At 51.6% G+C, this 57,671-nt stretch carries 50 protein-coding genes and 1 riboswitch (2 of these 51 only partly in view); of the genes, 22 read left to right on the plus strand and 28 right to left on the minus strand.

Features of this window, described 5'->3' with window-relative positions; translation table 11 throughout:
- The 6 genes in view from H8L47_RS08525 to H8L47_RS08550 are tightly spaced (at most 20 nt apart) and all read right to left on the minus strand, a layout consistent with a single transcriptional unit that may run on beyond the window.
- Positions 1-797 carry the 5' portion of an RNA polymerase factor sigma-54 gene (locus H8L47_RS08525; protein ID WP_186953166.1) on the minus strand. The gene continues 694 nt to the left of window position 1, outside the view, so only the first 797 of its 1,491 coding nucleotides appear in the window; the start codon lies at positions 795-797; the stop codon falls past the left edge of the window.
- Positions 798-808: 11 nt separating this feature from the next.
- Positions 809-1,561 (minus strand): LPS export ABC transporter ATP-binding protein, encoded by a 753-nt coding sequence (lptB, locus tag H8L47_RS08530; protein WP_186953167.1) that lies wholly within the window; start codon positions 1,559-1,561, stop codon positions 809-811.
- Position 1,562: 1 nt separating this feature from the next.
- A complete protein-coding gene (gene lptA / locus H8L47_RS08535) occupies positions 1,563-2,126 on the minus strand; it encodes a lipopolysaccharide transport periplasmic protein LptA (protein ID WP_186953168.1) in 564 nt (187 codons plus the stop codon).
- 20 nt (positions 2,127-2,146) lie between these two features.
- Positions 2,147-2,791, minus strand: coding sequence for an LPS export ABC transporter periplasmic protein LptC (lptC, locus tag H8L47_RS08540; protein WP_186953169.1), 645 nt, complete (start codon positions 2,789-2,791; stop codon positions 2,147-2,149).
- Positions 2,788-3,318 (minus strand): KdsC family phosphatase, encoded by a 531-nt coding sequence (locus H8L47_RS08545; RefSeq protein ID WP_186953170.1) that lies wholly within the window; start codon positions 3,316-3,318, stop codon positions 2,788-2,790. Before H8L47_RS08545 ends, lptC begins: the two co-directional genes overlap by 4 nt.
- On the minus strand, positions 3,318-4,358 hold the full coding sequence (locus H8L47_RS08550) for a KpsF/GutQ family sugar-phosphate isomerase (protein WP_186953171.1): 1,041 nt from the start codon (positions 4,356-4,358) through the stop codon (positions 3,318-3,320). Before H8L47_RS08550 ends, H8L47_RS08545 begins: the two co-directional genes overlap by 1 nt.
- Before the next feature lie 113 nt (positions 4,359-4,471).
- Between H8L47_RS08550 and H8L47_RS08555 the strand changes: the two genes are divergently transcribed.
- The 6 genes from H8L47_RS08555 to metF all read left to right on the plus strand — a co-directional run bounded on the left by H8L47_RS08555 (position 4,472) and on the right by metF (position 10,446).
- Entirely contained in the window at positions 4,472-6,454 is a 1,983-nt protein-coding gene (locus tag H8L47_RS08555; protein ID WP_186953172.1) for a monovalent cation:proton antiporter family protein, read from the plus strand.
- 30 nt (positions 6,455-6,484) lie between these two features.
- Entirely contained in the window at positions 6,485-7,027 is a 543-nt protein-coding gene (locus tag H8L47_RS08560) for an adenine phosphoribosyltransferase (protein ID WP_186953173.1), read from the plus strand.
- A gap of 23 nt (positions 7,028-7,050) precedes the next feature.
- Positions 7,051-7,503 (plus strand): GNAT family N-acetyltransferase, encoded by a 453-nt coding sequence (locus H8L47_RS08565; RefSeq protein ID WP_186953174.1) that lies wholly within the window; start codon positions 7,051-7,053, stop codon positions 7,501-7,503.
- Positions 7,504-7,632: 129 nt separating this feature from the next.
- A riboswitch (S-adenosyl-L-homocysteine riboswitch) is annotated at positions 7,633-7,707 on the plus strand.
- 25 nt (positions 7,708-7,732) lie between these two features.
- On the plus strand, positions 7,733-9,163 hold the full coding sequence (ahcY, locus tag H8L47_RS08570) for an adenosylhomocysteinase (protein ID WP_186953175.1): 1,431 nt from the start codon (positions 7,733-7,735) through the stop codon (positions 9,161-9,163).
- A gap of 109 nt (positions 9,164-9,272) precedes the next feature.
- Positions 9,273-9,632 carry a phage holin family protein gene (locus tag H8L47_RS08575; RefSeq protein ID WP_186953176.1) on the plus strand — a complete coding sequence of 120 codons (360 nt, stop codon included), beginning with the start codon at positions 9,273-9,275 and terminating at the stop codon, positions 9,630-9,632.
- Positions 9,619-10,446, plus strand: coding sequence for a methylenetetrahydrofolate reductase [NAD(P)H] (gene metF, locus H8L47_RS08580; RefSeq protein WP_186953177.1), 828 nt, complete (start codon positions 9,619-9,621; stop codon positions 10,444-10,446). Before H8L47_RS08575 ends, metF begins: the two co-directional genes overlap by 14 nt.
- 66 nt (positions 10,447-10,512) lie before the next feature.
- On the opposite strand, the gene H8L47_RS08585 is transcribed toward metF, so the two are convergent.
- Entirely contained in the window at positions 10,513-11,415 is a 903-nt protein-coding gene (locus H8L47_RS08585; RefSeq protein ID WP_186953178.1) for an AEC family transporter, read from the minus strand.
- A 217-nt stretch (positions 11,416-11,632) separates the two neighbouring features.
- Between H8L47_RS08585 and H8L47_RS08590 the strand changes: the two genes are divergently transcribed.
- Positions 11,633-12,415 (plus strand): oxygen-binding di-iron domain-containing protein, encoded by a 783-nt coding sequence (locus tag H8L47_RS08590; protein ID WP_186953179.1) that lies wholly within the window; start codon positions 11,633-11,635, stop codon positions 12,413-12,415.
- A 6-nt stretch (positions 12,416-12,421) separates the two neighbouring features.
- Here H8L47_RS08590 and H8L47_RS08595 read toward each other — a convergent pair whose 3' ends face one another.
- Positions 12,422-12,901 (minus strand): Lrp/AsnC family transcriptional regulator, encoded by a 480-nt coding sequence (locus H8L47_RS08595; protein WP_186953180.1) that lies wholly within the window; start codon positions 12,899-12,901, stop codon positions 12,422-12,424.
- A 176-nt stretch (positions 12,902-13,077) separates the two neighbouring features.
- On the opposite strand from H8L47_RS08595, the gene metC reads away from it, so the two are divergent.
- Positions 13,078-14,304, plus strand: a complete 1,227-nt coding sequence (gene metC / locus H8L47_RS08600; RefSeq protein ID WP_186953181.1) for a cystathionine beta-lyase — start codon at positions 13,078-13,080, stop codon at positions 14,302-14,304.
- Positions 14,305-14,311: 7 nt separating this feature from the next.
- Here the strand turns inward: metC and H8L47_RS08605 are convergent, their stop codons facing one another.
- From H8L47_RS08605 to H8L47_RS08620, 4 genes are all read right to left on the minus strand, one after another.
- On the minus strand, positions 14,312-14,815 hold the full coding sequence (locus tag H8L47_RS08605; RefSeq protein WP_186953182.1) for a GIY-YIG nuclease family protein: 504 nt from the start codon (positions 14,813-14,815) through the stop codon (positions 14,312-14,314).
- A 321-nt stretch (positions 14,816-15,136) separates the two neighbouring features.
- The gene (locus H8L47_RS08610) at positions 15,137-17,410 is read right to left on the minus strand and encodes a penicillin-binding protein 1A (protein WP_186953183.1); all 2,274 of its coding nucleotides are present in this window, start codon (positions 17,408-17,410) and stop codon (positions 15,137-15,139) included.
- 8 nt (positions 17,411-17,418) lie between these two features.
- Positions 17,419-19,185 carry an ABC transporter ATP-binding protein gene (locus H8L47_RS08615; protein WP_370868584.1) on the minus strand — a complete coding sequence of 589 codons (1,767 nt, stop codon included), beginning with the start codon at positions 19,183-19,185 and terminating at the stop codon, positions 17,419-17,421.
- Positions 19,175-20,926, minus strand: a complete 1,752-nt coding sequence (locus tag H8L47_RS08620) for an ABC transporter ATP-binding protein (protein ID WP_186953184.1) — start codon at positions 20,924-20,926, stop codon at positions 19,175-19,177. The genes H8L47_RS08615 and H8L47_RS08620 overlap by 11 nt, the downstream gene beginning before the upstream one ends.
- A gap of 146 nt (positions 20,927-21,072) precedes the next feature.
- Between H8L47_RS08620 and H8L47_RS30230 the strand changes: the two genes are divergently transcribed.
- The 3 genes from H8L47_RS30230 to H8L47_RS08635 all read left to right on the plus strand — a co-directional run bounded on the left by H8L47_RS30230 (position 21,073) and on the right by H8L47_RS08635 (position 25,206).
- Positions 21,073-23,319, plus strand: a complete 2,247-nt coding sequence (locus H8L47_RS30230) for an ATP-binding SpoIIE family protein phosphatase (RefSeq protein WP_186953185.1) — start codon at positions 21,073-21,075, stop codon at positions 23,317-23,319.
- A 37-nt stretch (positions 23,320-23,356) separates the two neighbouring features.
- Positions 23,357-23,725, plus strand: coding sequence for an STAS domain-containing protein (locus H8L47_RS08630; RefSeq protein ID WP_186953186.1), 369 nt, complete (start codon positions 23,357-23,359; stop codon positions 23,723-23,725).
- Positions 23,726-24,318: 593 nt separating this feature from the next.
- Positions 24,319-25,206, plus strand: a complete 888-nt coding sequence (locus tag H8L47_RS08635; protein WP_186953187.1) for an amino acid ABC transporter substrate-binding protein — start codon at positions 24,319-24,321, stop codon at positions 25,204-25,206.
- Positions 25,207-25,289: 83 nt separating this feature from the next.
- Here the strand turns inward: H8L47_RS08635 and H8L47_RS08640 are convergent, their stop codons facing one another.
- From H8L47_RS08640 to H8L47_RS08650, 3 genes are all read right to left on the minus strand, one after another.
- Positions 25,290-27,401 (minus strand): prolyl oligopeptidase family serine peptidase, encoded by a 2,112-nt coding sequence (locus tag H8L47_RS08640; RefSeq protein WP_186953188.1) that lies wholly within the window; start codon positions 27,399-27,401, stop codon positions 25,290-25,292.
- Between the two features lie 497 nt (positions 27,402-27,898).
- Positions 27,899-29,992 carry a sensor histidine kinase gene (locus H8L47_RS08645; protein ID WP_230413665.1) on the minus strand — a complete coding sequence of 698 codons (2,094 nt, stop codon included), beginning with the start codon at positions 29,990-29,992 and terminating at the stop codon, positions 27,899-27,901.
- Positions 29,970-30,707, minus strand: coding sequence for a response regulator transcription factor (locus H8L47_RS08650; RefSeq protein ID WP_186953189.1), 738 nt, complete (start codon positions 30,705-30,707; stop codon positions 29,970-29,972). The genes H8L47_RS08645 and H8L47_RS08650 overlap by 23 nt, the downstream gene beginning before the upstream one ends.
- A 254-nt stretch (positions 30,708-30,961) precedes the next feature.
- Between H8L47_RS08650 and H8L47_RS08655 the strand changes: the two genes are divergently transcribed.
- The 5 genes from H8L47_RS08655 to H8L47_RS08675 all read left to right on the plus strand — a co-directional run bounded on the left by H8L47_RS08655 (position 30,962) and on the right by H8L47_RS08675 (position 36,653).
- On the plus strand, positions 30,962-32,266 hold the full coding sequence (locus H8L47_RS08655) for an SPFH domain-containing protein (RefSeq protein ID WP_186953190.1): 1,305 nt from the start codon (positions 30,962-30,964) through the stop codon (positions 32,264-32,266).
- 2 nt (positions 32,267-32,268) lie between these two features.
- Positions 32,269-33,681, plus strand: a complete 1,413-nt coding sequence (locus H8L47_RS08660) for a hypothetical protein (protein ID WP_222616461.1) — start codon at positions 32,269-32,271, stop codon at positions 33,679-33,681.
- 246 nt (positions 33,682-33,927) lie between these two features.
- Positions 33,928-34,335, plus strand: a complete 408-nt coding sequence (locus tag H8L47_RS08665; RefSeq protein WP_186953191.1) for a hypothetical protein — start codon at positions 33,928-33,930, stop codon at positions 34,333-34,335.
- An 84-nt stretch (positions 34,336-34,419) separates the two neighbouring features.
- Positions 34,420-35,226, plus strand: coding sequence for a hypothetical protein (locus tag H8L47_RS08670; protein WP_186953192.1), 807 nt, complete (start codon positions 34,420-34,422; stop codon positions 35,224-35,226).
- Between the two features lie 71 nt (positions 35,227-35,297).
- Positions 35,298-36,653: a M16 family metallopeptidase gene (locus H8L47_RS08675; protein WP_186953193.1), complete on the plus strand. Its 1,356-nt coding sequence runs from the start codon at positions 35,298-35,300 to the stop codon at positions 36,651-36,653.
- 39 nt (positions 36,654-36,692) lie between these two features.
- Here H8L47_RS08675 and H8L47_RS08680 read toward each other — a convergent pair whose 3' ends face one another.
- Together H8L47_RS08680 and metK are read right to left on the minus strand one after the other, a co-directional pair.
- Positions 36,693-37,562, minus strand: a complete 870-nt coding sequence (locus H8L47_RS08680) for a M14 family zinc carboxypeptidase (protein ID WP_186953194.1) — start codon at positions 37,560-37,562, stop codon at positions 36,693-36,695.
- Positions 37,563-37,697: 135 nt separating this feature from the next.
- Positions 37,698-38,879, minus strand: a complete 1,182-nt coding sequence (gene metK / locus H8L47_RS08685; RefSeq protein ID WP_186953195.1) for a methionine adenosyltransferase — start codon at positions 38,877-38,879, stop codon at positions 37,698-37,700.
- A gap of 218 nt (positions 38,880-39,097) precedes the next feature.
- On the opposite strand from metK, the gene H8L47_RS08690 reads away from it, so the two are divergent.
- Together H8L47_RS08690 and H8L47_RS08695 are read left to right on the plus strand one after the other, a co-directional pair.
- Positions 39,098-39,958, plus strand: coding sequence for a lysophospholipid acyltransferase family protein (locus H8L47_RS08690; protein ID WP_186953196.1), 861 nt, complete (start codon positions 39,098-39,100; stop codon positions 39,956-39,958).
- A complete protein-coding gene (locus H8L47_RS08695) occupies positions 39,955-40,818 on the plus strand; it encodes an LpxL/LpxP family acyltransferase (protein WP_186953197.1) in 864 nt (287 codons plus the stop codon). The genes H8L47_RS08690 and H8L47_RS08695 overlap by 4 nt, the downstream gene beginning before the upstream one ends.
- On the opposite strand, the gene H8L47_RS08700 is transcribed toward H8L47_RS08695, so the two are convergent.
- Positions 40,812-41,708, minus strand: a complete 897-nt coding sequence (locus H8L47_RS08700; RefSeq protein WP_222616462.1) for a LysR substrate-binding domain-containing protein — start codon at positions 41,706-41,708, stop codon at positions 40,812-40,814. The two genes, H8L47_RS08695 and H8L47_RS08700, sit on opposite strands and share 7 nt — an antisense overlap.
- A 134-nt stretch (positions 41,709-41,842) precedes the next feature.
- Between H8L47_RS08700 and H8L47_RS08705 the strand changes: the two genes are divergently transcribed.
- A complete protein-coding gene (locus tag H8L47_RS08705; RefSeq protein ID WP_186953198.1) occupies positions 41,843-42,460 on the plus strand; it encodes a LysE family translocator in 618 nt (205 codons plus the stop codon).
- Here H8L47_RS08705 and H8L47_RS08710 read toward each other — a convergent pair whose 3' ends face one another.
- Genes H8L47_RS08710 through H8L47_RS08720 form a run of 3 tightly spaced genes read right to left on the minus strand, consistent with a single transcriptional unit; the run spans position 42,461 to position 47,538 of the window.
- Positions 42,461-43,801, minus strand: coding sequence for a diguanylate cyclase domain-containing protein (locus H8L47_RS08710; RefSeq protein WP_186953199.1), 1,341 nt, complete (start codon positions 43,799-43,801; stop codon positions 42,461-42,463).
- On the minus strand, positions 43,794-46,163 hold the full coding sequence (locus H8L47_RS08715; RefSeq protein ID WP_186953200.1) for a response regulator: 2,370 nt from the start codon (positions 46,161-46,163) through the stop codon (positions 43,794-43,796). The genes H8L47_RS08710 and H8L47_RS08715 overlap by 8 nt, the downstream gene beginning before the upstream one ends.
- Before the next feature lie 43 nt (positions 46,164-46,206).
- A complete protein-coding gene (locus H8L47_RS08720; protein ID WP_186953201.1) occupies positions 46,207-47,538 on the minus strand; it encodes a response regulator in 1,332 nt (443 codons plus the stop codon).
- 343 nt (positions 47,539-47,881) lie between these two features.
- Between H8L47_RS08720 and H8L47_RS29395 the strand changes: the two genes are divergently transcribed.
- Positions 47,882-48,703 (plus strand): DUF2087 domain-containing protein, encoded by an 822-nt coding sequence (locus H8L47_RS29395; RefSeq protein WP_222616463.1) that lies wholly within the window; start codon positions 47,882-47,884, stop codon positions 48,701-48,703.
- 493 nt (positions 48,704-49,196) lie between these two features.
- Here H8L47_RS29395 and H8L47_RS08730 read toward each other — a convergent pair whose 3' ends face one another.
- Positions 49,197-50,537 (minus strand): ATP-binding protein, encoded by a 1,341-nt coding sequence (locus H8L47_RS08730; protein WP_186953202.1) that lies wholly within the window; start codon positions 50,535-50,537, stop codon positions 49,197-49,199.
- Positions 50,537-51,283, minus strand: coding sequence for a response regulator (locus H8L47_RS08735; protein WP_186953203.1), 747 nt, complete (start codon positions 51,281-51,283; stop codon positions 50,537-50,539). The genes H8L47_RS08730 and H8L47_RS08735 overlap by 1 nt, the downstream gene beginning before the upstream one ends.
- A 219-nt stretch (positions 51,284-51,502) precedes the next feature.
- On the opposite strand from H8L47_RS08735, the gene H8L47_RS08740 reads away from it, so the two are divergent.
- Positions 51,503-51,991 (plus strand): DUF2147 domain-containing protein, encoded by a 489-nt coding sequence (locus H8L47_RS08740; RefSeq protein ID WP_186953204.1) that lies wholly within the window; start codon positions 51,503-51,505, stop codon positions 51,989-51,991.
- A 74-nt stretch (positions 51,992-52,065) separates the two neighbouring features.
- Here the strand turns inward: H8L47_RS08740 and phhA are convergent, their stop codons facing one another.
- Complete coding sequence (phhA, locus tag H8L47_RS08745; RefSeq protein ID WP_186953205.1) at positions 52,066-52,962, minus strand: phenylalanine 4-monooxygenase; 897 nt, start codon at positions 52,960-52,962, stop codon at positions 52,066-52,068.
- Between the two features lie 72 nt (positions 52,963-53,034).
- Positions 53,035-54,147: a 4-hydroxyphenylpyruvate dioxygenase gene (hppD, locus tag H8L47_RS08750; RefSeq protein WP_186953206.1), complete on the minus strand. Its 1,113-nt coding sequence runs from the start codon at positions 54,145-54,147 to the stop codon at positions 53,035-53,037.
- A gap of 178 nt (positions 54,148-54,325) precedes the next feature.
- Here hppD and H8L47_RS08755 point away from each other — a divergent pair, with 178 nt between their 5' ends.
- Complete coding sequence (locus H8L47_RS08755) at positions 54,326-54,829, plus strand: Lrp/AsnC family transcriptional regulator (protein WP_186953207.1); 504 nt, start codon at positions 54,326-54,328, stop codon at positions 54,827-54,829.
- Positions 54,830-55,070: 241 nt separating this feature from the next.
- Here the strand turns inward: H8L47_RS08755 and H8L47_RS08760 are convergent, their stop codons facing one another.
- The 3 genes from H8L47_RS08760 to H8L47_RS08770 form a co-directional block, all read right to left on the minus strand.
- A complete protein-coding gene (locus H8L47_RS08760) occupies positions 55,071-55,757 on the minus strand; it encodes a GNAT family N-acetyltransferase (RefSeq protein ID WP_186953208.1) in 687 nt (228 codons plus the stop codon).
- A 112-nt stretch (positions 55,758-55,869) separates the two neighbouring features.
- Positions 55,870-57,063: a multifunctional CCA addition/repair protein gene (locus H8L47_RS08765; protein WP_186953442.1), complete on the minus strand. Its 1,194-nt coding sequence runs from the start codon at positions 57,061-57,063 to the stop codon at positions 55,870-55,872.
- Positions 57,064-57,079: 16 nt separating this feature from the next.
- Positions 57,080-57,671 carry the 3' portion of a glutathione S-transferase family protein gene (locus H8L47_RS08770; protein ID WP_186953209.1) on the minus strand. It continues 122 nt past the right edge of the window, so only the last 592 of its 714 coding nucleotides appear in the window; the start codon falls outside the window, past its right edge — the gene reads right to left on this strand; it ends in the stop codon at positions 57,080-57,082.

Below are 57,671 nucleotides of genomic sequence, written 5' to 3' on the forward strand. Positions count from 1 at the left end.
TCGTCGCAATCAAGAATTTTCTTGAGTTTGGTGAAATCTCTTTGTGCAAATAAACTCAGTTGTGTTTCAACAATTTGCAATGCCAGCCTGCGTGTGACAAAAGCCACTTTGGGCATACGCCTGATTTGCAGGGCCAGGCATTCAGATGGGCTGCGGGCACCGACACCTGCCGGGTCAAAGCTTTGCAACATGTTCAGGGCAAAACCAAGTTCTTCTGGCTCGACGGCAAGTTCCAGTGGCAGACTTGCATGTATTTCGTCCAGGGTTTCGGTCAGGTAGCCATTGCTGTCCAGCGCATCGATCATCAATTCGACCAGAGCGCGGTCACGCGGTTCGCGCAAGTTCAGGCGCATTTGCTCCAGCAAATGTTCACGCAGAGTGATGTGGGCGGCACCCAGTTGCGGGCGCCCATCTTCATCATCACCAGACTTGCTGCCATGCTGCACGTCATCAAAGCCCCAGTCTTCTTCGCTGGAGGTAGTGCTGTCGTTGCTGATGACGGTTTCGGCATCAGCCGCCGCAGGTTCGGCGGATTTATCGGTTTCTTCTCTTTGTGTTGGTACTTCCATGCCAGCATCGGCAGAGGTGCTGCTGGTATTGATGGCACCGTCAGCCAGCAGGCGCACGGCATGATCGAGGGGATCGTCCACGCGTTCCAGCATTGGGTTATCGGTCAGCAGCGTCTCCAGCTCCTGATGCAATTCCAAAGTGGATAACTGCAATAATCGTATTGATTGCTGCAATTGCGGCGTTAAGGCCAGATGTTGTGAGGTACGTAGTTGCAGGCTTTGTTTCATGATGATTCCCGTCACATCCGGAAGTGTTCTCCGAGATAAACGCGACGTACAGATTCATTTTGGATAATGTCGTCAGGCTTGCCGCTGGCAAGTACCGCGCCTTGATTTATGATATAGGCGTGATCACAAATGCCCAGTGTTTCGCGCACATTATGATCGGTAATCAGTACACCTATGCCTCGCTCCTTGAGAAAGCGCACTATGCGTTGAATCTCGATGACGGCGATAGGGTCAACACCGGCAAAAGGTTCATCCAGCAAGACAAAGCGTGGATTAGTGGCCAGTGCGCGGGCAATTTCCACACGGCGGCGTTCACCACCCGAGAGAGATAATGCCTGGCTTTCGCGTATTTTTTCTATTTGCAAATCGGCCAGCAGGGCATCCAGTCTTTCTTCTATTTTTTTGGTGCCAAGAAATTTCCCGTCGCTGTCTTTTTGCAATTCCAGTACGGCGCGGATATTGTCTTCGACAGTCAGCTTGCGGAATACCGAAGCCTCCTGTGGCAAATAAGATAAGCCAAGTACGGCACGCTCATGGATGGGCAATTGAGAGATATTCACATCATCAATCGTGATGTCACCCGCATCTGAAGGTACCAGGCCTACGATCATGTAGAAGGAGGTGGTTTTGCCGGCACCATTCGGACCCAGCAAACCAACTACTTCGCCGCTTTTCAAGAGCAGGGATACATCGCGCACCACCTGGCGTGCACCATAACGTTTTTGCAATCCCTTGACGAGCAAGGTACTGGACTTTGCTGTCATCTTAATTAGCCTGCTTTTCTGGTTTTGGTTGCAGGATGATTTTCAAACTGCCCGAGCCATCTACATGCTGGCCACTGGTCGAGTTGGTGCCGATGAAAAAGTCATTCTTGCTATCATAAGACAAGTATTCACCCTCTTGTTCCTGGGTGACTTTTTTGCCTTCCAGATAGCGCACCTTGGCCTTGGAAATGAATTTGACGATTTCTGTACTCTGGTTGTATTCCGCGCGGTCTGCCTCGCCATCCACCCACAGGTCAGGGCCGCCGTCGCGTTTCTGGCGGAAACTGACTTTGCGGTTGCTGCCACCAGTCAGGACGACGAACTGGTCACCATTCGGGGCTTCTGTGACAACGGCGTTCTCGGCTTTGACTACCAGCGTGCCACGCATCAGGGAAACGCCCTTGGACAATCTGCGCACGCTGGTTTTGCCATCACTCTCGCCATAACCGGCTTCGATGATAGTTTCCTTGTTGCTGTCGGCTTTTTCTGCATGGGCAGAGGCGCAAGCCAGGCCAAGAAGCGCGAGGCTGGCAAAGCGTACGAGAGAGAATGGAGTATTTTTCATATGCATGATTGCTTTCTGAATTATTTGAGTGTGCTTGCCGGAGCAGTTTCACGCTTTTTAAGCTGTATGCGGACTTTGCTCAGCAGTGCCAGATGTTGCGTCGAATTATTGGCCAGCATGCCGGTTGCCGTCGATGTTGATTTACCTGTGGTGATAGAGATGGGTTTGTCGGTTCTGACAATATCTTCATCTGGCAATAGCAATAGATAATCCGATTCTACGCGGACAAATTGAGAACTTAAACCCTCTGGCCTTTCCATGCTGACATGGTCGTACAAATGAACTTCGTCATGATCACGCCTGGGTGTGATCAACGATGATTTTTGTGCCACTACCGCGAGGTCAGCACGCAGATGTAGAGGTGGGCGACCCTGATCAAAGCTATTGATTTGCGGGTTGCGGATTTCTATGCTGTCATTGCGAGGCAAATGCACCAGGTTGTCACCAGTGATGTGGTAGTTGGCCTTGCCATTATTTGACAGACGTATGAAATTAAATTTTTCTACATAATAATCTGGCGCTGATCTGGCTGAACTGCGGTTTTGTTCATCGTCGGCATTGCGACGTATGACTTCCATGACCCAGATGGTGCCCATGGTGATCACGCCCAGCAGGATCACGGCCAGCCAGATGCGGAAGCGGTCTATGGTCAGGTGGGATTTCATGTCAGATATGCTTGCAAAGCCTGTTCATATTTGCCTTGTGCCCGCAGGATAAAGTCACATACTTCGCGCGCTGCCCCCTGGCCGCCGGTGGCATTGGTAATGTATAGCACGCGCTGTTGAACTTCGGCATGGGCATTTGGTACGCTGGCAGCAAAGCCAACTCTTGTCAGTATCGGCAAATCAATCACATCGTCGCCGATAAAACCGCATTCTTGTGCCGGGATATCCAGCTTGGCCAGCAGTTCAAGGAATGCACTCTTCTTGTCATGGATGCCCTGGCTGACATGGCTGATACCAAGATCCGCAGCACGCTTGCTGACGATGGCCGATTGCCGCGCACTGATGATGGCCGTGATGATGCCTGCCTGTTGCAGGAGTTTGATGCCCTGACCATCCAGCACATTGAAGCACTTCATCATTTCACCTTCGGGGCCAAAATACAGGCTGCCATCGGTCAAGATGCCGTCCACATCAAAAATCATCAATTTGACCTTGCTGGCCCTTGCTATTGCTGTCGCTTTATCCATTAAATCACCTTGGCCCTGGTCAGGTCATGTATATGCAAGGCACCCACCAGTTTGCCGCTGTCGTCTGCGACCAGCAACTGGTTGATGCGGTAAGTTTCCATGACTTCGACAGCTTCCACCGCCAATTGTTCAGGGCGTATGCGACGCGGTGCGTGATTCATGACATCGGCTATGCGCAACTGGGTAAAATCACGCGTGCCATCCATCAGGCGGCGCAAGTCACCATCGGTGAAAATGCCCAGCACATGCTGGTGCTCGTCCACCACGGCAGTCATCGCCATGCCCTTCTTGGTGATTTCCAGTAGCGCAGTTTTCAGGCTGGTTTCCGGGCCGACTTGCGGTATGGCATCATCAACGCGCATGACATCCCTGACATGGGTCAGCAGACGACGGCCCAGTGAACCGCCTGGGTGGGAACGGGCAAAGTCTTCTTCTCGAAAGCCGCGCGCATCCAACACTGCCACCGCCAAGGCATCGCCCAGTGCCAGCGTGACCGTGGTGCTGGCCGTTGGTGCCAGGTTCAGCGGGCAGGCTTCTTTGTCCACATGCAGGTTCAAATGAATATCGGCCAGCTTGCCCAGACTGGATTCCGGGTTGCCAGTCATGGCGATCAGTTTCACACCCAGGCGTTTGATGATGGGCAGGATGGACATCAGCTCTGAGGCTTCGCCGGAGTAAGAGATGGCGATAAACACATCCTGCGGTGTTACCATGCCCAGGTCGCCGTGAGCGGCTTCCGCGGGATGGACAAAAAACGACGGCGTTCCGGTAGAGGCAAAGGTTGCCGCAATCTTGCGTGCAATATGACCAGACTTGCCTATGCCAGAAACCACGACCCTACCGTGGCATGCCAACAACATGCTGACCGCTTGGGTAAACCCGGCTGCATCGCCATTGCCCAGGCGTTTTTGCAGGGCAAGCAGGGCATCAGCCTCGATTTGCAAGGTTTCACAGGCCAGTTTCAGGGCGCGCTTTGCTATGGCAGCGGCGTCTGTCGTGGGTTGTTGTTTAAAAGTTAAAGGTGCATTCAGTTCATTCATGTCGGAAGTATAAACGAAATCCTCAAAGCAAAAACTTTGCCAGTTGTAACGTAATGAATTATGTTTGCCCAAAAGCAGGATAGCAAGGCGATAAATCGGCAATAATAGACAACATGACAGGTCTGGATACTACACTTTTACTGCTGGCTGCTGCCGTCTTGGGCGTGGTCGCCTTCCGCATGCTGCAACTGCCGCCCATGTTGGGTTATCTGGTGGTCGGCATTCTCATCGGCCCGCATGGCTTGGGGGTGGCTGAAGACGGTGCGGTTACCCATGAACTGGCTGAGTTCGGCGTGGTGTTCCTGATGTTTTCCATAGGCCTGGAATTTTCCCTGTCCAAGCTCATGGCCATGCGCAAGGCCGTATTTGGCCTGGGTATGGCGCAGGTGCTGGTCACCATCATCACCAGCATGCTGTTTGGCTGGATCGCCAGCCGCTGGCTGCCCAGCATATTCCAGATTAGTTGGGAAGCTTCATTCGCGCTTGGTGGCGCGCTGGCCATGTCATCGACAGCTATCGTCTCCAAAATGTTGACGGAAAGGCTGGAGCTGGAAAGCCTGCATGGCAGGCAAATCATCAGCGTGCTGCTGTTCCAGGATTTGGCCGTGGTGCCGCTGCTGATCCTGGTGCCAGCACTGGCATCGAAGTCTCCTGATCTGGGCAAGACCCTGGCACTGGCGAGTGGTAAGGCAGTTGTCGTGCTGATCTTGCTGCTGGTGGTAGGGCAAAAACTCATGCGTGCCTGGTTCCATATCGTGGTCAGGCGGCGCTCGCAAGAGTTGTTCATGCTGAACCTCTTATTTATTACTCTTGGTGCTGCCTGGCTGACTGAGAAGGCGGGCTTGTCGATGGCGCTGGGGGCCTTTGTTGCCGGCATGCTGATTTCTGAAACCGAATACCGACATCAGGTGGAAGAAGACATCAAGCCCTTCCGCGATGTGTTGCTAGGGCTGTTCTTTATTACCGTCGGCATGTTGCTCAATGTCAGGCTGGTATTTGAACAATTCTGGCTGGTGTTGTTGCTGCTGACCGGGCCGGTTCTGTTGAAATTTGTACTGATTGCTGCTTTGGCTCGTGTCTTCGGCAATTCCACCAGTGTTGCCTTGCGCACTGGGCTGGGCTTGGCACAGGCGGGTGAATTCGGTTTCGTTTTGCTGAATCAGGCAGGTGGTTTACAACTGGTAGACCCTTTGCTGGTGCAATTGATTTTGGCGTCGATGGTGATATCCATGCTGATCTCGCCTTTTATCCTGGCCAAGTCGGATGCCATCGTCATGAAGTTCTCCGCCAATGAATGGATGATGCAATCGCTGGCACTGACTCAAATTGCTGCACGCACCATGACCACCAAGAAGCATGTGATCATTGCCGGTTTTGGCCGCAGCGGTCAAAGCCTGGCGCGTATCCTGGCAGAAGAAAATATCGATTACCACGCGCTTGATCTTGATCCTGACCGTGTGCGGGAAGCCCAGACTGCCGGTGCCAATGTCTCTTATGGCGATGCGGCACGGCGTGAAAGTCTGCTGGCGGCTGGCGTCAACCGTGCTTCCGCGCTGGTAGTGACTTACACCAGCACAGCCTCTGCCCTCAAGATTTTGCATTTCGTCAATGAAATGAACCCTAGTCTGCCTGTCATTGTGCGCAGCCATGATGATGTAGACCTTGATAAACTCAGGGCGGCTGGTGCCACCGAAGTAGTGCCAGAACTCATGGAAGGCAGCCTGATGTTGGCGTCCCATGCCCTGGTCATGCTGGGTGTGCCCTTGCGGCGCGTGGTACACAGGGTGCAGGCGGCCAGGGATGCCCGTTATGAATCCCTGCGTGGCTTCTTTCACGGTGCCAGTGATGCTGCCGATAGCCCTGAGAACATGCAGATACGCTTGCATACCGTCGTGTTGACCGAACGCGCCAATGCACTCGGTCTACATTTGGCAGACTTGAAGCTGGAAGAATTTGAAGTCGATATCCATGCCGTCCGGCGCGGCAAAGCCAGGCTTGATCATCTGGATGACATCGTTTTACAGGATGGTGACGTGGTCGTTGTCAGGGGAACTTCCGAAGCAGTCGCTAGAGCAGAGCAGCGGCTGTTAAAATAGCGGGTTATTTTAAATTGAAGGACATGCTCGATGTTGAATCCGGCCGAATACATTAAACAACATATACGCACGGTGGAAAACTGGCCACAAGCTGGCGTGATGTTTCGCGACATTACCCCCTTGTTGCAAAATCCTAAAGTATTCCGTGTACTGATTGACATGTTCGTGCATCGCTACATGGATGAAAAGCTCGACGTCGTGGCTGGCCTGGATGCGCGCGGCTTTATCATCGGTTCTGTGGTGGCCTATGAGCTGAACCTGGGTTTCGTGCCTATCCGCAAGAAAGGCAAGCTGCCTTTCCATACGGTGTCTGAGCAATACGAACTCGAATATGGCAGTGCGACGGTTGAATTGCATTCCGACGCCTGCAAAAAAGGTGACCGTGTAGTGTTGATCGACGACCTGATCGCCACTGGAGGTACCATGATGGCAGGCAAGAAATTGCTGGAACGCCTGGGCGCTACTGTAGTGGAAGGCGCTGTCATCGTTGACTTGCCTGAGTTGGGTGGGTCCAAGATCATCAAGGACAGTGGCTTGCCGTTGTTCACAGTCTGTAATTTTGACGGGCATTAACAGACTAGCTGGTACTTACTCGCATGCATCAGTTTCACATAGCCGCCGCAGATCCCGCCCTACCCGAGGCTGTTGCTTTACTGGATGAACTCTCCGCCCGCCTGGCTGCCATTACCGGTAACAGTGGGCGTTCATCCTTTGATGCAGCGGATGTGCGCGTGCCGGGTGCCTTGTTTGTGCTGGCATGTAATGTGGAAGGCAAGGCAGTGGGCTGCGGTGCCTTTCGCCCCATAGGCGAAGGTGTGGCGGAGGTCAAGCGTATGTATGCGCAGGTTGCAGGCGCTGGCCTTGCCATACTGATACATCTTGAGGCTGCTGCCAGGGAATATGGTTATCACAGACTGCGTCTGGAAACCCGCCTGGTCAACCAGCGAGCCGTTGCCTTTTATGAAAAACATGGCTATGCACGGATTCCAAACTTTGGTAAATATGCTGGACGGCCAGAGGCTGTTTGCTTTGAGAAAATACTAAACTAATTCTATAAAAGTCTCACGATTGCTTAAATGCCAAATCCCTGCAAAGGGTGGTCAGTTTTCTTTTTAGGACTTATTCGTTACAAATAGCAAGAAATCTGCACAAAGCCCGGAGCTGCGCTATACTTCAAGTCTTCCAAGGAGCGTTGCGACGAAAACGACGAGTTTTTGCCAGGCTTGGGATATTCATAACTGCGCTCACGTTACTTTTTTCATCAGAAAGGAGGGCGTGATGAACGCCATCGTAGCAAACACATCCACTACCAATACTTCCCAGGATTTTTTCGTTGCTGACCTGAGTCTGGCTGACTGGGGCCGTAAAGAAATCCGCATTGCCGAAACAGAAATGCCAGGCCTGATGGCTATCCGTGAAGAATTCGCGGCCAGCCAACCTCTGAAGGGTGCCCGTATCACCGGCTCTCTGCACATGACCATCCAGACTGCTGTGTTGATCGAAACACTGCTTGCTTTGGGGGCAGAGGTGCGCTGGGCATCTTGCAATATCTACTCTACGCAAGATCACGCAGCAGCGGCGATTGCTGCTGGCGGCACACCGGTCTTCGCATTCAAAGGCGAAAACCTGGATGAATATTGGGATTTCACTCACCGTATTTTCGAATGGAAAGACGGCGGCTATTCCAACATGATTCTTGATGATGGCGGTGACGCGACCTTGTTGCTGCATCTGGGTACCCGCGCAGAAACAGATATTTCTGTGCTGGCTAATCCAGGTTCAGAAGAAGAAATCTGCCTGTTCAATGCGATCAAAAAACACCTGGCGATTGATGGCACCTGGTACTCCAAGCGCCTGGCTGAAATCAAGGGCGTGACAGAAGAAACGACCACTGGTGTACATCGTTTGTACCAGATGCACAAAGACGGAAAACTGGCTTTCCCTGCTATCAACGTCAATGATTCCGTCACCAAATCCAAGTTCGACAACCTGTATGGCTGCCGCGAATCCCTCGTTGATGGCATCAAGCGTGCAACAGACGTCATGATCGCTGGCAAGGTTGCCGTTATCGCCGGTTACGGTGATGTAGGCAAGGGTTCTGCCCAAGCCATGCGTGCTTTGTCTGCCCAAGTATGGGTAACTGAAATCGATCCTATCTGCGCATTGCAGGCAGCGATGGAAGGCTACCGCGTCGTGACCATGGAATATGCTGCTGAACACGGCGACATTTTCGTGACGACAACAGGTAACTACCACGTCATCAGCCATGCTCACATGTTGAAGATGAAAGACCAGGCCATCGTTTGCAACATCGGTCACTTCGACAATGAAATCGACGTTGCCGCATTGAAGCAATACACCTGGGAAAACATCAAGCCACAAGTTGACCACGTGATTTTCCCTGACGGCAAGCGCATCATCTTGCTGGCAGAAGGTCGTCTGGTGAACCTGGGTTGCGGTACTGGCCACCCATCCTATGTGATGAGTTCTTCTTTCGCTAACCAGACAATTGCACAAATTGAATTGTTTGCCAACACAGCGAAATATCCAGTAGGCGTCTACACTCTGCCTAAGCACCTGGATGAAAAAGTCGCCCGTCTGCAATTGAAAAAACTCAATGCACAACTGAGCGTGCTGACAGAAGAACAGGCTGCCTATATCGGCGTGAATCAAAATGGCCCTTACAAGCCAGATCACTACCGTTATTAATCACCATCCGGGTTTGCCTTGTGTTTGCGATATTAATGGCCGATCCGGATTTATGTGTTGTGAAGCTACCCCCAAGGGGTAGCTTTCAAATCTATGGACAGGAGCATGTATGCGTTTACTGGCAACCTGGTTAGTTAATGCGCTGGCTTTGCTGGCGATCCCATATCTGATATCGTCGGTGCAAATCGACAGCTTTGGCACAGCGCTTGTTGTGGCTGTGGTGCTGGGTCTGGTCAACACCATCATCCGCCCGATCTTTGTGATACTCACCTTGCCTGCAACGGTGTTAAGTCTGGGCTTGTTTATCTTTGTCATCAATGGCTTGCTGTTCTGGGGCGTGGCAAATATGGTGGATGGCTTCCACGTTACTGGCTTTTGGGCATCAGTTGTTGGAGCTTTGTTGTACAGCGTGATCTCCTGGGCACTCTCGACCTTATTGTTGCAACAGAAAAAAGATGACAACGCCTGATTTCAGCATAGAATTTTTCCCGCCCAAGACGGCGGAAGGCACGGAAAAGCTGCGTGTCACAAGGGCCAAACTGGCCGAACTTAATCCCAAATATTTCTCTGTCACTTTTGGTGCTGGTGGTACTACCCAGCAGGGCACGCTTGATACAGTAACCGAGATACGCCGTGAAGGCCATGATGCTGCACCGCATCTCTCATGCGTTGGTGGTACACGTGAATCCATTCGCACTATATTGAATGAATTCAAGGCCAATGATATCCGTCGCCTGGTTGCTTTGCGTGGTGACTTGCCCAGCGGTTATGGCATGGGCGGTGAATTCCGTTATGCCAATGAGCTGGTGGAATTCATTCGCGCCGAGACCGGTGACTGGTTCCATATCGAAGTGGCTGCCTATCCTGAAATGCATCCGCAGGCACGCTCGCCGCAGGATGATTTGAACAGCTTCGTGCGCAAGATGAATGCTGGTGCAAATGCCGCCATCACCCAGTATTTTTATAATGCTGATGCCTACTTCCGTTTTACGGAGGAAGCGCGCAAGGCGGGTGTGACGGCGCCTATTGTGGCGGGCATCATGCCTATCACCAACAGCACACAGTTACAGCGTTTCTCTGAAATGTGCGGCGCAGAAATCCCGCGCTGGATACGCCTGAAACTGGCCAGTTATGGTGACGATACTGCATCCATCAAAGCCTTTGGGCTGGATGTGGTTACTGCCATGTGTGAACGCCTGCTGGCTGGTGGCGCACCTGGCTTGCATTTCTATTCCCTGAATCAGGCTGCGGCAACGACTGCAATCTGGCAGCGCCTGGTTTGATGTAAGTAAAGACTCAAAAAATCCCCGGAAGACATCATCTTCCGGGGATTTTTATTGTGAGAAAGTTTAACGCAAACCCAGCCACAATCCCAAAGGCACAAACAGCAGGGCAGCAGCATTACCCAGCAAAACTATCGAAGCCACCTTATCTGGTTCCTGTTGGTATTGTTCCGCCACCATGAAGCAAAATACTGCTGGGGGCAGAGCGGCAAAGAGATACATCTGGCCGCGCTGGGTTGCTGTCAGCGGCAAGATAAATTCCAGTATCCCGGCCACCAGCAAACCTGCCAGCGGGCAAACGATGGCACCCGCCACGCCTATGCGCCAGCTGGCGAAATTGATGTCCAGCATGCGCACACCCAGAGCAAACAACATGATGGGGATGCAGGCATCGCCCGTCATTTTCAAAGCCAGGAAGAGTGTAGGCTGCAAGGGAACATGCAAGATTGCGAACAACATACCCGCCGCCATCGCCAGCATCATTGGGCTTAACAAAAAGCGCCATGGGTTATCCTGATGATCAGGATGGCCGTGCTGGATGATGCGTATGCCCACAGTAAAATACACCAGGTTGCAAGCCATGAAGAGCGCCACCGCAGCCGACAGGCCGCTGGTGCCAAAGGCCAGTGCCGCAAGCGGCAAGCCCATATTGCCGCAGTTGTTATACATCATGGGCGGCACAAAGCTGCGCACATCGTAACCCAGCAGGCGCGCTACAGGCCAGGCCAGCAAACCTGAGCCCAGAGCAATCAGGAGACCCGCCAGTATCAGCCACAGGTTGTGGGTCACATCAAAATCCTTGCCCGCCAGCGCAGTGAAAATCAGCAGTGGGCATAGCACGTCCATGCTGATACGGTTGACCGAGACCATATCTGCTGCCGCCGCCGGACCTTTGCGCCGTGCATAGGCGTAACCCAGGCCTATGATAATGAATACAGGAAGGATGATGGAAAGTATGCGTTCTATCATGCGTGCGTCAGCCAGGAAAAATGGGGTGATTGATTTACTTCTGCTCACAAGAGTGTAGCTGTTTTGCCAGTCTCGCGCTGTGGCAGTAAGTACAGATGACAAGATTTCATGTGAACTGGATTAGCCAAAGGACTGGCTTGTACTTGATCCATGTCAAGGGCAGGCTTGCCAGTTTTCTTACAATGACCAGTTCACAGCTCAGCTATGCGAGGATCAATTGGCGATAGAACTTTTTAATGATGGCAAACACATCTGCGTGATGTTTAATGATCTGCTGGATGACACTGCAGACCATGCCGTCCAGGCCAACCAGTTCCTTGTCGTATCAGAAGGTGAGGGTGCCTTGATAGACCCTTCCGGCAACCTGACCTACAATGCACTGCTAGTGAGTATGCACAAATATTTGCCGAAGAAAGACCTCAAATACCTGTTCGCATCACACCAGGACCCGGACATCATAGGTGCGCTCGACAAGTGGCTGATGGGTACGAATTGTGATTTGTATGTATCGAAATTATGGTCGCGCTTTGTGCCGCATTTCTGTAACCTGAACCGTGCAGAAGGCCGCATCGTCGGCATTCCGGATGAAGGAATGCCGGTGCGTCTGCGCGACACCATCATCCATGCCGTGCCTGCACATTTTCTGCATGCAGAAGGCAATTTCCAGTTCTACGACAGCAAATCAAAGATACTGTTTTCTGGCGACGTGGGTGCCTCCATGGTGGATGCACATGACATAGAAGCTGCCATTACTACCAAGGCGCAATTCCTCGATCATGTGCACACCATGAGCGGTTTTCACAAACGCTATATGGTGTCCAACAAAGTCTGCCGCTTGTGGGCAAACATGGTCAGGACCATGGATGTCGATATGCTGGTGCCGCAGCATGGACGGTATTTCAAAGGCCGTGAAGCTATCACCGCTTTTCTGGACTGGATAGAAAACCTGCAATGTGGCATAGACTTGTTCACGCAAGAACATTATCGCTTCAGAGGTTGAACAAACTCAGGACTTACCGCTTTTCAGCACCGCATAATTCAGCGGTAAGGCCGTGGTATTCTTGATGACTTCCATCACAAAGCTGGAGCTGACATCCTGCAAGTCGGCTACCTTCACCAGTTTTTTATAGACCTGATCAAAACCTGCCATATCAGGCACATAGACTTTCAACAGGTAGTCGATCTCGCCACTCATGCGCAGGATCTCGACGATTTCCGGTATCGCGCCGACACCAGCAATAAAACGCTGCATCCACTTTTCATTATGCTGGGCCGCCTTCAGCGCCACCATCACCGTCAGGCCCAGGTTCAGCTTGACCGGGTCGCATAGCGTGACTTGCTGTTTGATTACCCCATCCTCTTGCAGTTTTTGCACACGCCGCCAGCAGGGCGTGACCGACAAATGCACTGCATGGGCCAGGTCAGCCAGTGCAATGGAGGCATCTTTCTGCAAAATGTTCAAGATCTCTAGATCAATTTTGTCCATTTTTTCTCATTTTTAGTAAATTTTTCTAAAAATAGCATAAAAATCTGAATAATTTGGTAAAAAATTCTTTCCGGCTGTTGTTAGCATGTGGCTTGTACTCCCCCTGTTGTAAGCAAGGTCTTTTAGTGGCTGGCTCAGCAGAGGTAAAAATCAGCAAATACAGAAACGGATGTTTTATGAACTTAGTCGACAGCCCATTGCAAACCGCCACCCGCCTGACCCATGCTGGTCGCAAGGGCAAAGATCATGCGGCCTTTGTTAATCCATCCGTGGTACGGGCATCAACGATGTTGTTTCCCGATGTTGCTTCCCTGAAAGACGCTTGCGGCACACGCCGAGCCTATGGCCGTCACGGCAATGAAACCACGCAGGCGCTGGAACAAGCCTTGTGCGCGGCAGAAGGTGCTGCTGCCTGCATGCTGACACCTTCTGGCCTGTCTGCCATCACAACTACCTTGCTGGCCTTGCTGCAGCCTGGTGATCACTTGCTGATGGTTGATACCGTGTACGACCCAACGCGCTTGTTCTGCGAAGGCATGCTCAAGCAAATTGGTGTGACCACCACTTATTATGATCCTCTGGTGGGCCGAGGCATTGCTGAACTCATGCAATTCAATACCAAGGTAGTTTTTGTTGAATCACCAGGCTCGCTGACATTTGAAGTGCAAGACATTCCTGGTATCGCGGCCGCTGCCCATGCGCGGGGTGCTGTGGTGGTCTCTGATTCCACCTGGGCCACACCGATAGGCTGGGATTCGTTTGAGCTGGGTATCGATGTCTCCGTCCATGCAGCGACCAAATACATCGTTGGTCATTCAGATGCCTTGATGGGCGCGATCCTGACCACGGCAGCGCTGGAAGAGCGCATCCGCAATTGCTATCGCCAGCTAGGCATGACCATAGGTGCAGACGATGCCGCACTGGCCTTGCGCGGCTTGCGCACACTGGCGGCACGTCTGGCGGCGCACAGGGAAAGTGCTCATGTGGTAGCTCGCTGGTTGCAAGAACAACCAGAGGTGGCAGAGGTTTTGTATCCTCCAATGCCAGGCAGCCCAGGTCATGAATTATGGAAGCGTGATTTCAAGGCTGAATATGCCTGCGGCCTGATGGGTGCAGTTTTCCGAGCCGACATCACCGAACAGCAAGTTGCTGCATTGATAGACCGCACCCGTTTGTTTGGTATCGGTTTTAGCTGGGGTGGCTTCGAGAGCCTGATCTTGCCTACCAACCCGGCTTCGTACCGCACAGTCAATGCCGATAAATGGCAGACACCGATGTTGCGCCTGCATGTGGGGCTGGAAGCAGTACAAGACTTATTGGCTGATCTTGAGCAAGGCTTTGCAGCCTTGCGCAAGATTCCGGAGCCAGTACGTGAACGTAGTTACTTGAAAGCCGTTATCTGAGACCGTTTTAACCATTCACCCACTCTATCGCTTTCCTGAAAATGCCGGCAGGCGGTGGGCTGAAGGCTTCGGCATTGCTGGTGGTCGGTTCATCCGGTTCCAGGTGACGCATCATGGAGAGGGTATGTTGCTGGCGTACCAGGCCCTGGCGATTGATGGTGGCAATGGTGTTGGCGATTTTTTCTGCTGCGGCATCGAGGTCAAATTCGTAGAATTCATCGCCCCGTTTGCCACGGCGTTGTTGCTGGAATAGCTTCAGGATTTCATCCATGGCCTGACCGCAGTCCTTGGCATGCAGTTCGAATACACATTCGTAGGAGCCTGGTATCAGCTGTTGTTGGTCACGGTTGAGTTCCATGGCCTTGGAGACGCCAGAGCGGCGGGTAGCGCCAATCTTGTACAAACCCTGGCGCAAGCCATCGTTTTGCAAAATGTAGATGGTGCCTGGTGTGCCATGCATGAATTGCGGTTCGCGTGGCAAAGACCTTTGAGGGCGGTAGGAAGTAGTCATCTCTTAACCTGACATTTTGTAAAGGGATGCAGAAGAGTCTACAAAATGTGCCGGGTGTTTCAGGCCCGGAATAAGAGGGTGCTTTGCGCCCTGTTTGTTGAATAGACGTTCGTAAAAAATGTTCGGCAATATTGAATTACCACCATCCTGTGTAGCTTCCCGCTCAGGATTTTCAGCCCACTGGCTTAGGTCAGTGGGTTTTTTTATGCTGTCATGATGCTGTCATTTCCAGCTACTACCATGCGCCAGTCCTGAAAAGTTTTACCTCCAAAGGTCGGGATACTTGCCCGCAGAGCGATCTGCGGGCTTTTTCTTAAGCGACTACTGTGTCACGGCGTTGGCTGGTGCCGTTGCTGATGTTACCGCTGCTGGTGGTGCATCATCCATATCCAGGGTGCGTACCCCGGCACCGTTCAGGAATTCATTGAACATCCAGTCACCTTCGGCATTGCTGATACCTTCAGGTATTGCTCGCGCCACCTCGGCTTTGCCTGCCAGCGCTACACGCATACTGTCTATCCAGATAGGCAGAGCCAGAGTGGCTCCAAATTCACGTCCGCCCAGCGATTTGGGGTCGTCATAGCCCATCCAGGCAACCGCCACGACATTACTGGCATAACCGGCAAACCAGCCATCGACAGCCTCGCTGGTAGTGCCGGTCTTGCCTGCCAGGTCACGGCGGGCAAGTTTGCTACTGGCGCTGGCACCAGTACCGCTACGCACCACTTCACGCAACATCAGGTCAGTGATATAGGCATTGCGTGCATCGATGACGCGTGATTCTTCCTGGGCCTTGGCAGGAGGCTTGTTTTCAAACAGCACGACACCTTTACCATCCACCACCTTGCTGATCAGCCAGGGATTCACAGCATAGCCACCATTGGCGAATACCGCATAAGCCGATGCCAGCTGCAGCGGCGTTACCGAACCCGTACCCAGCGCCATGGTCAGGTTGGCCTGGTGCTTGTCCTTGTCAAAGCCAAAGCGTGGCAACCAGGTCTTGGCATGATCAACACCGATGGCTTTCAGGATACGTACTGACACCACGTTCTTGGATTGTGCCAGTGCCGTACGCATGCTGACCGGGCCATCGTACTTGCCATCATCATTGCGTGGATCCCAGCGCAAGGCTTCTTCCGACGTGGAGGAGAGTTGCACATCATTGATCAGGGTGCCTGGATAAAAACCTTTTTCCAGCGCAGCAGAAAAAATGAAGGGCTTGATGCTGGAACCGGGCTGGCGCCAGGCACTGGTCACATGATTGAATTTCTTGCGGTTATAGTCAAAACCACCCACCATGGCACGAAAGGAACCGTCTTCGGTGTTCAGTGCAACAAATGCACCTTCGACTTCAGGCATTTGTGAAATGCCCCAGTTCTTCTTGTTGTCCTGCATCACGCGTATCACGGCACCTGGGCGTATTTTGATGCCAGCTTTGGCCTTGTCGGAGAGCGCCGCTGCGGCAAAGCGCAAACCTTCGCCTGTGATTTCCACATTATCACCAGATTGCAATTCAGCCTTGATGATCTTGGCGGATGACTGGATCACGACCGCCGCCAGTAATTTGTCATTGTCGGGATGTTTGCGCAAAATCTGGTCTATCGCATCTTCTCGCTCATCTTCATCCGCAGGGAGTTCAATATAAGCCTCAGGCCCGCGGTAGCCATGGCGCTGGTCATAGGCCATGATATTGCGGCGCACCGCTTCATAAGCGGCATCTTGCTCAGCCTTGTAGATCGTCGTGTACACCTTGATGCCCTTGGTATAGGTGTCTTCCTTGTATTGCGCATAAATACTTTGACGCACCATCTCGGCAATATAATCACCATGGGTATCGAATTGCTGGCCTTTGACAACCTTGATTTCTTCTTTGGCGGCAGCTTCCATTTGTGCTTGGGTGATATAGCCATTCCTGACCATGCTCTTCAAGACCAGTAATTGCCTTTGCTTGGTTTTTTCAAAATTGACGGCTGGGTTATGCCGCACCGGATTTTGCGGCACTCCAGCCAGCATGGCAGCTTCTGCCAGACTGAGCTGGTCCAGCGATTTGCCAAAATAAGTCTTGGCTGCACTGGAAAAACCGTGGCTGCGCTTGCCCAGGAAAATCTGGTTCATATACAGTTCCAGGATCTGGTCTTTGCTGAGCGCATCTTCTATCCGGTAAGTCAGCAAAATCTCTTTCATTTTGCGTTCCAGTGACTTTTCATTGGTCAGGAAAAAATTGCGGGCCACCTGCATGGTGATGGTCGATGCACCCTGATGAAAGCCGCGGCTCAAGTCTGCCAGGATGGCACGACCGGCGCTGATGAAAGAGACTCCGCCATGTTCATAAAAACGCGCATCCTCTATCGACAACAAGGCATTTTTCATGACGGCAGGAATCTGCTTGATAGGTACAAAGTCCCGGTGTTCTTCACCAAACTCACCGATCAGGGCATTGTCTGCGGTATAGATGCGCAGCGGGATCTTTGGACGGTAGTCCGTCACTGCTTCCAGTGTCGGCAGGCCAGGTGCGACCACAAAAAATATAAAGGCCAGGCCTGCCAGCAACAGGGTGGTACAGAGACTGAGGCCAAACACTATCCACTTCTTCATACTATTCCTTATTCTTCCAGGGTTTGCAGCAGATACAGGCGCTGATAAATGCCCTGTTCCACTTGCATTAATTCTTGATGATTGCCTTGCTCCGCCAGCTTGCCGTGGTTCAGCACGATAATGCTGTCGGCATCGCGTATGGTGGAGAGTCTATGGGCAATCGCGATGATGCTGACCTTGCCGCGCAATTCTGTCAGCGCGGTTTGTACCACTTGTTCGGTTTCACTGTCGATATGCGAAGTCGCTTCGTCCAGGAACAGGATGCGCGGCTTGCCAGCCAGAGCACGGGCAATCGCCAGCAATTGCTTTTGGCCTGTGGACAGGCGTGCACCACCTTCACCCAACGGGGTATCGTAGCCATTTTCCAGTTGCAAAATAAAATCATGCACGTGCGCAGCCTTGGCTGCGGCGATGATATCTGCTTCGCTGATGTCGCGCCCCATGGCGATATTTTCGCGTGCATTTGCTGCCAGCAAAAACGGTTCTTGCGGCACCAGCCCCACCTTCTCGCGGAAGTGGGCATCCGTGACACTGGCCAGCGCTTGTCCATCAACTTCCATACGGCCAGACTGCGGTGTATAAAAGCGTAGCAAGAGACTCAGCAGGGTAGATTTGCCGCTACCGGTATGACCGACAATGCCATAAAAACTGCCAGCCGGAATATCCAGGCTAAAGTCATGCAAGACTGGCTGTGCTGGATCATAACCAAAACTCACCTTGTCTAGCGTCAGGTGACCATCGGTAATGCGTGCATCGCTGCTGGCCTGTACGTGCTGGTGTTCATTCAGCAGCGTGTTGACGCGTGCGGCTGAGACCACGGCTTGCTGTATCTGGCCAAACTGCAGGGTGATCTGTATCAGCGGTTCCACCACACGGGCGATGTAGCTGACAAAGGCATACAGCACACCGATTTCGACACCAGAAAAACTGCGCTGACTGAAAGTGAAAATCACTACCACCAGCAAGATCGAATTCATCAAATCCAGCGCCGGGCGCAACAACCAGGCATTGGCACGCAATTCATCCAGCCTGGCGGCGTAATGCAACTGGTTGGTCGTGGCAAAGCGTTCACCAAAGCGGCGTTCGGCATTGCTGGCTTGCAGCGCGCTCATGCCATTGATGCTTTCTGCCACCTGGGCATTGATTTCACTGCGCAACTGGCGAGCCTTGCTGACGGCTGGCGCACTCCAGCGCTGGTAAAACCAGACGATGATGATGACTGCCGGTATCAGCATGATGACAATCAGCATCAAGCGCCATTCCAGCCAGGCCATGGCAGTCAGCGCACCGATGACGACGATGGTGCTGTCGAGCATGACGAACAAGACCTGCACATATAGGCTCTTGACTGACTCGGTATCATTCGTCACGCGGCTGACCAGCTGCCCGGTAATCGCCTTGTCAAAGAAAGCCATGGGCAGGCGCAAGACATGCTCATACACTTGTTCACGCAAGCGCCGCACTGAACGCATGGCGACGCCTGCCAGCCTGGTGAGTTGCAGATAACGCAGCCAGGTCGCAGCCCAGCCTGATAACACATAGGCAGCCAGCAAGCCTATGACCATGCCCATATCCATTTGATGCGGCAACAGGTAGCGATCTATGAAGGCCTTACCCAGCAAGGGGCCAATCGCCTCCAGGCCAGCCGCGATAAATAAAAAGAAAATGCCCAGCCAGACATGGCGTTTTTCACTGCGGGCTGCATACAGCAGCAAGTGCACTGCCTGTTTTTTTTCTGACATGGCAGCGGGTAATTGTTTGGTATCAGGCTGCATCCAGGCTTGCTTCCAATTGTTGATAACGCCATTGCGTTGCATACCAGCCATTCAAATGCAGCAAGGCCTGGTGATTGCCTCGCTCTATGATTTTGCCTTCACGCAAAACCAGGATGTGATTGGCTTCCAGCACCGCACTCAGGCGGTGGCTGACGATGACGGCACTGCGTTCAGGATGTTCTTGCCTCAGTTCTGCCAGGTGCTGCAGGATATGCGTTTCGGTTTGGGTATCCACTGCCGACAAGGCATCGTCCAGCAATAATAAGGGGCTGGCCGTCAGCAAGGCGCGGGCGATGGCCACGCGCTGCTTTTGTCCGCCAGACAAAGTAACGCCACGTTCACCCACCAGCGTGTCATAACCATATGGGAAGCGTTGTATATCATCATCTACCGATGCCAGTTCTGCGGCCTTCATCACCTCGGCACGAGTGGCGGCAGGATTGCTAAGCGAGATATTGTCAGCAATCGATGCCGAGAATAAAAATGGCTCTTGTGCTACCCAGTTGATCGCCTGGCGCAGGGCTTGTAGCTTGTAGTCTGCCAGCGCATGTCCACCCCAGGCCACATGGCCTTGCTCTGCCTCGATCTGGCGCAGTAACAGGCGCACAACGCTGGATTTGCCCGAGCCAGTCGGTCCGACTATGCCTATAGTCTGCCCCGGTGCGATATGCAGGCTGATGCCCTGCAAGGCTGGCCTGGTCTGGCCCGGATACGCAAAGCTGACATTGTCCACGATCAAATTACCGGCTGGTGGCGTATCCAGCTTGCCCTCATCATTGACACTGAGTTCCTGCATCAAGACCGGCTCCAGCCGCGCCCAGGCTGCCTTGCCGCGCTCCAGCAGCGACAAGACCCAGCCAGCAGCAAACATCGGCCAGATCAACTGACCTAAATACATTGAGAAACTGGTCAGCGCACCGATACTCATTTCTCCATGCCATACCAGATAACCACCGACGCCCAGCGTCAGCGCACCAGCCGCAGTCAGGGACAGGCCCACTGCAGGTTCATAGGCGGCTTCCCAGCGTTGGGCATTCAGGCTGGCAGCGGCGGCATTTTCTGCCAGTTCGGCAAACTGTGCGGCGCTGCGCTGTTCTAGGCCCAGGGCGCGCAGGGTACGCACGCCGGATAAAGTCTCTTGCACCTGGTCGTTGAGCTTACTGAAACGGTCGAGAGAATCGCGTGAAGCATCCTGTATATGATGGGTAATATGCTTGAAGGCCCAGGCCATGAAAGGGAAGGGCAGCAGAGCCGCCAGTGCCAGCCGCCAGTCCACACCCAGCAGCATCATGCCTATCACCAGGGCAAAGGTCATGCTGCCATCAAAACCGGCGAGGGCGGCTTCACCTGCGGCCAGCTCTATGGCATCTGCATCATTGGTGCCCAGCGCCATCAGGTCGCCGGTTCTTTGTTGCTGGAAAAAACTGCTCCCCTGCACACTCAGGCGTTCATACAAGCGGGTGCGTAACTGCATGCCAAGTTTATACGAAGCCGTAAACAATTGCGTGCGCCAGCCTACGCGCAGGAAGTAGATAGCCAGGCCCATGCCCAGCAGCCAGGACAGTTCCCACATCAGGGCAGTGTTGTCAAAACGACCCGCCACCATGCCATCGATAATCATGCCGACACGGCGTGGTATCAAGACCGTCATGACGGCAACGGCAAACAGCATGAGGCCAGCACTGATGTACTGACGCCAGTGCTGGCGAATAAATTGTGCTAAAAGCTGGTACAGACTCATGAATGGTTCAGACCAGCAAGACAGAAAATGGTTGCATGCATCAAATGCAGTTCCTCGATTGATGGCAAAGCAGGAAATGATACAGTATCCTCAAACTTTGACCTCAATGTCGCGCATCCCGGCAGACTTTCGTATAGACATACATTGTGATTAAATTAAGAGCATTTCAGTTCACCAGTATTACTTACCGCCTGGTTTTTGCCTGCCTGATGGCGGCAGTGGTGATTTATGGCAGTTCCTACTACCAGATACGCGCCTTGATGCAACAGGTCATGACCGGCTGGATAAACCAGATCGCGCTGTCTAAACTGGATGCTGCTGTGGCAAAGCACCAGTCCAGCCTGCACCTGATAGGCGAACAAGGGACCCGTCTGGTGCAAATGGACGAGCGCCTCCATCTTGCTGATCAGAATGGTCTCAAAGCAATTTTGCCAGTCTCCCCCTATATCAGCAAACTGGCGATTTCTTCTGGCACTACAGGCCAGGATCACAGCTTTGGCTGGCATGCAGAAGCAAATGGGCAGCCATGGCAAAGTACAACTGCAGATGTCGACTTATTGAATTCTTGCAATGTTGTTGATGGTCATCATTATTGGGCTGAGCATATCCGCAATCAGGAGCTGGTTTTCTGTACTGGTGTGTATATGTTGGGAAAATCACAGCAAAGCATAGCCATCCAGATTAATATGCAGCCATTGTTGCAAGACCTGCAAAACAATTTGCATCTGGTTGATGCGGTAGACCAAAGTGTGCAAGGCCAGCCTTACGTAATCAACCGGCTGAACGGCCACTTTTTGCTGGGGGCAGAGTTCATTCCGGAAGACCTGTCAACGCGGCCAAACAGCGGTGCTGGCAAGGGGGGCGACATACACTACAGCCTGCAACTGCAGGATATGCCACTGGTCTATGGGTTTTATTTTTCTGAGGAAAAAATCCAGAACTACTTGGGCAAATATTTTATGCTGGCCATCCTTTCCATGGGCAAGGACATGCTGTTGATGTGCATCGCCATTGCCCTGGTGTCACGCCAGACCACCAAGTCCCTGCGCAGCCTGAGTAAAAGCACCGAAGAAATTGCTCAAGGCAACCTCGATACTGAATTGACAAAAATTCCCAGGAGCGATGAAGTCGGGCGACTCTCACGTTCATTCAGGCGCATGCGTGATTCATTGAAGTTGCGCATACTGGAATTGCAGGAGGCCACCGCCGCCAGACAGCGCATGGAAAGTGAACTCGCCATCGCCGCCCAGATACAACAAGCCATGTTACCCAGCGCAGAAGCTGCAATAGATCCACGCTATAGTATGAGTACCTTGCTGCAGCCAGCCAGGGTAGTTGGTGGTGACCTGTATGATTTCTTTCATGTGGCCGATGATCGTATTTGCATGGTCATTGGTGATGTTGCCAACAAGGGCATGCCTGCAGCGCTGTTCATGGCGCGTACCCTTAGCTTGATGCGCACGCTGGCACACCAGAGCAGTACACCGGCAGCGCTGTTGTTTTCAGTGAACCGCGAACTGGCACACAACAACCCAGAGTGTCGTTTTGTAACGATGTTCTTTGCCATGCTGGACCTGAAAACCGGGAGCATGCAATACGCCAGTGCAGGACATGATGCACCATTGCTCTTAAGGGATGGGAGAGTCAGCAAGTTGCCATTGCAGACCGGGCCTGCCTTAGGCTTGGAGGAAGAGGGAAGTTTCCCGCAATTCGAAAGCCGCTTGCATGCGCAGGACATCATCATTCTGTACACAGACGGCATTACCGATGCAAGGAATGAGCACAATGAAGAATTCTCAGAAGCACGATTACAGACTACAATTAGTCAACAGGCACCGGCATTTGCAGCAGACATTATTCGTATAGTGACGTTAGCGCATCAGAAGTTTATAGCGCAAGCACCGCAGTTTGACGATTTGACATTATTAAGTATGCAATTTCACCCTGAAGTCAAACGACGCAAGCCAGCTTTTGGCGACTGGCAGATCAGTCTGAATGGTCAGCCGCTTGACTATGAACAGGTCAAGCCCAGGCTGGCAGGGTTTTTGCGTGCTCAGAAAGTCAGTGATGATATTGTCGACGATTTACAGCTGATTACCGAAGAGGTGTTGGTCAACGTGCTCAAGCATGGTGCGACAGAACAAGATCCTGCATCAATCAGGCTGGATGTGCATCTGCACGATAGTGAAATTGTGATCGATATGGTGGACAACTCGCATGCCTATAATCCCCTGAACGGAGCCACCCAGCCAGATCTGGAGATGGATTTTTCCGACCGCCCTGTTGGCGGCCTGGGCTTGTATCTGGTGAATGCCCTGGCCGACCATATCGATTACAACTATGCACATGGTCAGAATAATTTGCACATACGTAAATACCTCATCAAACCCTGAAACAATAAAATAGAAACCGGATCATAGAGGACAGACAGTGTTAGAAATTTCCATAGACGAAACGCAGTTGCCCACAGCCAGAATAGATCTGGCTGGTAGTCTCGATACCAGTACCGCAGCCGATCTTGAGCAGTTTTTTTCCAGCAGTGTCAGTGAAGACGTCAAGATACTGGTCATGAGCATGGAGGCACTGACTTTTATCTCCAGTGAGGGTTTGCGGGTGCTTGCCAAGATACGCAAGACTATGCGTAATCACGGAGGGGTGACTTATTTCGTCAATCTTAGCCGGCAGGTGCAAAAAGTGTTTGAAATTGTGCGTGCAGCGCCTTTGAACGAGATATTTACCAGCACCGCTGAACTGGACGCCTATCTGGCTGATATGCAGCGCAAGGTGAGTGAAGAGTGACCCTGGTCGTCCACAAAAAGCTGGTAGTCAACAGCAATTTAGTAGTGCTTAAACTTTGCCTAAACGGGACTTATGTAAAATTGTCTTGCTAATAAGACATAGAGGATTGCTTCTTGGACTACGCCATAAGAGCGCTATATAATCTCGCGCCTCATTACTAGAACTCATTTCATAAATAGGGTGAGATGCGTTTGCCTCATAACGTGGGCTGGCAAGGCGGACGAGGCAGTCAATAGCGGTGCTATTGATAACGAGTCCAACGCAGTCCAGCACGCGTTATGAGGCAAACCCTTCGGGAACTAACGATTTGGGCGCATTGCAGCGTTGCGCCCTTTGCTAAGGCAGGAGCCTTAGCTGCAGGTCACGCCTTGCACTGCATCCCAAATCGTCTTGTTCGCACTCACCCTATTTATGAAATGAGTTCTATAATCTCCGCGCTTGTTGCAAAATTATCCGGGCCTGATTGCATCGGCCCTTGGTATTACCTATACTCAGGCAATGTCCACTAGCTGAATAAGCGCGACACTGACTATCTTTTGCAACAGCCTCCAAACAAATGCTTCTTACATGCTGAAAAAGCATAAGGAAATCATATGAAATTGCGCTGTATTCTCCAGGCTGGCGTTTTTGCGTCGGCTGCTGTTCTTGCTCAGGTGTCAGTGGCTGACACTTTTGACCGCATCAAAAAAAGCCAGACCATCAATATTGCTTATCGCGAAGCTGCATTGCCGTTTTCTTATTTGTCAGAAAGTAAAGCGCCTATCGGTTATACGATAGATATTTGCACAAAAATGGTCGATGCGCTCAAGAAGGAATTGAAGCTGCCACAATTAAAAATCAATTTTATTCCCGTGACAGCAGATAACCGTATCCAGGCCATGACTTCAGGTAAAACAGATATGGAATGTGGCTCTACCAGCAATACGGCAGAACGCCGGAAAGAAGTCGATTTTACGATACCTCATTTCTTTTCCACTCTGCGCATGATGGTCAGTACCAGCTCAGGCATCAAGAACTGGCCAGACCTGAAAGACAAGAAAGTTGTCTTCACCAAGGGTACTTCTGCCGACAAATTCGTACTTGAGCGTGACAAGGTGCGTGCCCTGCATATGAAGATGGTCGAGGGCAAGGATCATAGTGATTCTTTCAATCTGCTGGAAACCAATCAGGTAGATGCTTTTGCCCAGGATGAAGCGATACTGTTCGGTCTGAAAGCCAAGGCCAAAGACCCGGCCAAGCTGACTATCGTGGGCGATCCCCTGGCTTCAGAAGCGTATGCGATCATGCTGCCTAAAGGCGATGCAGCGTTCAAGAAAGCCATCGATGCAGAGATGGGGCGCATGATGGCAGATGGTGAAATTACCAGGTTGTATGAAAAATGGTTTACCAAACCGATACAACCTAAGAATATGAACCTGGCTTGGCCCATGGGTTCTTTGTTGAAGGAAACCATACGCTTCCCTTCCGACAAGGTAAATTAAAACAGGCTTCATCGTAAAACAAAGGCCCGGGATATCCCGGGCCTTTGTTTTTAATGCCAATACTCGTGACTCAACTTGTCGGCTTAATGCACCCGAACAGACTCATTGTCACGCTTGAGCATATTCCACAAGAAGGTGTACGTAATCGCACTCATGTCGGCACGTTGTGCATTGTTGGCTGCACCACCGTGGCCACCTTCAATGTTTTCGTAATACCAGACATTCTTGTGACCCTGGTCCATCATCTTGGCAGCCATCTTGCGCGCATGGCCAGGATGTACGCGGTCATCACGGGTAGAGGTGATGAACAAGACATTCGGATACTTTGCCCCTGCCTTGACGTTCTGGTAAGGTGAGTATTTCGAAATGTAATCCCATTCTGCAGGTACATCAGGGTTGCCATACTCACCCATCCATGAAGCACCTGCCAGCAACTGGTTGAAGCGACGCATATCCAGCAAAGGCACCTGACTGACTACGGCATTGAATAAGTCAGGGCGCTGAGTCAATGCAACACCAGCCAGCAGACCGCCGTTACTGCCACCCATGGCACCCAGGTGTTTGGGACTGGTAATCTTGCTGGCGATCAGGTCTTCTGCCACGGCAGCAAAATCATCATAAGCGCGTTGACGGTTTTCTTTCAATGCCAGTTGATGCCAGCGCGGGCCGAATTCACCACCACCGCGGATATTGGCAACCACATACACGCCCCCCTTGTCCAGCCAGCTCTTGCCCAGGCCACCAGAGTAAGAAGGTGTCAGGGAAATCTGGAAACCACCATAGCCGTACAATAGGGTAGGATTACTGCCATCAAATTTCACATCCTTGCGACGCACGACAAAGTAAGGCACTTTGGTACCATCCTTGGAAGTCGTGAACTTTTGTACTGTTTCATAGGCGCTGGCATCAAAGAAGCTAGGTGCTGATTTCAACAGTTCACGCTTGTCATTGCCCGCATGGGCCATCATGTAGACGCTGGGTGTCAGGTAATCAGAATAGCTGATCAGGTAATCATCAGAATTTTCTGCATCAATGCCACTTACACCAACTGCACCCAGGGTAGGCAGGCTGACCGGACGGGAAGACCATTTGCTGCCGTCGAATTTCCATTCTTTCAGGTTGCTCTTGACGTTATCCAGGGTTTGCAGCAACAGGTAATTTTTCGTGACAGTGGCACCCGTAAACGAGGTCGTGTCGCTAGGCTCGAACAAGACCGTGAACTCACGGTTACCCTTCATGAAGGCATCAAAGTCGATGGCCAGTACACTGCCGGATGCATAAGTCTTACCACCTACGTTCCACGCTTCACGTGGTGTGATGATGGCTTGCTTGTCAAAGAAACTCACATTGCTCTTGGCGGGAACATCAAGCTTGGTCAGCTTGTCGCCTTCCTTCAGGTATTGTTCTGAGGTGTAGAAAGTGATCTGACGATTGACCAACTCCCTGTGCACGCCTTTATGGTCACTGGAATAAGCACCTACGGCCATATCAGTTTTCTGGCCTTCGAACAGGGTCTTGGCAGCAGACAATTCTGTGCCACGTTTCCATTCCTTGACGACGCGTGCGTAGCCAGAATCGGTCAGCGTGCCAGCACCAAAATCTGTGGCGACGAACAGGGTGTCTTTATTGACCCAGTCCAGATTCATTTTTGCTTCTGGCAGACTGAAACCACCTTTGACGAAGGACTTGCTGCTCAGGTCAAATTCGCGGGTGACAACGGCGTCAGCACCACCGCGTGACAATTCGATCAAGCAACGGTCATACACTGGTTCGCGGCATACGCTGGCCTTGTAGACCCAGTTCTCATTTTCTGCCTTGGCCAGTGCATCAACATCCAGCACGACTTCCCATTTTGGCTGGGCTTTCTTGTATTCTTCCAGCGTGGTTTTACGCCAGACACCACGCGGGTGTTCTGCATCCATCCAGAAGTTGTAGACCGCATCGCCCATTTTGCGTATGCCAGGGATACGGTCTTTGGAATCCAGCACGACTTGCAAATCTGCTTTCAGCTTGGCAAAACCTGCGTCATTGTCGAGCTTGCTGCGAGTCACCTTGTTCTGGTCCTTGACCCAGTTCAGGGCCTTGTCACCAGAGACATCTTCCAGCCACTGGTGTTTGTCTTCCGCCTGGGCCAGGGTCAGGCTGCTTGCACCTACCATGCACAGCGCCGCGATCAGTGTTAATTGTGGTTTCATTGCTTTCCTTATTGTTGGACAGGCAGTCTCAGCCTGGTATTTTTCTTGGAACCTGTTTGCGATCTTACTGCGCGAGCGTGATCGGGGCTCATGCGCTGCTCAAAATGCTCATGTACTAGAGTGCATTCCGCTTTTTGCGCTGCTCTTCACCCCGCTGACGCTCGCTCGCTACAGATCGCAAACAGGTTCTCAAGGGTTTGAATATGACTATATAGATAGTGCAGTAATTGACCCCGTGAGCAGGCATTTAGTTCAGCGCACCCGTCAAGGATTCTAAAGCGATGTTTTCCGATAGTGCGACGTCATTTGCGGTGTGAAGCAAAACTAAGTTTTGCTTTTTCGGCAAAAACTGCTGAAGTCGCTGGATTGGTGTATTTTTAATAATTTATTGAAAACGATATAGACTGGATGAGTTATATTTTTCCGTGCATCAGCTACGTCATTCCAGCGTGTTTTTGGCCGGAATCCAGTGTCGTCGTTTTCGTCCCTCTACAGATTTAAGGATTTCCTCGTTGCAAAGTGAGGACAAAACTCACACCCCGTTCCACATTCTGCACACTGATAGTCCCCCCCATCTTCGCCATATACGTCTTGGCCACAAACAGCCCCTGGCCGCGGTTACCGTTTGCACCAGAGTCATGCTGGTCTGACACACCGTATTCAAATATCTTGTCGATCAGGTCGTCTGCAATATGCGGCCCATCATTGTGGATAGTGATGGTCGCCGCCGTTTCAGTATTCTGCAACTGGATACTGATAGCAGTGCCTGGCTTGCGGTAACGCTCGGCATTGCGCAAGACATGGGTCACCACATCTTCCAGCGAATATTCATCTGCCTTGACCATGACGACATCATCCGTGCCATGGTAGCTGACATCCGGTATGCCTACCATGGGCGCATTGTCTGCGACGTTTTTCAGGAACAGGGTGATATCAATTTCACTGACTTGCAATACGGTGGACTGAAATGCCTCGCTCGGTGAAGCACTGCCATACAGAACACGTATGGCCTGCTGCATGCGGCTGATGTAGCGGTTGCTCTGGTCATCTGCATTGCCATGCAAGGCCATCAAAGACTGCAGCGGCGACATGATTTCATGACCGACGGCATGCCACATTTCTTTTTCTTGCTCAGTGCGTATGGTTTCGCGTTCAACATCTTCCTTTACCCGCCTCAGCAAATCATGCAGGCAACTGGCCAGCACACCCAGCTCATCCGGGCTGCGCAAATCACTGACATCGAATTGCTCAAGCTCGCCTGCGCGCTTCATGGTCTTCGACAGTGATACTGCACGTTTGGTCAGCAGGGTGATGCGCCGTATGATGCTGACCTCGATCAACAGCCAGGCCATTGTCAGCGCCAGCAACATCGCACCGACAAACCAGGACACCCGGCTGGCAACTACGCTGAGGCTCTTGCTGACACTGCGCACGTCACCCTTCAGCAAGACTTCATAATTCGCTAATGGTGTGCTGATGGTTTCCCGGCTCTCCATCGGGACATCATACTCATCCACAGGCAGGCGGCGTATCAGGCGTGTCAATACATTCCATGAATCATCAATTTGTTCAAAGGCGCCCGTCAGATTGATCAAGTCATCCTGGGTGTTTTGAGCATCGCGCTTGCGTATGCGCAGGGTTTCTCCAGGCAAAAGATTGTCTTGCAAATCCTTAAGAGAAAACGGCGTAGCAGTCGGGGCATTCTTACTATCGAGCAGGGCGGTTTCAGAGTCGGGTGGCAGCACGGACAGGCTGACTTCCATCTGGTCCAGGTCTTGCGGTGGCCAGACCGGGCGTTTCTTTTCAAACAAGGCTTCTTGTAAAACCGGTATAGGCAAACGCAGCGAGAAAAAAGTATTTTTCTGGCAGTCAGTATCCTTGTCATCCTGATCCGCCTGGTTGCAGATCGCCTGCTGCCAGGCCCAGCCGCGAAAGTCCCTTATGGGGCGCGCATTTGGTCTGTTGGCTTCGCTTTCATTGAACCCGGTCCAGCGTCCGCGCACGCCCTGGTTTTGCCTTGCTGGTGCAATCTCTTCTTCAAACGGAGCGATCCAGCGATATGTCTGGCCGCGCAGGCTGACGCTGACTTTCAGCCTGTGCGCCTGTGTCAGACTTTCATTGCCACGTTTATGCGAGACCAGTTGGTTGCTGTTGAAGTTACCCGCAATATAAATAAAGCCGCCTGCCCAGGGGTTATTGCCTATGCCGCTACAGAGTGCACCTTCATTACCATATTGCACCAGGCAGCCCGACATGGCGATGGCTTGCTGCACCTTGTTCTGGTCATCAAAATCGATCGCAGAATAGGGTAACAATAGCGGTCGCAAGGAAGCGCGCTGTTTGTCAGCAGGCGGATTCAGCAACGCCAGTTGCCCCGCAGGGTGACGCAGCGTGGCCGATATTTGCAGACGAGTTTTATTGAAATTGCTTTGGTAATTATTATAGCTGAGCTGTTTTTCCTGCTGCAAGACAGACAGCGCCAGGCCCACGGTTGCCAGCGCCAGCAATAGAAAAACGCCGCGAAATAATATTCGCAGCCGGTAAGTCGCCAGCAAGAACTTGCCCATCTCAGCTTCTGCCTGCGTCGTCATCCATCCATCTGAAACCGCGCATGGGGACGTTTTCTATGCACTCAAAATCTGCATCAATCTCGCGGAAGGCATCGCGTATGGTTGACACATGCTTGCGTATATTGTCGCGGTTGCGCCCGCTCTTGACGACTTCATACAAGTCTTCATACGACACTACCTGGCCGCGGCGGGCAAACAGGGCTGCCAGTATGCGTTGGGCAGTCAGCGGCAGGTTGATACGCTGGCCGCGCCAGATAGGAGTGCGCTGGCGCAAAGGGTCCATGCTAAGCTGGTCGGCGACTGGGGATTTCGCTGCCTCTTTATAAGCAGCGCTCTGGCTCTCTTTGTGCAGCTTGCGTTCTTTGACCGAGCGCAGGATTTCCAGAAAAGTTTCGATGAAATCTGCTTCTTCAAAGGTGGCTTTTTGCAGGTAATCCCAGGCGTCCAGCGCTTTCATGATGCTGCGGTAAATGGTGGCCGGCATGGCAGACACCACCAGCACTGGCGTTGCATGCTGCTTGTTGATGGCATTGATGATGGCAACCCCGGCATGACGCTCGCGCCCCAGTTCAATATCGAGCACCACCAGATCATAGTTTTCGCGCGCGATGGCCGCTTCGGCATCATCGCGGCTGAACCACTGGTCTATCTGTATGCCCGGCTTTGCTGCTTCTATCCAGGTTTTTAACTGATTGCTGGTGGGCAGATCATCTTCAATGACAGCTACTTTGACCACGGGTTTCTCCGGCAAGAATCTCAATATCCGCAGTATCTACGCTTTTCAAGCAAAAGTCATAAAGCCGCTGTGAGTTTTTCTTCACACGCGGCAAGGCTTATTCCAGGCGCGGAATAAATAGCTTGCCACAGTGATATTTCTGCCCCCGCCCCAGCATTGTATGTTCCGTCCAGTACAGCGCATGATGTGTCTCAGGGATGCAGGGCAAATGCCAAGCACCAACCCTAAAAAATCACTCACATTGGAGAGCTATCATGTCTGACCGTATCAAATCCCTGGTACAAGCCGTAAGATCCACTCTGTCTTCCGTTTTCAGCAAAAGCGCATCGGGAATCAAAGCGGGGGCCAGGGTCACGACAGAATCAGGCATGTTCAGCAAAGTTACTTTCAAGCGCCTGGTAGTTCTCAGCATGGTCGGTGGTGCCATCTACGCCATCAGCACCCACCCGCCAATCAAGCATATTTCACGTGGTGAAGTCGGCGTTCGCATCAATCAGCTGACCGGTCATGCTGACCAGGTGCGCGACGGTGCCCTGATCGTCATCCCCGGCTTGCATGAGCTGCGCCTGTTCAACCTGCAAGACCAGATATACCGGCCAAGTCGCAGCAGCCGTGCCGATGGTGATGCTCCTTTCCAGTCGGTAGAAGGTTTGTCACTTGGAGTAGACCTGAGCATACGTTATGCGGTTGACCCAACCAAGCTGACCAATATGTCCACCAGCCTGCCAGAGAACATCAATACCGACATCGTTGAACCGGCAGTGCAGGGCGTGATCTACAAGGCATTCACCATGTATACAGTACGCGAGATATTCTCCAGCAAACGTGCAGAAATCCAGAAGCAGATCGAAGCGGAACTAAAACCCAGGCTGGCCGCTGACGGTATCATCCTGCGCAGTGTCACGATGGGCAAGATCGATTTGCCTGCCGACTATAAACGCGGCATGGAAAAACTGCTGGCCGAAGAACTGGAAAGCGAAAAAATGCGCTACACCCTGGAACTCAAAGACAAACAGGTAAAACAAACTGCACTGGAAGCTGACGCCGACAAGATCAAACGCGAGAAGGCGGCAGAAGCTGCAGGCAATGAACAAATCATCGCTGCAAAAGCAGAGGAAGAAGCCATGAAGCATGTCCTGCCTTTCAAGCAAAAACAGATAGAGCAACGCAAGCTTGAGGCCGAGGCAGAAAAGGTATCTCGCATCAAAACCTCGGAAGGTACAGCCCAGGCACGCGTCATCGAAGCCCAGGGTGAAGCCGATTCACGCCGCAAACTGGCCGATGCAGAAGCCTACCGACAAGACCTGGTCGGCAAGGTCACCAGCGTGCAGATGGAGAGGGAAGGTGCCCTCCTGACCAAGCACCCCTTGTTGATACAGAAAACCATGGCCGACAAATTGTCAGACAAGATCTCGGTCATCATCGCACCACCACCAACAGATGGCAGCTTCATTGGTGCCGCATTGCTGGGTAGCGGCAGGAACGGCAAGCAGGGTATGCAAAAAGTATCGACAGAAGCTGAAACAGAAACCACTAATGAAAACAAAGAGAGCCAATAATCATGTTTGCTACTTTAGCTGCTGTCGCCGTACTCGCTGTTGTCACCCAGGACCAGGCACAATTGCGCGCTGCTCCCAAGGATGGCGCACAACAACAAGCCGTGCTGTGGCAGGGGGATAGCCTGGAAATCCGTGGTGAAAAACTCGACTACCTGCAAGTGTATGACCACAGGCGCGAACGTGCTGGTTATATCAAGGCTTCACAAGTGCGCCTGGTGTCCATGCAGCCTGACGATGCGCCCGATGCCTTCGCCGTCATCCGCTTTCTGCGTGACACCCCGGGCGCAGAATCACTTGGCATCAGTTATACCGCTGCCTACCTCAAGGCAGCACCAGTCAAAGCGATAAACGCAGAAGCTTTTGATGCGCTCGGCAGCATGGCAGAACGCCTTGCCAGACGCGCATCCAGCAAACAACCCAAGCAAAATGAAGCGACTATTGCAGCCCACCTGGAAGTGGTCGCCAATTACGGCATCAACATCAAAGGCTATGAACGCGAAGGCCGTATGCAACTCTGTTATGACGGCGAAGCATTCCGCCGCGTACTTGCCATGAATGCCACGCCCGACCAAAAAGCCCGCGCTGCCTTGGCATTGACCAGGCAGGATTGCATAGACCCCACCATGCGCCCGACCGAGCGCTATGCCCTCGACCAGTGGCGCGCCGATGTACTTGACAAGGTCAATACCACCAGCCTGCCCGAGTATCTGAAAAACCGCATGCGCATGCGCAAGGCCAGCGTCTGGTCCAGCATCGCCTTTCAGCGTGCTCGCAAAGGCGAGAAAGTGGAAGATGCCGCCAACCACGCATTGACAGAACTGGCAGCAGTCAACAAAGAAGAATTCACCGATGAAGATGTGTATGCCTACGCCGACGCTGGTGTGCGTGTAGGTGCAACGCGTTGGGCGGTTGAACCGGCGATCATCCCCAAACCCGGCCTGAACATCATCACCGCCCCAGGCCAGCCAGGCGAAACCTGCGTCATGCTGACCGATGCCAAACATGACGTAAAAACCCCTCTGGCAAAACGCTGCACCTATAGCGTAGTCTGGGCCGCATCCGCCCGCGCCAATGCTCAAAACACAGCGTTGACACTGGCCGTACAACCCATGGAAAACTGGCGCGAACTCTGGCTATTCCACCAGACCAGCCAGGGCTGGATTATCGACATCCTGCCACCCGCGAATACTGACCCTGATCTCGGCTATGCAGAATTTGCAGGCTGGGTGCCAGGCACCAACAAGATGCTGGTAGCCCGTGAAGCCAAAGTCGAAGGCCGCTTCAAAAAGAGCTTTGAAGTCGTCAGCATGGATAGCCTGCAAGTTGAAAATGGTGCAGACAAGCCGGGTTCTTTGAGTGTGTTCTACAAGTGGCAAGACCCGGCGTGGAAAAGGCAAACCATCAGTTTGAGATGATTGATCATTCAATCAAATAGTTGAGGGCCGTGGCAAGAAATTGCTGCGGCCCTGTTTGCCTGACCTGGCATTTCAGCGCGCGCGATTTTAGCAAATGTATATCAAATAGTGGCAATAATTGATATAAATATATTTTTAACTTTTTTTAACATTAATGGGAGACTTTCATTTATGCTTTAAACAAGATTCCCTTGCCTACAGTTCTGCCCACACAGGTGCCGTTGTCATTGTTAAAAAATGAGAAAAATGAATTCTACGCAAACAAATGATGTCCGCAGCAAGCAAATAATGTTTTATGGGCTCATCTTCTGCAATATTTCTGTGCTGATTTACTTTGCGGCACTAGCTATTTTCAACAAGGCGCCACTACTGGGATTTTGGCTGCCAGCCCTGGCTTTCCTGGTTTTTTATGGCTACGATAGCTTCAAGGAACATAAAAAGCTTGATGCCCGAATAGTGCCCAAAGCGCGGGAATCAATAGGATTAGGTCTGGCCTTTCTTTTATTCTCAATATTGATACTTGCTACTAGAAATTGGAAAAATTCGCCGATCAATATGACGGACGCATTTATTTTTGCCCTTTTGCTTAGCAATACAAAAGATTGCATGATAAACCTGCTGGCGATGCACAAGTTTGCTGGTTTCCATAGATAAAAGTTGCAAGAAGAAATGTCGTCAGCAATATAGATTATCAAGTCGTTTCTAAATAAGGCGGCCTTGGTTCCTGGATTTGACTCAATGAAATTTCAAGAAAATTTTTTTAATCACGGCCATCGGATTTGCCAGTTCATTTTGTGTTCTTTATTGTTGGGATTACTGCCGAAATCTACATTCGCTGAATCAAGAAAAATAAATACTTCCTCTAAATTTGGCGACGCTGCAGAAAAATTCTTGCAGGCTAACTGCGTCCATCCAAATCCTTGCGGCTGGATTTCTGTTGATACCCATACTCTCAGGTTTCACGGCAATGTCACCCTGAAAAAATCATACGCTGAGTTTATGTCGCTGTACAAGAAAGGCATTACCAAACGCCTGGTGTTTAACAGCCTTGGTGGCGACGCGGTTGATTCATATAAGATAGGCAAACTCATACAGGACGACGATCTGGAAATAGAAGTTGATGGATATTGCCTTTCCGCATGTGCGAACATCTTTTTCTTGCCTGCAAAAAAACGAAAAATCAATGGCGTACTTGGATTTCACGGCGGCATCGACAGGTATTGGCTGGGAAAGTCAACCTGGGACCGATTTAATCCTTTTTACATACTTGCCTACGCATGGGCAAAGAAACGGGATGAAGATTATTTTTCTGGAAAACCAAAATTGCTCGATTTCATTAATAAGACCGACAATCAGATTTTGGGGTGGTATATCCCTACCAAGTCAGAGATCGAAGATTTATCTGCCAACCCCATCATTGGCGATTTCGATTTTCGCTTAGCCTGCTTGCTGTTGAAATCCAGCCAGGAAACTGAAAAAAACATGTTCTTTAAAGATAGTCTATGGAAAGCGAAATGCGTCAATGCGGCAATTTCCATTAAGTAAAAATTAATAAAATCCACGTAAATTCTTAAAGAGCTTTCATATTTATGATCAGTCGCACTTTTTTCAGATTGATGTTGCTCATTTTTACCTGGCAAATTCAGGTATGCAGTCTGGCCGCTGAGTCAGAGAAGACACTGATTATCGAAAGTGATGAGACTCAAGCACGCTTCGTTCGTACTATCGAAGATGTACAAGAGTATCAGTTGAAGAATGGCTTGCAGATTTTGTTAATGCCAAACTTCAAATCCAGCCTTTACGTTGTTAATCTGGTCTATCGTACAGGTAGTGCTGGCGAGCTGGAGGGTGAATCGGGATTGTCGCATATGTTTGAGCACTTTGTCGCACAGCGCAGTTCTTTGCTTTACCCCAGATTGGCAGAGGATTTAAAAGTAAAGCATATCAATCGTCTGGGCATTACCAGCAGTGATTTTACCTATTACAGAACAAATTATATTGCCAGCCGTAAAGAACTGGAGTGGGTACTGGCGCTGGATGCAGAGCGCATGAGTCATTTTGATTATGATGAAGACAGCTTGAAAACTGTATTGCAGGAAGTTTATCAAGAGATGGATGATAAAGTCAGTAATCACGAAGTAAGCTTGCTGGTAAATGCTGCTATTGCGATGAGGCCTGGGCAGGGAAGTGGCCGCGATGTTTTGGGTAGAAAAAGTGACTTGGCAAATATCAATCTGGCTAAACTCAGAGCATTCTGGCAAAGCCATTATCGGCCTGATAATGCAAGCTTGATTGTTGCAGGTAATTTTGATGTCGCAGAAATGCTCCAGCTTATTCAAGCCCGGTTTGCCAGCATACCCAAACCTGAAGCTGCGCTGCTGCATAGGAGATTTGAACCTATTGTTCAATCCTCTGCGCAAGAAATAAGCATAAGTTATAAACGCACAGCGCCTGGTGTTATCAGTGCCTATCGTGTTGCACCTGTTGGCAATTCAGATTTCGCCGCTGTCTATTTACTTGCTGGCATGATGGAAGAACGACGCCTGGCAAAAAAATCTGCGGATGACACGATAACAGAAAAAATCAGTGCTTTTGTGACCCCATATATGGATGACAGTATCCTGGTCTTCAGATCGCTGCTGCCATATGGCTCAGGTAATTTGCTGCCCGATGCCAAGAGCAGGCTGTTGAGTCTGGAAAAAGATATTTTGGAACATCCTTTCACTCAAGTTGAACTGGATCGTGCCAAGGCGAAAATGGCAAAAGGTTTTCAGTCACGCATGAATGACCCAGAGCGTTATGTAACATCACTCCCACGTTACATCGTTGCAAATGACTGGAGCTGGAATTTTACGGTCAGGGATATGACTGAGAAGATATCTCTGGAAAAAATGCAAAACCTGGCGCAGCAATGGTTGCGGGAGCAAAACAGGACCATGGCCTTTTTGCGAGAAGATGAAGCGGCCAAGTAATCCAGTGCATAGCAGAATAAGCGGTGCGGCAATGCAGTCTCAGGGATTATGTGCCGTCTTCAGCGGCGCTGCCACATTTTGCCGTATCCACGTTTGCATATCTTGCCAGATGCGTTGTACTTCGGCGTCTGGCGGCATCTGCGTGGCGTTGGGTAGTTCTATGGTGACCACAGGGATATCCTTGTGCAGACCGCTATAGTTGCCCAGGGAGCCTGGGTAGACGCCAACGCGGTTATAGATCAGGCGGCCAAAGCGGTTGGGTGGTGTGGCCGGGCCGTCAAAATCCAGTACGCCAAAAGGCGCGTGCACCGAGATGATGACGTCGGGCTTGTATTTTTCTATGGTTTCATAGACCCAGCGGCTTTCTGGTTCAGAAATCGGGGCTTTGCCTGGATATCGACGCGGGTCGCTGCGGGTCACGCGCGCCCAGTAACTTGGCGCTTCTTTTTGCCAGTTTGGCGTGGGGAAGTTGCGGTTGAGGTCTATGCCGCGGGCATTCATTCGGCGTGGTTTGGGTGCCAGCAGGCCATCAGGATTCACCACAGGCGCTATGCGCCAGTTAAATTCCAGCGGGTTTTTTTGCATGGTGTCCATCCATTTGAACACGACGGAGGATGCTGTTTGCTCATCGCCATGTATGCCACCCAGCAGCAGCACACGTATGGCTTGCGGATGCTTGGCATCAGCCTTGATATCGCGGAACAATACTGGGAAACCATTGAGCGAATTGGCACCTGTGGGGCTGAGCTTGCTGTTTTTGCAGTCAGCCAGGCTGACCTTGGGCAGGCGCGCTACCAGTGGTGTACACCAGTCGCTGATGGTTTTGGGTTTGACGTTTGGCTTGGCTGGAACAGGTGGTGGTGCAGTTGAAGGCGCTGGCGTAGCAGACAGGCTGTTTGCAGATGGCATGGCCAACAGGCCAGCCACCGCAAACAAAGCACCGAGTTTTTTGCAGCGAGATGCGCAGAACTTACTTCTGATAAAACTGACCGGCATTCTTGCTTCTACTCCCAGTGCTACCTATTACTTAAAATAATAAAGAGGCTACAGTCCGGCAGCGGCACGCAAAATTGCTGCCTTGTCGGTACGTTCCCAGGTGAATTCTGGCTCTTCACGACCAAAGTGGCCGTAAGCGGCTGTCTTGGAATAGATAGGGCGCAGCAAGTCCAACATCTGGATGATACCTTTTGGACGCAAGTCAAAATGCTCGTTCACCAAAGCGGCGATCTGGTCATCAGGGATGACGCCTGTGCCTTCAGTATACACAGTCACGTTCATCGGGCGTGCTACACCAATCGCGTAAGCGACCTGGATCTGGCACTGGCGGGCGATGCCAGCAGCGACGATATTCTTGGCGACATAACGTGCAGCATAGGCAGCAGAACGGTCAACCTTGGTAGGATCTTTACCAGAGAATGCACCGCCACCATGAGGGCAGGCACCACCGTAGGTATCAACAATGATCTTGCGGCCAGTCAGGCCACAATCACCTTGTGGGCCGCCAATAACGAAACGGCCAGTCGGGTTGATCAGGAATTTGGTGTCGAGCAACCATTCTTTCGGCAAGACTGGCTTGATGATTTCTTCAATGACAGCGTCGATGAAAGACTGTTTCATCTTGGTCGAGGTTTCGCTTTGGTCAGGGTGATGCTGGGTGGACAGCACGACAGTATCGATACTGTGCGGTTTGCCATCAACATAGCGCATGGTGACCTGGCTCTTGGCATCAGGACGCAGGAAAGGCAGGCGGCCATCCTTGCGCAATTGTGCCTGGCGTTCTACCAGACGGTGCGCATAGTAAATCGGCGCAGGCATCAGTTCTGGTGTTTCATCGCAGGCATAGCCAAACATCAGGCCCTGGTCGCCAGCGCCGGTGTTGAGGTGATCATCCGACGCCTGGTCTACACCCTGGGCGATATCATTGGATTGCTTGTCGTAAGCAACCAGCACTGCGCAACCTTTGTAGTCAATTCCGTATTCAGTATTGTCGTAACCAATGCGCTTGATGGTGTCGCGTGCTACCTGGATGTAATCAACGTGGGCATTGGTGGTGATTTCGCCAGCCAGAACCACCAGACCTGTATTGGTCAGGGTTTCAGCGGCAACGCGGGAACGTGGATCTTGTTCAAAGATCGCATCCAGAATTGCATCGGAAATCTGATCGGCGACTTTGTCCGGGTGTCCTTCGGATACCGATTCAGAGGTGAAAAGAAAATCATTAGCCATCGCAGGCTCCTATAAAAAATTGACCGTAATAAATGTGCCGCAGTCGGAAGAGTCCTGCGACGCTTTAGCGAGTTTTATTAACCGCCTCGCAAGTTGTCTGTTAACTCGGCGGTAGCCAGCTTTATGTAATCAAGCCAGCCAATGTGTGATATTTTACGCTCGTTCTGTCTAGTCTGTCGAATATACCCTTATTATTATACTGATACTTGAGCGGCGTCATGCTTGTCACTTTGTTTCGTTTTCTTTCCATTTTTCCATTGTCGGTCTTGCATTTTTCTGGAGCCGCGCTGGGTTGGTTCGTCTATTTGCTGTCCGGGTCGTATCGCCGTCGCCTCAAGCACAATATAAGCCGCGCCGGTTTCTCGGGCCATTTGCATGAGGCCGTAAGAGAGGCTGGCAAGAATATCCTGGAGTTGCCCTTTATCTGGTGCGCCAAGCCAGACCGGGTATTAAAAACCGCTACGATAGAGAATTGGGAGCTTGTGCAAACTGCACTGGATGCCAAAAATGGCGTGATCTTTTTGACACCTCATCTGGGATGTTTTGAAATTGTTGCCCAAAGCATTGCAGTCCGAACCCGCCTGACGGTCCTATACAGGCCACCACGCAAAGCTGCCCTGAAGCCTTTGATAGAGGGAGCAAGGGCGCGCGAAAATCTCTTGCTTGCACCTGCCAATCTGTCTGGCGTGCGTATCATGGCCAAAGCCTTGAAAAAAGGCGAGGCGATAGGCTTGTTGCCTGATCAGGTGCCTCAAGAAGGCGAGGGCGTCTGGGCCAAATTTTTTGGCAAACGCGCCTACACCATGACTTTGTCTGCCAAATTGCATGGCATGACAGGTGCACCGATTATCCTGACTTATGCCGAACGCCTGCCGGGTGGGCGCGGTTATGTGATTCGCTTCGTGCCTTTTGAAGAGGAGCTGGGTACTGATCCTGTGGCCCAGGCCACGGCCATCAATCGCGGCATGGAAAAATTGATCGCCCGCGCGCCCGCACAGTATTTTTGGAGTTATAACCGCTACAAGAAGCCGGACGGCATCGACTCACCTGAATCCCGTTTTGACCGGGGCCAGGCATGAGGGCAGTGCTGGTGTTGATGTGGGTTTTGCATTGGTTGCCTTTACCAGTGCTGGGCCGTCTTGGTGAGGGTGTTGGTAGCTTGCTGTTCATGGTGATACGCAAGCGCAGACATATCACGCTGACAAATTTATCACTTTGTTTGCCACAACTCAGCGAAGCTGAAAGGCTGGCCATGGCAAAACGGCATTTTCAGGTCTATGCCCGCAGCGTGCTGGAGCGCGGCATACTCTGGTGGGCTTCAGAGGCGCGCCTGAAGCGTTTGATACAGATAGATCCTGCCGTACCGATGGCGGCAATGGCTGATGGCCCGACTATTTTGATGTGCCCGCATTTCGTCAGCCTGGATGTGGCAGGCGTGGCAGTCATGCTGGAATCCTCACTATGCTCCATCTATACTCAACAGCGCAGCAAGGTGTTTGATGCAGCCCTGCGCAAGGGGCGCTCGCGCTTTCGTCCGGTAAAACTGTTTTCCCGGGCTGAAGGCGTTAAGCCCATTATCCGCGCCATGCGTGAAGGCTTGCCCTTTTTCATGTTGCCAGACATGGACTTTGGTGCCAAGGATGCCGAGTTCGTGTCTTTCTTTGGGGTGCCCGCTGCCACATTGACAGCAGTGCCAAGAATAGCGGCGACTACCGGTGCCAAAGTCATTCCCGTCATTGCCACTATTTTGCCCAACTATCAGGGCTGGAAAGTGACTTTCCACGAGCCATGGAAAAATTACCCGGGTGACGATATCGTGGCCGCTACGCGCTCTATGAATGCCTTTATTGAGCAAGAAATCTTGAAGGCGCCCGCAGAATACTTTTGGGCACACAAACGTTTCAAAACACGCCCACCTGGTGAACCCAGCGTCTACTGATACTGGCCAGTGACGGTCTGTGCCGTCACTTCAAATTCCCGCTGTAACCATTCCAGAAATGCCAGGCGACGTCGGTCCTCATCAAAGGGCAGCGCTGACAGCAAGAAATAATCACTGCCATCTGCCCTGAAATTATGCGCCGCCAGCAATTGCCCGCTGCGGATTTCATCTTCCACCATATAGGCTGATGCCATGGCGACGCCAAGACCCGCGCAAGCTGCTTGCAGGCTGAGGTAAAAATGTTCATAGGTCGCCCGGCTTTTGCCACGCACAGCTTGCCCGCTGAGTTTTTGCCATTGTGGCCAGGCGTCTGGCCGGGTTGCAGTGTGTAACAGGCATTGCTGGTTCAGCGCTGGCTTACCTTGCTTCAGCAGGCTCGGTGTGCAAACTGGGGCGATCAATTCCCGGGCAACTTTGGTCGCATGATAGTTTGCATCCCAGACAAAATCGTTACGCCGCAATGCCAGGTCTATGTGACCATGACGCAAGTCGACAGGGCCGCCAGCGGCAAACAAATGAATTTCCAGTTCAGGGTGTAGTTGCCTGAATTTACCCAGGCGTGGAATCAGCCAGCGCATGGCTATGGTCGGTTCACATGAGACTACGAGAGGTTGATCATCTGCCTGCCTGAGCTGGCGCAGGCCTGCTTCCAGTTGCCTCATGATGTCAGTGCAAGTGCCTTGCAGGCTCAGTCCAGCGCGCGTTAAAAAGATGGCACGGTTGCGGCGCTCGAATAATTCCAGGCCCAGGTTTTCTTCCAGTTGCTTGATCTGGCGGCTGACAGCACCGTGGGTCACATGCAGTTCTTCCGCAGCCTTGACCAGGCTCAAATGGCGTGCAGCGACTTCGAACACGCGTATGGCATTCAGCGATGGTAGGTGATAGCTCATCTGTGAGATTTTCTCAATGATATGTTTGAGTATATATCGATTTTCAAATCGACTGTCTGCCTTCAGAATCTGTTCATGCGTGATATTTGATCACAAATCGGATCACAAATGAATATTTTATCTTTAGGAAAAACATGACAGAACTCATTGCCGTCGCCATCATCACCATCCTGGCCGTCATCAGCCCTGGAGCAGACTTTGCCATGGTCACCAGGAATAGTTATCTGTATGGTCGCCGTGCAGGCCTGCTGGCCGCCAGCGGCATCGCGCTGGGTGTGCAAGTGCATGTCATGTATACCATGCTGGGCGTGGGCCTGCTGATTGCAAAATCACCCAGCCTGTATTTTGCCATCAAGATCATAGGTGCGATCTACCTGATCTATATCGGTTACCAGACTTTTTTTGCCCGTGCCGTCATCAGTGCAGAGGCAGGGGCAGGGCAGAAGATGGGTAATTGGCCGGCCTTGCGTGCTGGTTTCATGACCAATGCCTTCAATCCCAAAACCACTTTATTTGTAGTCAGCACCTATACCCAGGTGGTACAAATTGATACCAGCCTGCTGGCACAAATCGGTTATGGCTTGTTCATGTCTGTCGCCCACTGGATATGGTTCAGCCTGGTGGCCTTGTTTTTTTCAGACAACCGCCTGCGTGCCGGCATGCTCAGGCAACAAGTTGTATTGAACCGTTTTATCGGCGCCGTGCTGATCGTCCTTGGTGTGTCGTTGGCTGGCTTGCCCGCATTGCATTAGTCATACACTTTTTTCTGCCTGGCCGAATTCTGTGCAGACCCGGTTGCGGCCAGACTCTTTGGCCTGGTACATGGCCTGGTCAGCATTCAGAAACAAGAGTTCGCTGCTGATTGCCGCATTCGGTCGCAGACTACAGACACCTATACTGACGGTGACCCAGGCAGAGCATGTTGATGCAGGATGCGCCAATTGCCTGGCTTCCATGGCGGATTGCACCTGACATGCCAGGTCATGGGCATCTTGCTGACCGGTATTGGGTAACAGGATCACAAATTCTTCGCCACCGTAGCGGGCTATCAGGGTAGCTGGTGGTGACGCAATTGTGCGTAAGACCTGTGCAACTTGTTGCAGACAGCGGTCACCTGCCTGATGTCCCAGGGTGTCGTTGTAGTGCTTGAAGTGATCTACGTCCAGCAAGATCAGGGAAAGTTCTTGCTCATTCTCGACGGCGTATTGCCAGATGTTTTCAAGGCTTGCATCAAAATGGCGACGATTGGCCACATTGGTCAGGGCGTCCATACTGGCTTCTCTGCGCAAGGCATGTTCAGACAATTTGTGGCGGGTAATATCATGCAGCAAACCGACAAACAGCGGCTGCCGTACAAACATGGGCATGATGGATAAATCGACATTGAGCATGGCGCCGCTATGATGTTTTATTTGTACCTCACGACTGCCATGCTGCGGGATTTGCATGCCCGAACCATCACTGGCGATGCGGCTGAAATAATGATGGTATTCCTGGCTGGCAGCAGTATCGAGCAAATCAAAAATCGAATGCCCCTGTAATTGGTCCGGTGCATAGCCAAACAGGTAATCTGCCGCAGGATTGCTGGATTGTATGCGGCCATCTGCTTCTATGATGAGCAAGCCTTCTGCCATATTGTTGACGATGGCACGCATGCGTTCTGCCTGTTCTCTCTGCTCCAGGATATAACTGCGTATCTGCAATTGTGTTTGTATGCGAGCCTGTGCTTCTTCCATCCGTACTGGTTTATTGATATAGTCGGCCGCACCCAGATTGAAGCCTTCGACGATGTCCTGGGTATCCGTTTTTGCCGTGATGAAAATAATCGGTGTTTCCCTGGTCTGCGGATTTGCTTTCAGCATGCGGCAAGTTTCAAAACCGTCCATGCCGGGCATCATGACATCCAGCAAGATCAGATCCAGCGGCACCTGGGCGGCAATGTTCAGCGCACCCTGACCAGATGTGGCAACGAACAACTGATGCCCATAAGGTAACAACATGCCACGCAAGACTCCGATGTTGTCCGGCATATCATCGACGATTAACAAGGCCATTTCGCGATTCCTGGCTGGATTGCTGCCTAGTCTAAACATGCTCGGATCCTGTCATCAGTTCGCGTTCCAGACCATCCATGTCATATTGCATCAGATAATTCGTCAAATGACTGGCCAAAGCTGCTTCTACGGTGCCGCATTGTTTCAGTTCAGCCAGAGTGGATTCCAGCCCACTGACCCAGCCTGTTCTGGCTGCTGTCAGCAAGCGCTCCCGGAATCGTTCTGGCAACTTGACCATGGTGGGTTTTGTCAATATCTCAGGCGAGTCTTCTGTCTTGCTGGTAAAGCGCATGCCCAGTTGCTTGCCTAGACAGGCATAGATGGTGTCGAACAAGAAAGGTTTGCCGATGAAGTCATCAAAACCTTCCAGCATATAGTGTTCGCGTTCATGTAGAAGAGCTGAGGCCGTCAGTGCCACGCATTTTGGCTGTGGTTGTGGCCATTCTGCGCGTATGTGACGCATGGCTTCTATCCCATCCATGACCGGCATGCGGATATCTAGAAAAATAATGTCGGCAGGTGTTGCGCGTAGGCTTTCCAGGGCAGTTGCACCATTCTCGGCCTGCCTGACTGTTGCCCCCAGGCTTTTCAGCATGCGCGCTAGTACATCGCGGTTTTCTTCTATGTCATCTACCACCAGGACGTTCAACTGCTGGTCGGGCAAGAGGCTGATTTTACCGTGCACAGGGCGGTTGCTTGTTGGTGTGGCATTTTGTATGCGCAACAATTCCAGTTCAAAATAAAACCGGGAGCCATGTTCCGGCGTAGATGCCAGTTGCAAGCGACTGCCCATCAGCTCCACCTGGCGATTTGAAATGGCCAGTCCCAAACCTGTGCCACCGCGCTTGTTGTTTGGTTCCGCCTGATGGAAGGGAGCAAACACCAGGGACTGCTGTTCTTCGGGTATGCCAAGACCAGTATCCGTGACTTCAAAGCTGAGGCGGGCGTGATCAGGTTTGTCGCTGGCACTTTCTGTGATCGTCAGAACGACCTCACCACAATCAGTGAATTTGACAGCATTACTCAGCAAATTCAATAAGACCTGACGCAGTTTTTCACCATCGCCCAGTAAGTAACTTGCCGGCGCAAAGCTGGTCGCGCAATGCCAGTGTATCCCTTTTTGTGCACAACGCATGGCAAAGATGTCGCTGACCTCGGAGACCAGGCTCTCCAGGTCGATTTGCCCAAATTCCAGAGTCATGCGGCCTGCTTCTATTTTCGATAGATCAAGTATGTCATTGATCAGATTGAGTAAATGCACGCCTGACTTTTCTATCGGTGCGACTATGCTTGCCAGTTCGGCGGGCAAACGATCGTCCTTGCTCAAGAGTTGCGCATATCCAAAAATGGCATTAAGTGGTGTCCGTATTTCATGCGACATGTTCGCCAGGAAAATTGATTTGGCATTGTTGGCTTTTTCAGCAGCGAGTTTGGCCAATTCCAATTCATTGGTACGGCGTATGACTCTTTGCTCCAGGTCACGGTTCAGTTCCAGCACTTCTTGCTGGGCAAGCTTGGCCTCGGTGACATCGGTGGCGACGACCACATATTGCTGGGGCTGATTATCATGATCCATGAAGGGCACGACACTGGTGTTCATCCAGTAAGACTTGCCCAGGCTGGATTTCCCGGCGACCGTGCCTTGCCAGATGTCGCCTTTATCCATGGCCACCCATATATCGTTCAATGCACTGCTGGTCGTGGATTGCAGACATAGATGATCAAATGTCTTGCCCATCAATTCAACGGCATTGCAGCCTGAAATTGTGCAAAATTTGTCATTGACGGCGATGATGTTGCCACTGCGGTCCAAAATCACATAGATGGCATGCTGGTTCAACGCCGTTTCCAGGTTCTGGATTTTTTTCAAGGAATTGCCGAGCGCCTTTTGTGCCGCCATCATCTCGCATAAATTGTCATACGCGCGCAAGGCACAAACTACCATGGTAAACAATTTACCGCCGCCCAGTTCGGTCTTGCTTTTATAATCGTCAATATCAAAATCCATGACGATACGGTGCTCTGGCACCAGCCCGGGCTGGCCTGTGCGCAAGACGATGCGTACCAGATGATTATTCAATTCATTGCGTATTCTTTTGACCAGTTGCAGGCCAGCATCGGAAGTCTCCATGATGATATCGAGTATCACCAGTGCGATATCGGGAGTATCGCGTAAGATCACGAATGCCTCTTCCGAACTGTAGGCACTGATAAACTCAAAGCGACGTTGACGAAAGCTTTGGTTGTCCAGGGCATAGCAAGTGGCGGTATGGGTGTTGTGATCGTCGTCGACGATGAGTATGCGCCAGGGAGGTGAGCGCCTGAGTATTTCTTCTTCTGCAGAAATCACGGGAGTATCATCCAGATACTCTGCCGTGTTTTCCTGTTTATTTATGGACATATTTTTTCCTCATGCTTGAGTCTGGATAGCTACGTCTACTCATTTACATTTCTGTGGCGATGATGCGGCTAACCTCATCACACTGGCGGGTTGGCAAGGCATTCGATAGGACATCCAAAAGTTGCTTTCCAGTCTGACCAGCATGCGGCACCTGGCTGGCGTAGGCAATACTGATACCACCTGCCTTCTCGCGTTCTGTTCTTGAGGCAGGTATTTTTTGCTTGAGCAAGAGCATGAGTTCATCTCTCAACGTATGGGTCAGAAATGCTGTTGCTTCCTTGCTTAAATCTGGCACGAGCAAGGCAAATTCATGCTCGGCGATACGTGCCGCCAAACCATTGCGGCGGTTGGCCTGCACTAGCAAAATCCTGGCAATTTCTTGTAATATCTGATCGCCAGCATGGCGTTCTGCATGGTGGTAGCAATCTTCACGTTGATGGATGCGTATCTGCAAAAGTGAAACTGGCATGACAATGGACAAACAGTATTGCCAGCATTGTTCCAGAGTTACTTCAAAACGTCGCAGATTGGCCAGATTGGTCAAGGGATCGCAGTCTGCCGCCAGCAAGCTTGCATGATGCTGCAATTCTGGTTGGCGGTCCCTCAGTAAGCCCACATAATGGCGTTCTTGTAAAAAGACCGAGGCCAGGGTCAAATCCATATTGAGGGCTTTGCCGCTGCTATGCTGCACGCAGACTTCGCTGGGGCCGCAGTGGGTTGGGCTACTGATGTTAAGGTCGCTGTCTGTTGAAAAAAATTTGAGGCAACTGGCAGGCTGGCGTTCACTTAAAAGTGAAGTGATGGATTTGCCTAGAACCTCATCACCGGTGTAACCCAAGCCAGCATGGCAAGCCGGATTGCTAAATGTTATTTGGCCCTTGGCATCCAGCAAGACCACTGCCTCGGACATATTATCGACAATGAGTTTGAGTTTTTCTGTTTGCTCTTGCTGAACCAGCAGGAAATGCTGTTTTTGTAAATGCATTTTTACCCTGATCAATAACTCGTCCACGCGTAGTGGCTTGCTCAGGTAATCGACAGCACCTGCCGAAAAACCTTTGGCGATGTCTTCGGTGCTATTGGCAGCAGTAATGAAAATGATAGGGATTTGTTCAGTTGCTGCCTCATTCTTGAGTCGCCTGCAAGTCTCAAAGCCATCCATGCCTGGCATCACGACATCAAGCAAGATCAGGTTGGGCCGTACTTCGTGTGCGATCAGCAGCGCCTGGGCTCCTGAAGTTGCAGCATAAATCTGGTAACCCGCTTGTTGCAACGCGGCATACAACAAACCTATATTCGGCGGCGCATCATCGACGATCAGTATGCTGTCGTTTGAGGCATGGCCATGCCCTTCGCTTGCGGATTGATGAATCAAAACTCTCCCCTTTTACACCACGGTGTTTGGTCAGAAAGTAAATAATGATTTGCTTATTATCAGGGTTTAGCAGAGAAGCAGCTCGGTTTCAAGACATATTCACGAAGTTAAAGATGGTTGACGTTGTTTTTATACTGGCCTACAATCACGGCAGGTGCTAAGGGGCGCCTTCCCGCACAAGAGGCTCTCACCCTGCAAATGCACATCCATATTAATGTGATAATTGCCATGTTTCGTTTGACGTCAGCGGGTCGTCGATAAGCGAACTGGAGTTCATCATGTTATCGTCATACTACCCATCATTGTTCATTGCCCTACAGCCCATATTGACTGGAGCTACAGCATGAACGCACTTACTACAGAAATCAAAACGCGTGCTCGTTTATTGCAAAAATTGCTGGAGACACGTAATACCGCAGCCAGCAAACGCGCCCTGATCTTAAGCCGCCAGCGCAACTGGGAAATCCCTGAAAGCTGGCAACTCAAGCACTGCATGAACCTGGCTGCAGCCGACGCCGGTTTTCAGAACTGGGAACATGCCCGCATCGTCCTCGGTGGCGAGGCCAGACCTGGTGAAGACATGGGGGACTTCTGGCATGGTCCCGAAGTGGCTGTTTTCATCAATCACTGGTATGCCAGTTATGCCGAAGCGCAGCAGCAATTGCGGGCTAATGAAGCTGGTTATTTGCTGCCCTATCGCTGTCAATATCTGGTCGTTACCGGTGATTATCTGCAGGCGCTGGGTATTAGTGCTGCACCTGAATTCTGGAATGTTATCGGGCATGATCTGGTGCAGGGTTATGGAAGCGCAAGCTGGCTGAATCTGGCGCAGCAGCGACTGCAATCCAGTCGCACGGAACGTTTCAACGCGAACTGGGATGCTACTAAAATCATGCTGGATTTGCAGTCTACTGACGTTGAAGCTGAGCGGGTGATGAAGTCCTTCGTCAAGAACGGGCGTCTGGTGAGTATTCCTGAGCAGCGTAAAAAACGGCTGGTGATCTTGCGCTGGCTGGTGGAGCAATTACAGTTTGAACGGCGTTACGTGGAGGCTGATATCAATGCGTTTTTGCTGCAGTTTCATGCTGATTTTGCGACCTTGCGGCGGGAGTTTATTATGAATGGCTTGATGGAGAGGGCGGAGGGGGAGTATTGGAGGGTGTGATCGGCATCTTGGCATTTTGATGCATATCGACTAAACGACTTTTTATACTTACCTGGCTGCTAGGCCTTCAATTAGACAGCAATAAGTTTAGCGTCATTCCAGCGTGTTTTTGGCTGGAATCCAGCGTCGTTCGTTGACTAAAGCGATTGCCCTTCGTAGTACCAAGCCGGGTCTCGGCCCGGCAGCCGAAATTCTTTCTTTGCGTCGCCAAAGAAAGAATTCAAAGAAAGGCGACCCAGGCGTAGCCGCCCCTAAAGGGGTTCCCGTTTGTGCAGTACAAAAAATGGGAAATGCCCGAAACTCGCTGCGCTCAAACACGGGCATTTCTAATCCATTTTCTGTACCGCACAAACGGCGTCTACACATGGGAACGGCAAAAGTCAAAAACAACTGCAACTGCAACTGCAAAGTCAAATTCAACAGCAACCCCAACGTCAAATTCAACGTCACCACGGCCGCCACTCACATTCTTCGCGATAAATTGCACACCGATTTACTCCACACCAGCCTGCAAAGGCAATCTGACACTCACAGCCAAACCCCCACCCTCACGATTGGCAAAGCCTACTTCTGCATGTAGCTGTATAGCCAGTTGCGCGACGATAGCCAGGCCAAGACCTGCGCCACCAGTCTCACGGTTGCGGGAGGATTCGAGTCGTACGAAAGGTTGCATGACGGCGTCCCACTGGTCTTCGGGGATGCCGGGGCCGCGGTCTTGTACGGTGATGACGGCACACTGCTGGTCGCTGCCCAGAATAACTTCTACTTCGCTGCCAAACTTGAGGGCATTGTCAATGAGGTTGCCCAGCAGGCGTGACAGGGCCAATGGGCGGGTTTGTAGAGTCTGGCCGCTATTGCCTCGCAGGCTGACCTGCTGCCCGGTGTCGCAATAGTCTTGCACCAGGCTGCCTGCGAGGGCGTCGAGATTGATCTTGCTGCCGGCTTCCTGGTCGGCTTGTAGTTGATTTTGTACCTTGGCATAAGCCAGGCCTTGTTCTACCAGTTTTTGCATGGCTTGCAGGTCTGCCTGCATCTTGTCGCGATGGGTATCGTCTTCCATCAGTTCGGTACGCAAGCGCAGGCGGGTGATGGGCGTTTGCAGGTCGTGGGTGATGGATGCGAGGATTTGCATGCGTTCCGCCAGATATGTATCTATGCGTTCTTGCATGTTCTGGAAGGCGGTTGCGGCACGGAATACTTCACGCGGTGCCCGGGCAGGGAACTGTGGCCTGGCACCTGGCTTTACCATCGCATCGGCTGCTTCAGCCAGCATCGCCAGCGGGCGTGTCGCTGTCCTGACTGCCAGCCAGGCTGCCAGCATGACGATGGCAAGCTGTACGCAGAGTAGCGAGAGCATGCTCCACTGTATGGTGTAAGGTGATGCGGTGAGGCGAATAGTGATTGGTGCTCCATCGCTCAAGGCCAGATGCAATTGCAGGATTTTTTTATCGCCTTCCGTACTTACGCTGATCCTGATCTTTGCTGGATGTTCGAGGTTATTTTTAATGGCCTCTATGGCCTCGTTGGCAATGTCCAGATCTATGCTGTCCGTGGCATCCGCAGGGGCCGCCTGCAAAGTATATTCATAGTTGTTGCGGGCCAGTTTGCCCAGCCAGGCCTGGCGTTCGCTGACTGGCAGGCGGTCGAGAAAGGAAATCGCATTGGCGACATCCTTGCCTACCGAATAGACCATGTGATTTTTCCTGACCTGCATCTTGTCCCATTGCGACGAGGCAAACGATAGTGCATAGGCCATCAGCAGGGCACTCAGTAAAATTAGGCACAGGCGACCAAACAGGGTGTGCGGCCAGTGCGGGCTTTCGATGAGATGCATCAGACTTCCTCATGTGCGGTGACTTGTGCACAAAATACATAACCTTCGCTGCGCACGGTTTTGATGTAGCGCGGCTCGCGCGCATCATCACGCAAGTGCTGACGCAGGCGGCTGACCAGCAAGTCTATGGAGCGTTCGAACAGATCGGCATCGCGGCCCTGGGTCATGTTCAGTAACTGGTCACGGTTAAGCACCTTTTGTGGATGCTCGACAAAGACTTGTAGCAGACGGTATTCAGCCCCGCTGAGTGTCACCATGACACCGTCTTTATCGAGCAGATGACGTGCCAGGGTATCGAGTTGCCAGTCACCAAACTGCAACATCGCTGGTGGTCTTTGTTCGCGCAGCTTGGGAGGCAGCATGCGCGTGCGGCGCAAGACCGCTTTGATCCTGGCCAGCAATTCGCGTGCGGCGAAAGGCTTGGTCAGATAATCGTCGGCACCCATTTCCAGTCCGACTATGCGGTCAGTTTCTTCTGCACGTGCCGTCAGAAAAAACAGGGGAATGACTCTGTGCGGGCCAGAGCGCAATTCACGACATAGGCTCAGGCCATCTTCGCCCGGCATCATGATATCAAGCACGATGAGGTCGATGGCACTTCCTTCGAGCAAGGCGCGCATTTGCTTGCCGCCTGCTGCCGTGCTGACCTTGTTGCCATTCTTGCGCAAGTACAGGGCAGTCAGTTCGCGTATTTCTGCATCGTCATCAACGATGAGGATGTGATCCGGGGATTCAGTGTTTTCCATGCGCTGGACTTTGCATTCATTCTTGATGGTTCGTTCATGAAGCTTTATAGCCTAAATCGCGGCAGGGACAAAATCTTTTGTATCCCAGTGTATCTGAATGCCGTCGGCACATATGTAGATGCAAATAAGGCATTTCCTGACATGTGCCAGATACCTTGCTCCTGTCTAATGATCTTGCCGTGATGAATTCATCACTTCTATAAATCAAGGACAGTCAACATGAAAAAGCAAATTATCCTTATCACCACTTGCGCCACTTTATTGATGAGTGCCTGGTCTGCACAGGCACAACAAGCAGGTTTGTCTGATTATTATCTGGCATCGGTGGAGGCTGAAATCCAGGGCAACCAGCAAACCAGCAAGCAGGGTGCAGTTGCAGGCACCTGGCTGACGCAGAGTGGCAATCTGGAAGTAGAAATTGGTCAATGCGGTCAGGCTTTGTGCGGCAAGGTCAGCCGGGTGCTGGAAGCATCTGCTGCGCCTGCAATGGGCAAGACGATCATGGCAGGTCTCACTCCTACCCTGTCTACCAAGGCCGCCACCTGGTCAGGCAAGATTTTCAACCGTGCTGATGGCCAGACTTATGATTGTCAGATGCGCATGCTGAGTTCAACCGAGCTGGAAGTCACGCCCTACAAGGATAGTCCTGAAAATGGCCGCAGCCAGGTGTGGACGCGCGTATCCAATACCGTTACTGCGCAAAAATAAAAAATGGGACATCGTGCTTGATGTCCCATTTTCTTTTTACATTGAGGCTGGTTTGTTGCTGACTGATTGCTGGCTTACGGCAGCAATTCAACTTCACCTGGCAACAAAGTATTGGCTGGCAAGGCATCGAGTCGTTTCAGGCGCTCATAGTAGGGCGTGAAATCTGGTGCCGTGCCATCAAACAATTGCTGGAAATTGTCGATGACAAAATAGGTTTCCTGGAAGCTGTCTATCTTGTACAGAGTTTGCAGGCAGCGTTCGATCTCGAGGCGGATGTGGCGCGAAGGTGTGCCAGGCTTCAGGCAATATTCGACTTCACCGCCAGATGACAAGATGCCTGCGCCATAGATGCGCAAACCCTTATCAGTTTTGATGAGGCCAAACTCCACCGTGTACCAGTACAGGCGTGCCAGATAATCCAGGCCGCCCAGCTTCATCGCTTTCAAGCCACCCTTGCCATACAACTGCATATAGTCAGCAAAGACAGGATTGAACAGCAGCGGTACATGACCAAAGTAATCATGGAAGACATCGGGTTCAACGATGTAATTGAATTCTTCAGGCTTGCGCAACCACACGGTGATAGGGAAGCGGCGGTTGGCCAGGTGTTCAAAGAAAGTCAGTTCAGGGATCAGGCCAGGCACGGCGACGATGCGCCAGCCAGTAGCGGCAAACAATTCTTCTGAAGTACGATCAAATTTTGGTATGCCACCCGAGGCATCCATCTTGTGCAGGGCTTCGATGAACTCATCGCAGGCACGGCCAGGCAAGAGTTCCATCTGGCGCTGGTAGAGCTTGCGCCACAATTCGTGTTCTTCTTCTGTGTAGGCATCCCAGTCTTGTGCTACGACGTATTGCTCGTCGGCTTTTTCATAGTTGCCGCGCAGGGCTGCGCCATTGGATTTTTCAGCAACGGTGGCGAGGAAATCGTCGTTGCTGACAGTAGTAGCGGAAGTAGCGATAGTATCCATATTTTTCAGTGAAAAAGGCCGGCATCAGATGATGACCAGCCTCTTTCATATCTCCATTAGCTGTTAGCGAAATCAGACAGTTGTTTCGTCTTTGATGACGCCACGACGGATCTGATCAAGCTCAATAGACTCAAACAGAGCGCGGAAATTACCTTCGCCAAAACCCTGGTCGCCCTTGCGCTGGATGATTTCAAAGAAGATAGGGCCGATGACCGTGGTCGTGAAAATTTGCAACAGCAATTCACGCGATGTTTCTGTGCTCTTACCATCGATGAGGATACGCAGCTTGCGCAATTCTTCCAGATTTTCGTTATGACCAGGCAAGCGACGGTCAACCAGGTCATAGTAAGTTTCTATGGTGTCCTGGAATACGACGCCATTGGCTTTCATACCACTCACTGTGTCATAAATATTGTCGGTGCCCATGGCGATATGTTGCACGCCTTCACCGTGGTACAGATCCAGGTATTCTGCGATCTGGGATTTGTCATCCGAAGATTCATTGATAGGAATGCGGATTTTGCCGCAAGGTGAAGTCATGGCTTTGGACTTCAGGCCTGTGTGTTTGCCAGCGATATCGAAGTAACGGATTTCGCGGAAGTTGAACAGGGTTTCATAGAAATCCGCCCATTCCTTCATGCGACCACGGTGTACATTGTGGGTCAGGTGGTCGATATAAGTCAGGCCCTTGCCAACTGGGTTGGAGTCCACACCAGGGAGTGCCACGAAATCAGCATCGTAGATACTGATATTGCCGATGGCGCCTGCATCTGCGCCATCTTTGCCATGCCAGCGGTCAACGAAGTAAATCAGGGAATCACCGATGCCTTTGATGGCAGGGATATTCAATTCCATAGGGCCGGTTTTATTGTCAAAACCCCAGGCGCCCAGTTCCAGTGCGCGTTTGTAGGCAGCGTTGGCATCCTTGACGCGGAAAGCGAATGCGCAAACGGACTGGCCATGTTTGCGGGCAAATTTTTGTGCGAAAGAATCAGGTTCAGCATTGATGATGAAGTTCACTTCGCCCTGACGGAACAGTGTCACATCCTTGGTGCGATGCTTGGCTATCGCGGTGAAACCCATGGTGAGGAATAATTCGCCGAGTGCTTTTGGATCGGGTGCTGCGTACTCGATAAACTCAAAGCCATCGGTACCCATAGGGTTTTCCCAAGTTTGGATTGTCATGCCTGTCTCCTCAGTGTGATCATCAGTGTCCGCTGCAACTAGCCAATTTAAGACTGGCTTTGATGTAGCTCAAGCTCTCAGTATAGTCTGCAAAACGCGCCATATAATTGCAAAATAACCCAATGATTTATTGATTTGAGCAATAATATTGCTAAATTTATTTAATATGGGGCAGATTATGCTTGAGGTTGAACTGGATAAGATAGACCGCAAGATCCTGGCGATTTTGCAGGCAGATGGCAGGCTCACCAATCAGGAAGTGGCAGAGCGCGTTAATCTCTCGCCCTCCCCCTGCCTGCGCCGCATCAAGCGCTTGGAAGACAGCGGCGTCATCCGCAAATACGTGGCCTTGCTGGAACCCGCCAAGATAGGCCTGGGCCTGCTGGCTTATGTCAATGTGCGGCTGGAAAAGCATAGCGATAATCCCGGCAAGGGCGCTTCACGCTCACCCCGTGATGACTTCTCGGCCTCGGTAGGGCAGTGGCCAGAGGTGGTGGCCTGTTATGCCATGACGGGGGAAATGGATTATCTCTTGCGTGTGCATGTGGAAGACATGAATCACTTTTCGCGCTTCATGATGGAGACCTTGTTGCGGCATCCGGCGGTGCTGGATGTGAAGTCTAGTTTTGCCTTGCAGCAGATTAAGGATACGACAGCCTTGCCGGTGGTGGTGGGGGTATAAAGAGCACTGACGGAGGCATCCTTAATATACTTAAGCTTCAAATTACGACTTGTACCTAGATTTCTAGATATTCAAGTAATCGACGATTGAGACACAGAGAAACCAGGTTTTGCTTTCCTCTTGATCTTCTCTGTGTCTCGGTGGTGTAGCCGGGACTTCGTGCGGTATGCCGCGCGCCTGCGTAACGAAGACTGCTTACAAGCAGTCTTTCCATCCTCTGTGGTGAAAGGTCTTGGCTTAGCTACTTCGACCCACCCTTCATCCCCGGCAAATGTCTGAGCCATTTGGCAGCAGCGCGGGTATTTGCCTTGATGGTGTAGTCAATCGCTGCAACCTGTTCTTGCATGGCTTCTTTCAAGACGCTGGCGGCGTCGGCGGGCAGGATCTTCAAGTAGGCGTCGGCTTCGCCGTATTCGCGGTGGATTTCCATACCAGCTTTTTTGGCGATGTGTATCATGGTTTGATTCGATGACAGGCAATGCATGTACAAGGTGTCAATATCATCATTGCGGCAGTGAATGGCACCGCGTTCAAACAGTCTGGAGCCTATGCCCTTGCCGCGTGCTGAGGTGGAGACAGAAACGCCAAATTCGGCGACCTTGTCTTTATCCGTGGCTTCATCATCCTCGGCGCGTGGCGCATAAGCCAGGTGGCCGACGCCGACGACGCGGAAATGGTGGCTGATGACGCCGAATACCTTGTCGCGGGAGAAATCGATGCCGTCTACATATTTTTCTATCATGGCATCCGGGAGATAAGTGCCAAAGCGTAGTAAGCGGTCACTTTCTTCGAGTCCAAGAAAATGTCTCAAGATGCGATGCCTGTCCTTTTCTGATAATTCCTTGACGAAAATGGTGGATTGCGATGGCTTTTTGGTAGAGTCTAGCAAGTGTTTTGGATCTTCTGGAAAAACGTCTGACGCATTCATAGCAGCTCCTTATGGGTAGCTTTTGTGCACTGCACAATGCATTGTAGATGATCTGTTTCGATTATTCCAGAAAAGCGCTATTTTTGAGAATAAAACTTCTATTCTGTCCCATTCATACGCTGGCGGCTTCCAGAGCTGCGATTCTGGCTGCCCGTATTGCCACTGGAATTTGTGACGGGGTGTTGACATATTGCCCTGCAATTTCACCGCCATTGACTTGTTGTGCCACTTCCAGCGCCTTGCCTAGCCGGGTTTGTGGTGCATATGTCTCGTCTGTCTGCGCATACAGGCAGGCTGCTGCACTCAATACGTCGAGGAAGCGCTGGGGTTTGCGATAGGCATCACAGCGCCCCAGTAAATCGATGATATCGGTAGCAGGCAGACTGATGGCTAGATTGATATGTAAATGCTCACGTGCCAGCATGACGGCGAGGTCGCGGCATTCTGCCGGTACTTTCAAGCGCTGGCTAATCGCATCGGCCACGGCCATGCGTTGCTTTTCTAGCGCCGTAGCGGTTTGCTCATTGACCTGATCTGCGGTCAGATCGTGCAAGAGTACGGCATAACGTGTAGTCAGCGGCTGCTTGTTTGTTGCCGTTGCATCCAGCAATTGCATCAATTGCTCAGCCCGGCAGGAGTTAGCCGCGGCCGGTATATTCCATTGTCTATCAATCTCGGGTAATAAGCGTTGCAGTGCGCCGCAACTGCGCAAGACTTCAAACATACGGGAAGGACGCACTTCCATCAAGCCGCGTGAAATTTCTTGCCATACACGTTCTGGCACCAGGGCATCAACTTCACCAGCGGCCACCATGGTTTGCATGAGGGCCGTGGTTTCTGCGGCTACGCTGAAATCTTGAGGCGGTGTGGCAAAGCGTGCTGCGAAGCGGGCCAGGCGCAATATGCGTACCGGGTCTTCACAAAATGCCATGGAGACATGGCGAAACACGCGGTTTTTCAGATCTTGCAAACCACCGTAGGGGTCAATGATATTGCCGTCATCATCCTGCGCCATGGCATTGATGCTGAGGTCGCGGCGTATCAAATCCTGTTCCAGCGTGACATTGGCATCGGTGTGAAAGACAAAGCCCTTGTAACCGGCGGCTGTCTTGCGTTCAGTGCGAGCCAGCGCATATTCGTCATGGGTCTTGGGATGCAGGAATACCGGGAAATCTTTACCGACAGGCAAGAAGCCCTGGGCCAGCATCTCTTCTGGCGATGCGCCTACCACGACGTAATCGCGGTCTTGGACTGGATGACCGAGCAAGGCGTCGCGTACCGCACCACCAACTATATAAGTCTTCATGTAGCCGTTGCCGTTCTTATTCGCCATGACGGTTGTCATGACCGGGCATGGATTCGGTTTCCATCAATGCTTCCCGCACCCATAATGCGACTGCAGGGTGTGCTATCACGCGGTCGACATAGGCTTGCAGGGCTGGTGCCAGTGAGACACCATAAGTGCGGAAGCGCATGACCACCGGCGCATAGAATGCATCGGCAATAGAGAATGCACCGAACAGGAATTCATGGGCGCCGTAGGATGCCAGACAATCTTCCCAGATTTCACTGATGCGGCCTATGTCCGCTTGCGAGCCTATTGTGCGGCCCTTGCCAAACAGGTCGGCACGGATATTCATTGGCATGTCAAAACGCAGTGAAGAGAAGCCGGAATGCATTTCGGCACAGATGCTGCGCGCCGTGGCCCTGGCAGCGACATCTTCTGGCCACAGATTAAGTATGGAAAATTGTTCGGCCAGGTACTCGCAAATTGCCAGTGAATCCCATACAGTGATTTCACCCGCCAGCAAGACTGGCACACGACCGGCAGCAGAGTATTCAGCAATGCGGTTGGTGGTATCTGGCTGGTTCAGCAGTATGCGTATTTCTTCGAAGGGTATACCAAAAGCCTTC

The organism is Undibacterium umbellatum (assembly GCF_014284125.1).
Taxonomy (GTDB): Bacteria; Pseudomonadota; Gammaproteobacteria; order Burkholderiales; family Burkholderiaceae_D; genus Undibacterium; species Undibacterium umbellatum.

Bases quoted from the DNA above. Each gene is read 5' to 3' on its own strand.
- lptB (WP_186953167.1), bottom strand. From the start codon at position 1,561: ATGACAGCAAAGTCCAGTACCTTGCTCGTCAAGGGATTGCAAAAACGT.
- lptA (WP_186953168.1), bottom strand. From the start codon at position 2,126: ATGAAAAATACTCCATTCTCTCTCGTACGCTTTGCCAGCCTCGCGCTT.
- lptC (WP_186953169.1), bottom strand. From the start codon at position 2,791: ATGAAATCCCACCTGACCATAGACCGCTTCCGCATCTGGCTGGCCGTG.
- H8L47_RS08545 (WP_186953170.1), bottom strand. From the start codon at position 3,318: ATGGATAAAGCGACAGCAATAGCAAGGGCCAGCAAGGTCAAATTGATG.
- H8L47_RS08550 (WP_186953171.1), bottom strand. From the start codon at position 4,358: ATGAATGAACTGAATGCACCTTTAACTTTTAAACAACAACCCACGACA.
- H8L47_RS08555 (WP_186953172.1), top strand. From the start codon at position 4,472: ATGACAGGTCTGGATACTACACTTTTACTGCTGGCTGCTGCCGTCTTG.
- H8L47_RS08560 (WP_186953173.1), top strand. From the start codon at position 6,485: ATGTTGAATCCGGCCGAATACATTAAACAACATATACGCACGGTGGAA.
- H8L47_RS08565 (WP_186953174.1), top strand. From the start codon at position 7,051: ATGCATCAGTTTCACATAGCCGCCGCAGATCCCGCCCTACCCGAGGCT.
- ahcY (WP_186953175.1), top strand. From the start codon at position 7,733: ATGAACGCCATCGTAGCAAACACATCCACTACCAATACTTCCCAGGAT.
- H8L47_RS08575 (WP_186953176.1), top strand. From the start codon at position 9,273: ATGCGTTTACTGGCAACCTGGTTAGTTAATGCGCTGGCTTTGCTGGCG.
- metF (WP_186953177.1), top strand. From the start codon at position 9,619: ATGACAACGCCTGATTTCAGCATAGAATTTTTCCCGCCCAAGACGGCG.
- H8L47_RS08585 (WP_186953178.1), bottom strand. From the start codon at position 11,415: ATGATAGAACGCATACTTTCCATCATCCTTCCTGTATTCATTATCATA.
- H8L47_RS08595 (WP_186953180.1), bottom strand. From the start codon at position 12,901: ATGGACAAAATTGATCTAGAGATCTTGAACATTTTGCAGAAAGATGCC.
- metC (WP_186953181.1), top strand. From the start codon at position 13,078: ATGAACTTAGTCGACAGCCCATTGCAAACCGCCACCCGCCTGACCCAT.
- H8L47_RS08605 (WP_186953182.1), bottom strand. From the start codon at position 14,815: ATGACTACTTCCTACCGCCCTCAAAGGTCTTTGCCACGCGAACCGCAA.
- H8L47_RS08610 (WP_186953183.1), bottom strand. From the start codon at position 17,410: ATGAAGAAGTGGATAGTGTTTGGCCTCAGTCTCTGTACCACCCTGTTG.
- H8L47_RS08615 (WP_370868584.1), bottom strand. From the start codon at position 19,185: ATGCAGCCTGATACCAAACAATTACCCGCTGCCATGTCAGAAAAAAAA.
- H8L47_RS08620 (WP_186953184.1), bottom strand. From the start codon at position 20,926: ATGAGTCTGTACCAGCTTTTAGCACAATTTATTCGCCAGCACTGGCGT.
- H8L47_RS08635 (WP_186953187.1), top strand. From the start codon at position 24,319: ATGAAATTGCGCTGTATTCTCCAGGCTGGCGTTTTTGCGTCGGCTGCT.
- H8L47_RS08640 (WP_186953188.1), bottom strand. From the start codon at position 27,401: ATGAAACCACAATTAACACTGATCGCGGCGCTGTGCATGGTAGGTGCA.
- H8L47_RS08645 (WP_230413665.1), bottom strand. From the start codon at position 29,992: ATGACGACGCAGGCAGAAGCTGAGATGGGCAAGTTCTTGCTGGCGACT.
- H8L47_RS08655 (WP_186953190.1), top strand. From the start codon at position 30,962: ATGTCTGACCGTATCAAATCCCTGGTACAAGCCGTAAGATCCACTCTG.
- H8L47_RS08660 (WP_222616461.1), top strand. From the start codon at position 32,269: ATGTTTGCTACTTTAGCTGCTGTCGCCGTACTCGCTGTTGTCACCCAG.
- H8L47_RS08665 (WP_186953191.1), top strand. From the start codon at position 33,928: ATGAATTCTACGCAAACAAATGATGTCCGCAGCAAGCAAATAATGTTT.
- H8L47_RS08670 (WP_186953192.1), top strand. From the start codon at position 34,420: ATGAAATTTCAAGAAAATTTTTTTAATCACGGCCATCGGATTTGCCAG.
- H8L47_RS08675 (WP_186953193.1), top strand. From the start codon at position 35,298: ATGTTGCTCATTTTTACCTGGCAAATTCAGGTATGCAGTCTGGCCGCT.
- H8L47_RS08680 (WP_186953194.1), bottom strand. From the start codon at position 37,562: ATGCCATCTGCAAACAGCCTGTCTGCTACGCCAGCGCCTTCAACTGCA.
- metK (WP_186953195.1), bottom strand. From the start codon at position 38,879: ATGGCTAATGATTTTCTTTTCACCTCTGAATCGGTATCCGAAGGACAC.
- H8L47_RS08690 (WP_186953196.1), top strand. From the start codon at position 39,098: ATGCTTGTCACTTTGTTTCGTTTTCTTTCCATTTTTCCATTGTCGGTC.
- H8L47_RS08695 (WP_186953197.1), top strand. From the start codon at position 39,955: ATGAGGGCAGTGCTGGTGTTGATGTGGGTTTTGCATTGGTTGCCTTTA.
- H8L47_RS08700 (WP_222616462.1), bottom strand. From the start codon at position 41,708: ATGAGCTATCACCTACCATCGCTGAATGCCATACGCGTGTTCGAAGTC.
- H8L47_RS08705 (WP_186953198.1), top strand. From the start codon at position 41,843: ATGACAGAACTCATTGCCGTCGCCATCATCACCATCCTGGCCGTCATC.
- H8L47_RS08710 (WP_186953199.1), bottom strand. From the start codon at position 43,801: ATGTTTAGACTAGGCAGCAATCCAGCCAGGAATCGCGAAATGGCCTTG.
- H8L47_RS08715 (WP_186953200.1), bottom strand. From the start codon at position 46,163: ATGTCCATAAATAAACAGGAAAACACGGCAGAGTATCTGGATGATACT.
- H8L47_RS29395 (WP_222616463.1), top strand. From the start codon at position 47,882: ATGAACGCACTTACTACAGAAATCAAAACGCGTGCTCGTTTATTGCAA.
- H8L47_RS08730 (WP_186953202.1), bottom strand. From the start codon at position 50,537: ATGCATCTCATCGAAAGCCCGCACTGGCCGCACACCCTGTTTGGTCGC.
- H8L47_RS08735 (WP_186953203.1), bottom strand. From the start codon at position 51,283: ATGGAAAACACTGAATCCCCGGATCACATCCTCATCGTTGATGACGAT.
- H8L47_RS08740 (WP_186953204.1), top strand. From the start codon at position 51,503: ATGAAAAAGCAAATTATCCTTATCACCACTTGCGCCACTTTATTGATG.
- phhA (WP_186953205.1), bottom strand. From the start codon at position 52,962: ATGGATACTATCGCTACTTCCGCTACTACTGTCAGCAACGACGATTTC.
- hppD (WP_186953206.1), bottom strand. From the start codon at position 54,147: ATGACAATCCAAACTTGGGAAAACCCTATGGGTACCGATGGCTTTGAG.
- H8L47_RS08755 (WP_186953207.1), top strand. From the start codon at position 54,326: ATGCTTGAGGTTGAACTGGATAAGATAGACCGCAAGATCCTGGCGATT.
- H8L47_RS08760 (WP_186953208.1), bottom strand. From the start codon at position 55,757: ATGAATGCGTCAGACGTTTTTCCAGAAGATCCAAAACACTTGCTAGAC.
- H8L47_RS08765 (WP_186953442.1), bottom strand. From the start codon at position 57,063: ATGAAGACTTATATAGTTGGTGGTGCGGTACGCGACGCCTTGCTCGGT.